Source organism: Streptomyces sp. NPDC091282 (assembly GCF_044757385.1).
Classification (GTDB): domain Bacteria; phylum Actinomycetota; class Actinomycetes; order Streptomycetales; family Streptomycetaceae; genus Streptomyces; species Streptomyces gramineus.
Map to the genome: position 1 here is coordinate 227,668 of NZ_JBIVUX010000011.1, position 42,336 is coordinate 270,003.

Sequence of the window (42,336 nt, forward strand, 5' to 3'; positions counted from 1 at the left end):
CCCACGCCAAGGTCGAGGCCGGCGGCCAGCGGGTCGGCGACAAGGGCTACTTCTACGCCCCGACCGTCGTCTCCGGCCTCAAGCAGGACGACGAGATCATCCAGAACGAGGTCTTCGGACCGGTCATCACCGTCCAGTCCTTCACGGACGAGGACCAGGCCACCGAGTGGGCCAACGGCGTCGAGTACGCGCTGGCCTCCTCCGTGTGGACCAAGGACCACGGGCGTGCGATGCGGATGTCCAAGAAGCTGGACTTCGGCTGCGTGTGGATCAACACGCACATCCCGCTGGTCGCGGAGATGCCGCACGGCGGGTTCAAGAAGTCCGGGTACGGCAAGGATCTGTCGGCCTACGGCTTCGACGACTACACGCGGATCAAGCACGTCATGACGTCGCTGGACGTGTAGTTCGGCAGGGGGCGTGAGGGGAGCCGGCCGCACGGCTCCCCGCGCCCCAGGTGCACGGCGCTGCCCGGGGGCCGGTGGTCCCCGGGCAGCGTTTTGCTGTCCGCCCCTGGTCGACGGGCGGGAAACCATGGGTCGACCCAGGTCATCGACAAGGTGTCCGGTCCGCGTCAGGGCGCTCGACGGACCGTCGATTGCCCGGCGACGGGTGGGCGGGACATGCTTCAGATGTGCCCCAGAATCCTTCCCGAACGCCCCAGCCGTCCCGCCGTTCTCTGCTGCGCGCGCTCGGCGGCACCGCCGCGCTGGGCGCCCTGGCCGGCTGCGGGGTGCCCGCCGCCTACGTCAAGGCGGACGACCGCGCCGTGACCGACCGGTCCGCACGGGACCGCAGGCTGGTCTTCTCGAACTGGCCGCTGTACATCGACGTCGACGACGACAACCCGAACAAGCGGCCCACCCTCGACGCCTTCGAGAAGCAGACCGGGATCTCCGTCGACTACTCCGAGGAGATCAACGACAACGACGAGTTCTTCGGCAAGATCAGCCCGGCGCTGATGAACCACCAGTCCACGGGCCGGGACCTGATCGTCATCAGCGACTGGATGTGCGCGCGCTTCGTCCGGCTCGGCTGGGTCCAGAAGATGGACCGCGCCCACCAGCCGAACGTCGCGAAGTACCTCGACCCGCTGCTGCGCTCGCCCGCCTTCGACCCCGGCCGCCTGCACACGGTGCCCTGGCAGTCCGGCATCACCGGCATCGCCTACAACCACCGGAAGCTGGGCCGCGAGATCCGGCACGTCAAGGACCTGTGGGCGAGCGACCTCAGGGGCCGGGTGACCCTGCTCTCCGGCCTCGACGAGTCCTTCGCGCTGCTGATGCAGGGCAACGGCGTGGACATCACCAAGTGGACGGCCGACGACTTCTACGACGTGTGCGACGAGGTGGAACGGCAGCTGTCCCGCGGCCAGATCCGCCGCTTCACCGGCAACGACTACACCAAGGACCTGGTCAGCGGCGACGTCCTGGCCTGTCAGGCGTACTCCGGCGACGTCATCCAGCTGCAGGCCGACAACCCCGACATCCGCTTCGTCGTCCCGGAGGAGGGCGCGGAGCTGTGGTCGGACTCCCTGATGATCCCGGACCGGGCCGCCCACAAGGCCAACGCGGAACGTCTCGTCGACCACTACTACGAGCCGGAGGTCGCGGCCCGGCTGGCGGCCTGGGTCAACTACGTCTGCCCCGTCCCGGCCGCGCAGCAGGTCCTCGCCGCGTCCAAGGACAAGGACACCGCGGCCCTCGCCGAGAACCCGCTGATCTTCCCGAACACGGCGATGCGCAGGCGCCTCGCCATCGCCCGCGACATCACGTCGACGGAGCGCGTGGACTTCGCGAAGCGCTGGAACAAGATCGCGGGTCTGTAGCGGACAGCCGCGCGGCCGCCGGGGCGTTCCGTGTCCACGCTCCGTGACCTGCGGATTCGTCGGACATGCGGGGCCCGTGCGCCGGTTCTAGAGTGGTGGGTTCCGGGGAGGGCGAGCAGAAGCCGGGTCCGGCCGCGTCCTCCGCAACCGCCGGCGCGGCCGAGGCCGTGGCCCACATCTTTGGTGGCACGCCATGAGCGACGCGAAGAAAGTCCTGTCCGACCTGGTCCTCTCCGCCTCCACGGAACACGCACCGCTCGACGCGCCCTGGGACGCGATCGACATCGGCGACTGGCTGCTGAACCTGCCGGATGCGGAGTACCAGCGCTGCGCCCCGCCCGACCACAAGGCGGCCGGGTACACCACGACCGACGACGGCCGGCCGATGTCGATCAACGTGGAGATGATCGGCACCGGGCTGGTGGTCCAGCACTACGTCGCCGAGACCGTCGAGAAGCACCACTGCCACATGGTGTCCCTCTCCGACGTGCTCACCCCGCACGGCTGGACGACGGTCCAGGTGGTCTGGGACCTCTCGGTCAGGGACGGCGGCGACGGCACCCTGACCTACACCAACCAGGTCACCAGCCACCCCACCCAGGAGTTCATGGACTTCAACGAGCGCAACGGCGGCACCTTCGAGGAGGCGGCGGCCGCACGGCAGGCCGCCTCGGGTGATCACAACCGGCGGGAGACACCGCTGTTCGCCGCCAGCATCGCGCGCCACGCCCTGGCACGGGCCGGCGGCGCCTGACACCGCCGGCACCGGGGCGCGGGCGGAGCGTTCACCGGTCCTGGTGGTGCGCCGCCGCCGGGAGTCCGGCCGGGTAGGCCTGGCCGAAGTCGGCCGAGCGGCCCACCTCCTCCCAGGCCGCCGCCTCCTCCAGCTGGGCGCGCGAGTAGTCCTTTGCCATCTCGACGGCGTTGACGCCGAGGAGCAGGTGCGAGGGCGGGTTCGGCGCCTTGGCGACCCGGACCAGGATCTCGCCGGCGCGGCGCGGGTCGCCCGCCGCGGCGACGCTTCCGCCCAGCAGGCGGACCATCTCGCCGACCGTGGCGTCGTACTCCGGCGCCACCTCGGGGATCCGCATGGAGGAGCCCGCCCAGTCGGTGGCGAAGCCGCTGGGTTCCACGACCAGGCAGCGGATGCCGAAGGGTGCCGTCTCGGCGGCGAGGACCCGGGTGAAGCCGTCCACGGCGAACTTGGCGGCCTGGTAGGAGCCGAGGCCGGGGGTGGAGCCGACGCGGCCGCCGATCGAGGAGAACTGCACGAGGGTGCCGCCGCCCTGGGCCCTGAGGATCGGGAGCGCGGCGGTGGAGACGTGGTAGACGCCCCAGAAGTTCGTGTCGAACTGGCGGCGGAAGTCGTCCTCGGGGGTCGTCTCCACGGCGCCGAGGTTGGCGTATCCCGCGTTGTTGACCACGACGTCGACCCGGCCGAACCGGTCGACGGCGGCCCGCAGGGCGGCCTCGGCGGCGGCCCGGTCGGTGACGTCGAGCGCGACGGGCAGGACGCGGTCGCCGTACTTCTCGACGAGGCCGTCCAGCTGCGCGGGCCTGCGGGCGGTGGCCACGACGTTGTCGCCGGCCTCCAGGGCGGCGATCGCGAGGTCGCGGCCGAAGCCGCGGGAGGAGCCGGTGATGAACCAGGTGTCCGTAGTCATGACGACAGCACAACACGGTTTCGTTATTAGTGCAACCGTGTTGTGTTAACCGCCACGTGCTCAGGCGGGCCGCGGGGCTCCGCCGGTCCCGGCCGTCGCGTGCAGGGCGTGGTCGACGAAGCGCCGCGCCGCCGGAGGCAGCGTGCGGGCGGTCAGCCGGGCCACGCCGATGTCCCGCGCCGCCTGTACGTCGGTGAGCCCGAGGTAGCGGACGGGCAGGTCAGGGCCGGTGTCGTGGGCCGCGGTGAGCTCCGGCGCGGCCGGCATCAGGGAGACGCCGAGACCGGCCGCCACCAGCCCGCGCAGCGTCTCCACCTCCTCGCCCTCGAAGCCCACCAGCGGGCTGAACCCGGCCTGGTGGCACAGGGTCTCGGTGACGCTGCGCAGCCCGTAGCCCGGCTTGAGCACGATGAACTGCTCGCCGGCCACCTCGGCCAGTCGCACCCGCCGCCGCTGCGCGAGCCGGTGACGGGCGGGGACCGCCAGCCAGAGCGGCTCGACCAGCAGCCGCCGCCAGGTGATCAGCGGATGGCCCGGGTCCTTGCCGGTGATGATCAGGTCGGCGGTCGAGTCCAGGAGGTGCTGGGCGAGGCCGTTCTCGTCGGCCTGGTGCAGTTCGAACCGGACGGCGGCGAAGCGCTGCCGGAAGCCGGTGACCAGCCGGGGCACCAGCCAGGTGCCCAGGGTGTGCAGGAAGGCCAGCGACACCAGACCCGTGTCGGGGTCGACCACCTCGGCCACCGCCCGGCGCCCGCGGTCGTAACCGTCCAGCACGGTGTCGACGTACTCCTTGAACACCCGCCCGGCCGGGGTGGGCCGCAGCACCCGGCCGACCCGCTGGAGGAGTTCCGCGCCGACCTCGCTCTCCAGCCGGTTCAGGGCCCGGGAGAGCGCGGGCTGGGTGAGGTGCGCGGCGGCCGCGGCCTCGGTGACGGTCGCGCCCTCGGCCACGGCCCGGAAGGAGCGCAGTACCTGGAGATCCATGGTCCCATTCTCCCGCCGCATGGAACGGGCCGGACCCAGGCCGTGGCGGCATGGGAAGGGTGTCCGCGGGCGGGAGCGCGGGCCGGCCGGCCGTTCAGACGGCCTTGATCGGCGGGTACACCGGCTGCCATATCGCGGCCCGCACCCGCTCCTCGACGGAGTCGTCCACCGGCACCCGCGCCACCCCGTCGGCGGCGGCCGCGCGGGCCACCGCGACCGCCACGGCCACCGACGTCTCGCGCAGCTGGTCGGTCAGGGGCAGGATCGGCGCCCCGGGTCCGGTGGCGTCGGTCTGGGCGGCGACGGCGTGCGCGGCGGCGGCCAGCATGCCGTCGGTGACCCGGGTGGCCCGCACGACGATCGCGCCGAGCCCGAGGCCCGGGAAGATCAGCGCGTTGTTGGCCTGCCCGATCAGGTACCGGACCCCGTCCTGGTCGACCGGCCGGAACGGGCTGCCGGTGGCGATCAGCGCGCGGCCGTCCGTCCAGGCCAGCAGGTCGGCCGGGACCGCCTCGGCGAGGTCCGTCGGATTGGACATCGGCAGGACGATCGGACGGTCGGTGTGGGCGGCCATGGTGCGGACGATGTCCTCGGTGAAGGAGCCGCCCTGGCCGGAGGTGCCGATCAGGACCGTCGGCCGCACCCGCTCGACGACCTCGGCGAGTGCGATGCCCCCGACCTTCTCGTCCCGGCGCCAGTCGGCGACCTCGGCGGCGGGCCGTGCGTAGGGGACCTGGAAGTCGCGCAGTCCGTCCTGGTCGTCGGTGAGCAGGCCGTAGCGGTCCACGGCGTAGACCCGCGCGGTGGCCTCCTCGGCGGTCAGCCCGTCGGCGACCATGGCGTCCCGCAGCTGGTCGGCGATGCCGATGCCGGCGGTGCCCGCGCCGAAGATCACCGCACGGTGGTCGCGCAGCGCGATCCCGCTGGCCTTCACCCCGGAGAGCACGGCCGCGAGGTTGACGGCGCCGGTGCCCTGGACGTCGTCGTTGAAGGTGAACTCGTGCGGGCGGTAACGCTCCAGGATCCGGCGGGCGTTGGCGGCGCCGAAGTCCTCCCAGTGCAGCAGGGCGTCGGGGAAGAGGCGGCGGGCGGTGGTGACGTAGGCGTCGATGAAGGCGTCGTACGTCTCCCGGTCCACCCGCGGGTGCCGGTTGCCGAGGTAGAGCGGGCTCTCCAGGAGTTCCTGGCGGTTGGTGCCGACGTCGAGCATGACGGCCAGGGTGCGGTTCGGGTCGATGCCCGCGGCGGCGGTGTAGACGGCGAGCTTGCCCACCGAGATGTCGATGCCGCCCACGCCCCAGTCGCCGATGCCGAGGATCGCCTCGCCGTCCGTGGCGACGATCAGGTCGACGTCCTCCGGGCCCAGGCCGGTGGCCGTGAGGGCCCCTTCGATGTCCTCCGGCGCGTCCACCGACAGGTACACGCCGGCCGGGCGCCGGTACTCGTTGCTGTAGCGCTGGATCGCCCGGCCCACCGTCGGGGTGTAGACGATCGGCAGCATCTCGTCGAGGTGATCACCGAGCAGGCGGTAGAAGAGCACCTCGTTGCGGTCGTGCAGCGCGGTGAGGTTGACGTTCTTCGCCAGGTCGGTCGGCTGGGCCTCGTACTGCTGGTACGCCCGCTCCGCCTGCTGCTCCAGGGTCAGTACCGCCGACGGCACCAGCCCCACCAGGCCCAGTGACCGCCGTTCCTCCCGCGTGAAGGCGGTGCCTCGGTTGAGACGGGGCTGGGAGAGCACGGCACGGCCGCGCGCGGTGGTCTCGATGTGGCCCTCTGCGGCGTTCCACTGGGTCCTCATGATCGGCTCCTTGTCGGCTTTCCGCGTCGCTTCCAGAGTGCTGCCGGAGTGCGTTCGGGGCGCCTCGGGAGGCCCCGCACCTCCGGGGAACGCTCTTCGGAAGCCTCGCAGCCGGACATGCATGCGTCCAATGCCTGACAAAGGGGTTGTCCATGCCCGTGGTGCATGGATCGGCGCAGGGCGGGCCGCGGCCCGGTGCTACGCGGCCGGGCGGATCAGGCCCGTCTCGTAGGCGAAGGTCACCGCCTGGACGCGGGCGCGGGCGCCGATCTTCGCCAGGACGTTGCTGACGTGGGTCTTCACGGTGGTCGGCGCGATGGACAGCCACTGGGCGATCTCGGCGTTGGACCAGCCGGAGGCCACGGCGACCAGGACGTCCCGCTCGCGCCCGGTGAGGGCGCCGAGCCCCGCGACGCGGGGGAGGGGACGGTCGGTGTGCTGCTCGCGGACGGCGTCGATGAGCGCGCGGGTCAGGCCGGGCGTGATGACGGCCTCGCCGGCGGCCACCATCCGGATCGCCGCGGTCAGTTCGGCCGGGTCGGCGTCGTCGAGCAGGAAGCCGCCGGCGCCCGCGCGCAGGGCGGCCCAGGCCTCCGCCTCCTGCCCGGCCGGGGTCAGCACCAGGACCCGGGGGGCGTGGGTCTCCTCGGCGGCGGGGAATCCGGGGGCGCGGGGCGTCCGGGGTGCCGGGCGGGTCAGGCGCCGGATGGTCTCGGTACCGGCCGCCCCGGCCGGCCGGCCGTCCATCAGGACGACGTCGGGGCGGAGTTCGGCGCTCGCACGGATCGCCCCGTCGCCTCCCCGGCGACCGTCAGGCCGGGCTCGGCGGTGAGGAGCATGCGCAGGGCGAGGCGTTGGAGGGATTGGCCGTTGACGACGAGTACGGAGACCGTGCCTGTCTTCTCCATGCGAGGTCCGTTCCGTGAACGAAACTGTTTCGTTCAGATGCTACGCCTGGATCGGCCGGCCCGGCAGAGGGGGGCTCCCGTCCGGCCCGCCCTCTGCGCCGTACGGCCGGTCAGCCCTCGGCGGACCGGCGGCGGAGCGCGTCGAGGACGTCCACCCGGTTCGTCGTGACGGAGTCGACGCCCAGGTCCAGCAGGCGGCGCATCGCGCGGCGGGTGTCCGGGGTCCAGCACGAGACCAGGAGGCCCGCGTGGTGGACATGCTCGACGAGGGCGTGGTCGAGCAGGGTGAAACGGAAGTTGAGGTAGCGGGGGCGGATCACGTCCAGCAGCGCCGGCCGCACGGGCGCCGACGTCGTGCGGGTCAGGGCGATCTCGGCCGCGTGGTCCGCCGCCCGCACCGCCAGCATCGCGGCCGCGTCCCCCGTGTAGTAGACGCGGTCCGCCGCGCCGCACTCCCGGGCCACGGCGACGATCCGCGCCACCGCCCGCTCGCCGGGACCGCCGGGCAGGTCGATCATCACGCGGCTGTCCGCCGTCGCGGCCAGCGCCTCGGCGAGCGTCGGCACGCCGCCGTCCGTCAGACCGCGCACCTCCTCCGCGGAGAGCGCGGACAGCGGCCGGTCCACCGCCCAGAGGCGTTTCAGGGTCTCGTCGTGCAGGAGGACCGGGACGCCGTCCCGGGTCAGCCGTACGTCGATCTCCACCGCGTCCGCGCCGTGCCGGAGCGCGGAACGCAGGGAGGCCGAGGTGTTCTCACGGATGCGATAGGGGTCGCCGCGGTGGGCCACGGCGGTCACGGTCTGCATGGGCCCATGCTCTCAGGGGCCCACGGCGGTTCCTCAGGGGGCGAGCCATGCCTTCGTGTACGCGTCGATCTCGGCCGAGATCCTCGCCTTGCCGCCCAGATCCAGGAAGGACGCCTCCACCGCGTTCTTGGCGAGGTCGGCGACACCGCGTTCGTCGAGGCCGAGGAGACGGGCGGCGACCGCGTACTCGTTGTTCAGGTCGGTGCCGAACATGGGCGGGTCGTCGGAGTTGACCGTGACCAGCACGCCCGCGTCCACGAACGCCTTGATCGGGTGCTCGTCGAGGGTGCGGACGGCACGCGTGGCGATGTTGGAGGTCGGGCACACCTCCAGCGCGATGCGCCGTTCGGCGAGGTGGGCGAGGAGCCGCGGGTCCTGCGCGGAGCTGGTGCCGTGCCCGATGCGCTCGGCGTGCAGGTCCACGAGGGCGTCCCAGACCGTCTGCGGGCCGGTGGTCTCACCGGCGTGCGGGACGGAGTGCAGGCCGGCCGCCACCGCCCGGTCGAAGTACGGCTTGAACTGCGGCCGGGGCACGCCGATCTCGGGGCCGCCGAGACCGAAGGAGACCAGGCCCTCCGGACGGAGCCGGTCGTCGGTCGCGAGCCGGACCGTCTCCTCGGCGGCCTCCAGACCCGCCTCGCCGGGGATGTCGAAGCACCACCGCAGCACCGTCCCGAACTCGGCCTCCGCCGCCTTCCGCGCGTCCTCGATGGCGTCCATGAAGGCCCGCGCGTCGATTCCGCGGCGGGTGGAGGAGAACGGGGTGATGGTCAGCTCGGCGTAGCGCACCTGCTGGCGGGCCAGTTCGCGGGCGACCTCGTAGGTGAGCAGCCGGACGTCCTCCGGCGTGCGGATCAGGTCGACGACCGAGAGGTAGACGTCGATGAAGTGCGCGAAGTCCGTGAAGGTGAAGTAGTCGGCCAGCGCCTCGGGGTCGCTGGGCACCTTGGAGTCGGGGTGCCGGGCGGCCAGTTCCGACACGATCCGGGGGGAGGCGGAGCCGACGTGGTGGACGTGCAGTTCGGCCTTGGGCAGCCCGGCGATGAAGGCGTGCACATCGCGGAGTGCGGGTTCGGTGCGGTGGTCGGTCAAGGTTCCTCCCCGGAACGGCGCGAGGGTGCCCCCGGCGGTGTGCACGGCCGTGAGCTGCGCCTCTGCGCGGTGATCGGCTGATCGGTGATTCCGGGCCATCGTAGGCCGGACCGGCACCGGCGGGGGACGGGCCTTAACATGACGGCGGCACGCGGGCAGGAGAGGGGACATCGCGAGATGGCTGACGAGGCGCCGGACGCTCCGAAGATACGGCTGGACAAGACGGCGGACGCGACGGAGGGCGCGGCGCGGCCGCCGGTGCCTCCCTCGGTCCACGACCAGCGGACCGTCGCCGCGATGCCGGCAGCGCAGGACCGGGTGCCGTCCCAGGGCTGGGCGAACCCGTACGGGGCTCCGCGGGACGCGGCGCCGGCCGACCCGTACGCGGCGCCGGACGCCCGGTCCGCGCCGGGCCCCGCCGTCCCGTCGGTGCCGCCGTATCCGCAGGGCGCGGCCGTGCCTCCGCCGCCGATGGCTCCGGGCGGGCCGGGACCGGTCCCCTACGGCTACCCGGGCGCACCGGCTCCGGGTCCGGCGTACGGCTATCCGGGACAGCCGTATCCGGGACAGCCGTATCCGGCGTACCCCGGCGGGTACGGCGGCTGGCCCGGCATGCAGCCGATGCCCAACAACGGGCTGGGCACGGGGAGCCTCGTCACCGGGATCATCAGTGTCGTCGGGTTCTGTGCGTGGCCGGTCGCGCTGGTGACGGGGGTGCTGGCCATCGTGTTCGGCTCGATCGGCCGCGCCCGGGTCCGGCGCGGTGAGGCCACCAACGGGGGCCAGGCGCTGGCGGGGATCATCTGCGGCTCGGCCGGGCTCGTCCTCGCCGTGGCCTTCATCGTGGTGCTCGTGGTGGCGAGCACGCGGTAGGAGGGGGTGGCGGGGGCGGTCGATGCGGGTGGCCGGGGCCGGCCGGTCGCGCAGTTCCCCGCGCCCCTCGGCCGGGGCGGTCCCCATTGGCCGAGGGGGCGTGGCCGCTACCGGGTCTCGGCCGTCCGCAGCCTCTCGCGTGCCTCCATCAGCGCGAACCCCAGCAGGTTCAGCCCTCTCCAGCGGGACGGGTCCTTCGCCGCCTCGTCGGTCGCCGCCAGGCCGATGCCCCAGACCCGGTCCACCGGGCTCGCCTCCACCAGGACGCGGTCACCGGTGCCGAGCAGGTAGTCCCGCAGGCCGGTGTCGGCGGCGAACTTGTGCACGCTGCCCTCGGCGACGATCCCGAAGCGCTCCCGCTGCCAGGTCTCCTCGTCGAAGTTCCTGACCAGCCGGCCCTCCTTCTTCGCCGCCGCGGGATGCCCGGCCGCCACGATCCGGCGCTCCGCCTCCGCGTCCCCGAACAGCCGGGCCTTGCCCGCCATCATCCAGTGCTCGGCGGTCGCGTACTCCACACCGTCGACCACGAAGGGTGACGGCCACCACTGGCTCAGGCAGCTCGCCGAGAGCCGGCCGTCGGGCCTCGGCCGGTGTCCCCAGAAGTGCAGGTACTTGATCCCGGCCCCGGTCCGGACCGCCCTGATCAGGGCTTCCGCGGAATCGATCTTCACCATGCACGCCAGTCTGGCAGGCACCACTGACACTCCGTCCTGCCTTTTCCTCCCTGACTCGACATGTGGTCGACAGATTCCGTCGCGTAACCAAAAGGCAACAACGGAATCACTTGTTGGACTCCCACTGCTCTGTCAGGATCGGCAGTCAAATCGAGCTGGAGCTACGCCCCCCGCCTCTCGGGACGGGGTGACGGCGGAGGAGAAGCGACATGGACAAGCCGGGCACCGCCACCCCGGAGACCTTCCCCGCGCAGGAGCGGCTCGCGGGCGGCGCGCAGTACATCGCGGGCCGGTTCCGCACGGGCACCTCGGGCCGTACGCACGCCGTCGTCGACCCGGCCACCGGCGCGGAGGTCTACACCTACGAGCTGGCCGGGACGGACGACGTCGACCGGGCCGTGGCCGCCGCGCGGGACGCGTTTCCCGGCTGGTCCGGGGCGACTCCCGGCGAGCGGTCGGACGCGCTGCACCGGTTCGCCGCCGTGCTCGCCGACCGTGCGGAGGAGTTCGCCCGCGCCGAGTCGCTCCAGTGCGGCAAGCCGCTGAAGCTGACGCGCGAGTTCGACGTGCCGGGGACCATCGACAACACCGCGTTCTTCGCGGGTGCCGCCCGGCACCTGCAGGGGCAGGCGGCAGGTGAGTACTCCGGCGACCACACCTCGTACGTCCGCCGCGAGGCGATCGGTGTCGTCGGGTCGATCGCGCCCTGGAACTACCCCCTCCAGATGGCCGCGTGGAAGATCCTCCCGGCGATCGCGGCCGGCAACACGATCGTGCTGAAGCCGGCCGAGCTGACCCCGCTGACCTCGCTGCTCTTCGCCGAGGCGGCCACCCTCGCCGGCATCCCCGACGGTGTCGTCAACATCGTCACCGGGACCGGGCGGGAGGCCGGTGAACACCTCGTCGGGCATCCCGACGTCGCCATGACCTCCTTCACCGGCTCCACCGGTGTCGGAAAGCGGGTCGCCGAGGTCGCCACCGCGACCGTCAAGCGGCTCCACCTGGAACTCGGCGGCAAGGCGCCGTTCGTCGTCTTCGACGACGCCGACCTGGAGGCCGCCGCCAACGGCGCCGTCGCCGGGGCGCTCATCAACACCGGGCAGGACTGCACCGCCGCCACCCGCGCGTATGTGCAGCGGCCGCTGTACGAGGCCTTCGTCGAGCGGACGGCCGCCCTGATGGAGACCGTGCGGCTGGGCGACCCGTTCGCTCCGGGCACCGACCTCGGACCGCTGATCTCGCACGCCCAGCGGGACCGGGTCGCCGGCTTCGTGGAGCGGGCGCGCGGCTACGCGCGCGTGGTCACCGGCGGCGAGGCGCCGCAGGACGAGCTGAAGAGCGGCGCCTACTACCGGCCCACGCTGATCGCCGACGCGCCGCAGGACAGCGAGGTCGTCCAGTCCGAGATCTTCGGGCCGGTGCTGGTCGTTCTGCCGTTCGACAGTGATGATGAGGGAATCCGGCTGGCCAACGACACCCCGTACGGCCTGGCCTCCTCCGCGTGGACCGGCAGCGTCTACCGCGCGAACCGCGCCACCCGCGAGATCAAGGCGGGCTGCGTGTGGGTCAACGACCACATTCCGATCATCAGCGAGATGCCGCACGGCGGCTACAAGGCGTCCGGCTACGGCAAGGACATGTCGGTGTACTCGTTCGAGGAGTACACCCAGGTCAAGCACGTAATGTTCGACAACACTGCGGTCGCCAGGAAGGACTGGCACCGCACGATCTTCGGGGACCGATAGTCACACCTGCGGCCGCTCATCACGGCCCTCTTCCCGAAAGGGCATCCAGCGCATGAGGCAGTACGAGCCCGACCGCCCTTCGCCGGTCGAAGTGGCCGCCATCCGGCGCAGCCTCCGCACCGGCAGGGCCGCCCTGGCCCGCCGGTCGTTCCTGGGCGGTGCGCTCGCGGTGGGCGGCGCCGGGGCACTGAGCGCCTGCGGCATCCCCGCGGCGGGCAAGTCCCAGGGCGGCGTCTCCGCCGACGACCACTCGGCCGAGGAGAAGGTGGTCAACTTCTCCAACTGGCCCGAGTACATCGACGTCGACGACAGCGGGAAGACCCACCCGACCCTCGACGCCTTCCGCAAGCGGACCGGCATCACGGTGAAGTACACCGAGGACATCAACGACAACGACGAGTTCTTCGGCAAGATCCAGCCGCAGCTCGCCGCGGGCCAGGACACCGGACGGGACCTGATCGTCCTCACCGACTGGCTGGCCGCCCGCATGATCCGGCTCGGCTACGTGCAGAAGCTGGACGCGTCGAACCTCCCGCACGCCTTCGCCAACCTGACCGACCAGTTCCGCAGCCCCGACTGGGACCCCGGTCGCGCCTACTCCTACCCCTGGCAGGGCATCTCGACCGTCGTCGCCTTCAACAAGAAGGCCCTGGACGGCGTCGAGGTGAAGTCGGTCTCCGACCTGCTCGACAACCCCGCGCTCAAGGGCCGGGTCGGGCTGCTCACCGAGATGCGGGACACCGTCGGCATGACCATGCTCGACATGGGCATCGACCCGGCGAAGTTCACCGACGACAACTACGACGCGGTGATCGCCCGCCTCCAGAAGGCCGTCGACAAGGGGCAGATCCGCCGGTTCACCGGCAACGACTACACCTCGGACCTCAGCAAGGGCGACCTGGCCGCCTGCGTCGCCTGGGGCGGTGACGTCGTACAGCTCCAGGCCGACAACCCGGACGTCGCCTACGTCATCCCGGACAGCGGCTACATGACGTCGACCGACAACCTGATGATCCCCAACAAGGCGCGCCACAAGACGAACGCCGAGCGGCTCATCGACTACTACTACGAACCCGAGCCGGCCGCCGAACTCTCCGCCTACGTCAACTACGTCAGCCCGGTCGCGGACGTGCAGCCGTACCTCGCCAAGATCGACAAATCGGCGGCCGCCAACCCGCTGATCGTTCCCGACAAGGCCATGCAGGCCAGGTCCCATGCCTTCCGTGCCCTCAGCTCGAAGGAAGAGACGGCCTACCAGCAGAAGTTCGCGAAGCTCACAGGGGCGTGACGACACCATGACGACGACAGACAGCAGCGGCGACGTCCGCCTCACCGGCATCGGCAAGACCTACGACAACGGCTTCACCGCCGTGAAGCCGATGGACCTGACCGTGCCCCAGGGTTCCTTCTTCGCCCTGCTCGGAGCCTCCGGCTGCGGCAAGACGACCACCCTGCGCATGATCGCGGGCCTGGAGGAGCCGACCAGCGGCACCGTGCACCTCGGCGACCAGGACGTGACCCATCTGCCGCCGTACAAGCGGCCGGTGAACACGGTCTTCCAGTCCTACGCCCTCTTCCCGCACCTCGACATCTTCGAGAACGTCGCCTTCGGCCTGCGCCGGCGCGGCATCAAGAGCGTGAAGAAGCAGGTCGAGGAGATGCTGGAGCTGGTCCAGCTCGGCGAGCAGGCGCGCAAGAAACCGCACCAGCTCTCCGGCGGCCAGCAGCAGCGGGTCGCGGTGGCGCGGGCGCTCATCAACCACCCCAAGGTGCTGCTCCTCGACGAGCCGCTCGGCGCCCTCGACCTCAAGCTGCGGCGCCAGATGCAGCTGGAGCTCAAGCGGATCCAGACCGAGGTCGGCATCACCTTCGTCCACGTCACGCACGACCAGGAGGAGGCCATGACCATGGCCGACACGGTCGCCGTGATGAACGCGGGACGCGTGGAGCAGCTCGGCTCGCCCGCCGACCTGTACGAGAACCCGAACACCACCTTCGTCGCCAACTTCCTCGGCACCTCGAACCTGATCGAGGCCGAGATCGACGCCAGGAGCGGCGACGACATCGTGCTCAAGGCGGGCGGCGGCAAGCTCGTGCTGCCCGAGACGCGATGTTCGGCGCCGACCACGACGGGCGGCAAGGTGCTCGTCGGCATCCGGCCGGAGAAGATCTCCCTCACCCACGCCGACGACGCCGGATCGATCCCCGAGGGACGCAACCGGATCACCGGCAAGATCGCCGACGCCAGCTTCATCGGCGTCTCCACGCAGTACGTCATCGACAGCGCGGTCTGCCCCGAGTTCGCGGTGTACGTGCAGAACGTCGACCGCGACGGACGGCTCGTCCCGGGCGCCGACGTGGTCCTGCACTGGAGCCCGGCGCACACGTTCGGTCTCGACGCCGCGCAGTCCCTGCTCGCCGGGACGACGGGCTCCGCAGGCACCGAGGAGGAAGCCGCCTGATGGCCACACTCTCCGAGGCGCCGCCGCCGCTGGCGCCCGCCGAACCCGAGACGTCGAAGCCGCCGCGCAGGCGCGGCCGCTTCACGCCGTACTGGCTGCTGCTGCCCGGCCTGCTCTGGCTGGTGATCTTCTTCGCGCTGCCGATGATCTACCAGGCGTCCACGTCCGTCCAGACGGGTTCCCTGGAAGAGGGCTACAAGGTCACCTGGCACTTCGTGACCTACTGGAACGCGCTGAGCGAGTACTGGCCGCAGTTCCTGCGGTCCGTCTTCTACGCGGCCGCGGCCACCGTGCTCTGCCTGCTGCTCGGCTACCCGCTGGCGTACCTGATCGCCTTCCGGGCGGGCCGCTGGCGGAACCTGATCATGATCCTGGTGATCGCGCCGTTCTTCACCAGCTTCCTGATCCGCACCCTGGCCTGGAAGACGATCCTCGCCGACAACGGCCCGGTCGTGCACGTGCTGAACTCGCTGCACGTCCTGAGCGTCACCGATTTCCTCGGCTGGACGGCCGGCGACCGGGTCCTCGCCACACCGCTCGCCGTCGTCTGCGGTCTGACGTACAACTTCCTGCCGTTCATGATCCTGCCGCTCTACACCTCGCTGGAGCGGATCGACGGGCGTCTGCACGAGGCGGCCGGCGACCTGTACGCGAAGCCCTGGACGACCTTCCGCAAGGTCACCTTCCCGCTGTCGATGCCGGGCGTGGTCTCCGGCACGCTGCTGACCTTCATCCCGGCGGCCGGTGACTACGTCAACGCCGAACTCCTCGGCTCGACCGACACCCGCATGATCGGAAACGTCATCCAGACGCAGTTCCTGCGGATCCTCGACTATCCGACGGCGGCCGCGCTCTCCTTCATCCTCATGGCCGCGATCCTGTTCATGGTCACGATCTACATTCGCCGGTCCGGGACGGAGGATCTGGTCTAAATGCCCTTCGTCAACTGGCTCAAGAAGCGTCTCGTCGTCATCGCGGGACTGCTCACCCTCGGATATCTGCTGCTTCCGAACGTCATCGTCACGGTGTTCTCCTTCAACAAACCGAAGGGGCGCTTCAACTACGAATGGCAGCAGTTCTCGCTGGACGCCTGGAAACAGCCGTGCGGCGTGGCCGACATGTGCGGCTCGCTCTCCATCAGCCTCCAGATCGCCGCCCTTGCGACCATCGGCGCCACCCTCCTCGGCACGATGATCGCCTTCGCGCTGGTCCGCTACCGGTTCCGCGCCCGCGGCGCCGTGAACTCGCTGATCTTCCTGCCGATGGCGATGCCCGAGGTCGTCATGGCGGCCTCGCTGCTCACCCTCTTCCTGAACATGGGCGCCCAGCTGGGCTTCTACACCATCCTGATCGCCCACATCATGTTCTGCCTCAGCTTCGTCGTCACCGCGGTCAAGGCGCGCGTGATGTCGATGGACCCGCGCCTGGAGGAGGCGGCCCGGGACCTGTACGCGGGTCCCGTCCAGACCTTCGTCAGGGTCACCCTCCCCATCGCGGCCCCCGGAATCGCGGCGGGCGCGCTGCTCTCCTTCGCGCTCTCCTTCGACGATTTCATCATCACCAATTTCAACGCGGGCTCGACCGTCACCTTCCCCATGTTCGTCTGGGGTTCGGCGCAGCGCGGCACGCCCGTCCAGATCAACGTCATCGGTACGGCCATGTTCCTGGTCGCGGTACTGCTCGTGCTGGTATCGATGCTCATCACCAACCGCCGCGCCAGGCAAAAGGCATAAGGCACCGACAAAAACTCTGTAGGGAGTTGAAAATCATGGCCCCAAGCGCCATGAGCCGTCAGGCAGATTGGACCACGTCTCTCTCCGAAGCACAGCCGGTCCCGTACTGGCTCGAAGACCCCGGCAAGCCGCACGCCGAGCCCGCGCTGACCGGCGCCGAGACCTGCGACCTGCTCGTCGTCGGCGGCGGATACAGCGGACTGTGGACCGCGCTCAACGCCAAGGAGCGCGACCCCGGGCGCGACGTGGTCCTGCTGGAGGGCCGTGAGGTGGGCTGGGCCGCCTCCGGCCGCAACGGAGGCTTCTGTGCCGCCTCCCTGACCCACGGACTGGCCAACGGGCTGGCCCGCTGGCCGGACGAGATCCACCGGCTGGAGGAGCTGGGCCGGCGCAACCTCGACGAGATCGAGGCCGCGGTCGCCCGGCACGGCATCGACTGCGAGTTCGAGCGCACCGGCGAGATCGACGTGGCCACCGAGCCCTACCAGGCCCGGGAGCTGCGCGACTGGCACCGGGAGCTGGAGGGCAAGGGCCTCGCGGACGGCATCGAGTTCCTGGACGCCGACGCGCTGCGCGCGCAGGTCGACTCGCCCACCTTCGAGGCCGGCCTGTGGGACCGGCGGGGCGTGGCCATGGTCAACCCGGCCAAGCTCGCCTGGGGCCTCAAGCGGGCCTGCCTCGACCTGGGTGTGCGGGTGTACGAGCACACGCCCGCCCTCGAACTGAAGGCGTACGGCGCCGGCATGGCCGTCCGCACCCCGTACGGCTCGGTCCGGGCCCGGCGGGTCGCGCTCGGCACCAACATCTTCCCGAACCTGGTCAAGCGGGTCCGCGCCTACACGGTCCCGGTCTACGACTACGCGCTGATGACCGAGCCGCTCACCGCCGAGCAGCTCGGCGCGATCGGCTGGAAGAACCGGCAGGGCCTCGGCGACTCGGCCAACCAGTTCCACTACTTCCGGCTGTCCTCGGACAACCGGATCCTGTGGGGCGGCTACGACGCCATCCACCACTACGGCGGCCGGGTGCGCGCCGAGTACGACGACCGCCCGGAGACCTACGCCAAGCTCGCGGGGCACTTCTTCACCTGCTTCCCGCAGCTCGAAGGGGTCCGCTTCACGCACGCCTGGGGCGGCGCGATCGACACCTGCTCCCGGTTCTCGGCGTTCTTCGGCACCGCGCACCAGGGAAAGGTGGCGTACGCGGCCGGGTACACCGGCCTCGGTGTCGGCGCGACCCGGTTCGGCGCCGACGTGATGCTGGACCTGCTGGCGGGCGAGGAGACCGAGCGCACCCGGCTGGAGATGGTCCGCAAGAAGCCGCTGCCGTTCCCGCCGGAGCCCTTCGCCTGGACCGGCATCGCGCTCACCAAGTGGTCGCTGGCCCGCGCCGACGCCCACGGCGGCCGGCGCAACCTGTGGCTCAGGGCGATGGACCGGGTGGGCCTCGGCTTCGACAGCTGACCCGCCCGCGCCCCATGTGATCCACGTCACTCCAACAAGGTGACGAAACCCGCGTAATGCCCCCGGAGGACCTCCCTCTCTCCTCGTGACGCGAAGCCCGCGTCGACGAGTGGGACTGGGAGGTCTTCTGATGACTGGGGCGAAGACGGCGGTCGAGTGGCTGGTATCGGTCGCACCCGATCCCGAGGCGTGCCGGTGGGAATGGGAGCGCAGCCCCCTGGGGATCGCGCTGCTGCCCGCGGGCCGGGCCTGGGACGTGCTGATCCTGCCGGGCGAACTCGGCTACCCGACCCTGGACGTGCTCACCCGCGTCCTCGACCAGCCAGGACCCGTCCTGGTCGACTTCGGGGACAACCGGGTGGGCTTCTTCGTGCCGCCCGGCACGGCCGCCCGGTGGCTCGGCACCGGGATCCGCACGGCGGGTGCCGGCACCTGGATCGTCGTGCCGTATCCCGGCCGGTCGACCCAGGGGGTGCGGTGGCTGGTGGTGCCGGACGGGTCGGGGACGCTGACGGATCCGGCGCTGCTGGAGCTGGCGATGCACGAGGCCGCCGCCGGACTGGCCGGTGACTAGGCGCCGTTGCGGTGCGGCCGTCGGTCGGGCGCGGGTGGGTCGTGGCTGGTCGCGCCCACGCGGCGGAGCCGCGCATGTCGCAGCCCCGCGCCCCTGAAGGGGCGCTGTCGTGCGGGCGGCACCCAGGGGCCGCACCTCTTGACAACTGAATTGGTCTGGACCAAATTGAGCGCGGCTTCGACTCCTCCAATTCCCCCATCCACGGAGGCTCTTGTGGTTCGCGCGAGACCTGTCCTCGGCATGCTCACGGCCCTGTTGCTGGCCGTACCCGGTATCACCGCGCTCTCGTCGGCCGCCCGTGCGGCCGACGCGGACCTCGCCCGCAACGGTGGCTTCGAGTCCGGCCTGGACAACTGGAGTTGTACGGCCGGAACCACCGTCACCTCACCCGTGCACGGCGGCACCCACGCGCTGCAGGCGACCCCGGCCGGCAGCGACAACGCCCAGTGCACGCAGACGGTGACCGTCCAGCCCGGCGCGCAGTACACCCTGTCCGGCTACGTCCGCGGCTCCTACGTCTACCTCGGCGCCGGCGGCACCGGCACCACCGACGTCTCCACCTGGACCCAGTCCGCCCCCGACTGGCAGAAGCTCACCACGACCTTCACCACCGGCGCCTCGACCACCAAGGTCACCCTCTACACCCACGGCTGGTACGGCACCGGCGCCTACTACGCCGACGACATCTCCCTCGTCGGCCCCGGCGGCAGCACGGGCCAGCCGCCCGCCGCGCCGACCGGGCTGAAGACCGGCACGATCACCTCCTCCAGCGTCGCCCTGTCCTGGACGGCCGTCACGGGCGCCACGAGCTACGCGGTCTACCGCAACGGGACCAAGGTCCAGACGGCCACCGGGACCTCGGCCACCGTGGCCGGGCTGACCCCGTCGACGGCGTACGGCTTCCAGGTCACCGCCGTGAACGACGCCGGGGAGTCCGCGAAGTCCGCCACCGTCACGGCCACCACCACCGCCGGCTCCTCCGGCGGCTCCGGCGACCTGCCCACCCACGCGCTGGTCGGCTACCTGCACGCCTCCTTCGCCAACGGCTCCGGCTACACCCGGGTCGCCGACGTCCCCGACAGCTGGGACGTCATCGACCTGGCCTTCGGCGAGCCGACCTCGGCGACCTCCGGGGACATCCGCTTCAACCGCTGCCCGGTCACCGAGTGCCCGAACGTCGAGTCCGACGCCGACTTCAAGGCCGCGATCAAGGCCAAGCAGGCGGCCGGTAAAAAGGTGCTGATCTCCATCGGCGGCGCCAACGGCCAGGTCCAGCTGACCACCACCGCGGCCCGGGACACCTTCGTCTCCTCGGTCTCGAACATCATCGACACCTACGGTCTTGACGGCCTCGACGTCGACTTCGAGGGCCACTCGCTGTCCCTGAACGCGAACGACACGGACTTCAAGAACCCGACCACCCCGGTCGTCGTGAACCTGATCTCTGCGCTGAAGACCCTGAAGGCCAAGTACGGCTCCAAGTTCGTGCTCTCCATGGCGCCCGAGACCTTCTTCGTCCAGATGGGCTACCAGTTCTACGGAACCGGCAAGTTCGGCGGCCAGGACCCGCGCTGCGGGGCCTACCTCCCGGTCATCTACGCCCTGCGCGACGACCTCACGCTGCTGCACGTCCAGGACTACAACTCGGGCCCGATCATGGGCCTCGACAACCAGTACCACTCCATGGGCGGCGCCGACTTCCACATCGCCATGACCGACATGCTGCTCACCGGCTTCCCGGTGGCGGGCGACGCGAACAACGTCTTCCCGCCGCTGCGCCCGGACCAGATCGCGATCGGCATGCCCGCCTCGGTCAACGCCGGCAACGGCTACGTGGCCCCGGCCGAGGTCACCAAGACCCTGGACTGCCTCACCAGGAAGACGAACTGCGGCACGTACACGACCCACGGCACCTGGCCGTCGCTGCGCGGCCTGATGACCTGGTCGGTCAACTGGGACCGGTTCTCGAACTGGGAGTTCCAGAAGACCTTCGACGCGTACTTCGGCTGAGCACCAGGCGCAGCGACGTCAGCAGGGCGGTGGCCAGGCACCAGCTGGCCACCACGTCCAGCGGCCAGTGGTAGCCGCGCCTGACCAGCCCGAAGGAGACGGCGAGGACCACGACCGCGCAGCCGGCGACCACGCCGCGGCGGGCGGCGCGCGAGCGGAGCCAGGGAAGGAGGAGCAGGGTCGCGGAGCCGTACGCGATCGCCGCCGTCGCCGTGTGACCCGAGGGGAAGTAGCCGACCGCCGGGGGCACCGCCGGGGTCCCCGGACGGGCGGTCCAGTCCTTGAGCGGCACGACGATCGCCGGGACCAGGGCCATCAGGACGGCCGCCGCCGCGGGCGGCAGCCACCACCGGTCTGTACCGGTGGCACGGCCGCGGTGGACGGCGTAGCCGATGACGATCACCAGGACCGGCACCGCCACCTGGACGTTCCCGAGGTCGGAGAGCAGTTCGGAGAACCGGTCCGGGTGGACGACGGCGCGGCTCAGACGGGCGTCCAGACGGAGCAGCGGGCCATGGGCCACGACCTGCCAGGTGATCAGCGCGAAGAGGAGGGCCGGGAACGCCACGAGCCCGAGGAGTTGCGCGAGCGGGAAGCCGAAGAAGGAGGTCGGCCGCCCCGGAACAGGGGGGGTGGTTCCGGAGCGGCCGTCCGGATCGGAACGCCGCGCGCCCCGGGGGGTTTGGGGCGGGCGACCGTCCGATCGGTGAGGAGATCCGGAGCCAGCGGCACCGGTTGTGTGCGCGAGGGCACGACCAGGTCGAAGCTGGGGAGGCCCCGGCCTGAAATCGCCCACAGTCCCCTGTGGGCGGGGTGTATCTCTCATCTGGTGAAAACCTACGGCAGACTCCGGTGCGGCGACAGGCGGAATCGCATCCCGACATCCACCTCGCACACGTTCTTCACACGGCCTGACGAGCGCCGCCCCCCGCCTCACGCGACTCGCCGGGCGGGAGGGGAGGGGCAGCCGTGACGCACGGGTCCGGCAGCCCGCGGACGGGCCGCGCGGAACCGGCGGTCAGATCCGGGCGAAGGCCTGCTCGATGATGTCGAGGCCCTCGTTGAGCAGGTCCTCGCCGATGACCAGCGGCGGCAGGAAGCGCAGCACGTTGCCGTAGGTGCCACAGGTCAGGACCAGCAGGCCCTCCTGGTGGCAGGCCTTGGCGAGGGCGGCGGTCGCCTCCGGGTTCGGCTCCTTGGTCGTACGGTCCTTGACCAGCTCGATGGCGATCATCGCGCCGCGGCCCCGGACGTCGCCGATGACGTCGAACTTCTCGGCCATGGCGGACAGCCGCGACTTCATGACCGCCTCGATGGCCTTCGCCTTGGCGTTGAGGTCCAGCTCCTTCATGGTCTCGATGGCGCCGAGCGCACCGGCGCAGGCCACCGGGTTGCCGCCGTAGGTGCCGCCGAGGCCGCCGGAGTGCGCGGCGTCCATGATCTCGGCGCGGCCCGTCACGGCGGCCAGCGGCAGACCGCCGGCGATGCCCTTGGCGGTCGTGATCAGGTCCGGGACGATCCCCTCGTCCTCGCACGCGAACCACTGGCCCGTACGGCAGAACCCGGACTGGATCTCGTCGGCGACGAACACGATCCCGTTGTCCTTGGCGAACTGGCTGATCGCCGGCAGGAAGCCCTTGGCGGGCTCGATGAAGCCGCCCTCGCCGAGCACCGGCTCGATGATGATCGCGGCCACGTTCTCCGCGCCGATCTGCTTGCTGATCATGTCGATGGCCTGGGCGGAGGCCTCGGCACCGGCGTTCTCGGGACCGGTGAGCCAGCGGTAGCCGTAGGCCACCGGCACCCGGTACACCTCGGGCGCGAACGGCCCGAAGCCGTGCTTGTACGGCATGTTCTTCGCGGTCAGCGCCATGGTCAGGTTGGTCCGGCCGTGGTAGCCGTGGTCGAAGACGACGACGGCCTGCCGCTTGGTGTAGGCGCGGGCGATCTTCACCGCGTTCTCGACGGCCTCGGCGCCGCTGTTGAACAGCGCGGACTTCTTCGCGTGGTCGCCCGGGGTCAGCTCGGCCAGCGCCTCGGCGACGGCGACGTACCCCTCGTACGGCGTGACCATGAAACAGGTGTGGGTGAAGTCGGCCAGCTGCGCGGCGGCCCGGCGTACGACGGCCTCGGCGGAGGCGCCCACGCTGGTCACGGCGATACCGGAACCGAAGTCGATCAGACGGTTGCCGTCGACGTCCTCGATGATGCCGCCGCCCGCGCGGGCGGTGAACACCGGCAGCACGGAACCGACGCCCTGCGCGACCGCAGCGGTGCGGCGGGCCTGCAGCTCCTGCGACTTGGGGCCGGGGATGGCGGTGACGACGCGGCGCTCCTGCGGAAGTGCGGTCATGGGGGCTCCCTGATCAATCGTGCGTTCCGGGGCGCCGTGCGAGTCCGGCGGCCCCGGGGCGGTTCCGGCGGTGCGTATCCGGACGCTTTCCTTCTTTCTTCGCAGGCTAGGGCCGGTCATGAGAGGTGGGCATGCTCCATGTGGGTGTTGTCGGGGGGCTGCCTTGTCCGTGGTGGACATAGTCCGCCGGGCGGCACCCCGAACCGGCCGGCCGATCCCCGGCCGCGTAAGCGGTGAACTCCCGTGGGGAGGGCGTTAGATTGACTCGCTGACGGTGGACGGAACGGCTGGTCAGGGGGAAAGGGCGATGGACAGCGACGGGACGCGGGACACGCGGGGCACGCACGCGAATCCTGTGCCGCGTCCGGCGGGGCCACAGGACGTGCGCGCGGTGCCGCCGCGGCCGAGCCTGCCCCCGGGGACGCCTGACCTGCCGCCGGGGGCGCCGCCGAGGCCCGACGGCTCGGCCTTCGTGAGCTGGCTGCGGGCGCCGAGGCCGGAGGCCGCGCCCGGCGTGTGGCGGTTCCGGTACACCCCGAGGCCCGCGGAGGAGCCCGAGCGGATCCCGGCCCGGCAGCTGCTGAGCGGCGCGCTGATCGCGTTCCTGGTCGGCTGGCTGCTCTGGTCGCTGCTGTGGAACGGCTATCTCGGCGGCTGGTGGGTGGTGCCCCTGGAGCTGTTCACCCCGGACTCCTGGCGGCACTCCGACAACCGCGTCGGCAACGCCTTCCTCTGGTACGGCTACTACACCCTCATCGCCGTGGCGATCATGCTCGTGGTCGGCCGGCTCGGCCGCTGGGGCGAGGTCTGGCGCCGCTGGGGCCCGCGCGCCTGGACGCAGGCCGTCGGCGCCCCCGCCCAGGAACGCGCCCCGGCCCCCGAGCAGGACCCCGCCCAGTGGCCGCAGCTGCGGGCCGCCGGGGCTCCGGAGGCCGCCGACCGGCTGGCCGCCGAGGCGCAGGCCGGGCTGATGCGGGACGTGGACCAGGCCCGGATCGCCCGCGCCTGGCAGGGCGTGCGCAGCGGCCGGCACAGCATGGCCTCGTTCGCCGCCGCCGTGGTCAAGGACGGCGCCGCCGCCTGCCCGCACCCCTCCGGCGAACGCGACCTGCCCGCCCGGCACGCCCGGCACGACCTGGTCACCGGCCAGGTACGGCTCGGCACGACCGCCGACGACCCGCGCAACCCCTACCTCTACCGCGGCACCGGCCTCGCCCTGGGCCCCGAGCTGCTCGGCACCTCGCTGCTCGCCGTCGGCCCGGCCGGCTCCGGCAAGACCGGTTCGCTGGTGCGCCCGCTCGCCGAGTCGCTGTGCCTGCACGCGCTCGCCGGCCGTGCCTCCGTCGTCGTGGTCGGCGCGGCCGGCGCCGGACTCGGACCCGCCGACTCCTACGACGTCGTCGTCCGCATCGCCCACCCCGAGTCCGTCTACGACCTCGACCTGTACGGCGGCACCACCGACCCGGACGAGGCCGCCGCCATACTCGCCGAGGCGCTCGTCGGCGACCTCGCCGACCCGCACCCCGGCAGCGACAGCCGCCGCTCCACCACCGTCCTCGCCCAGCTGCTCGGCCCCTTCCGGGCCGTCCACGGCCGCTTCCCCTCCGTCCCCGAACTCCGCCGCCTCCTGGACGGCGCGCCCGGCCCGGTGGCCGCGCTCCGCAAGGGCCTCACGGCCACCGGGCACGAGTCGATGCTGCGGGAACTGGACGCCCGGGAACGCCAGATGGGCCATCCGGGAGACGTGGGCTCGGTCCTGGCCGACCGCATCGCCCTGCTCGACCGGCCCGCCTTCGCCGGGTTCTTCGACACCTCGGGCCAGTCCCGTCCCTTCTCCCTCAAGGCCCTCGACCACCCGGTCCGGGTCCGCATCGACCTGCCCGAGCGCGGCCACGCGGACGCCTCCCGGATCCTGGCCCGGCTGGTGCTCGCCCAGTTCACGGCGAGCGTGACCGTACGGGAGGACCGCTCGCTCTTCGCCTGCCTGCTCCTGGACGACGCCACGGGCGTGGTGACACCGGAGGCGGTGCGCGCCGTCCAGCGGCTGCGGTCGGCCAACGCCGGCGTGGCGCTGACCCTGCGCACCCTGGACGACGTGCCCCGCCCGCTGCGCGGACCGCTGCTGGGCGCCGCCGGCTGCCGGATGGCCTTCGCCGGGCTGACCCCCTGGGACGGCCAGGACTTCGCCGAGGTCTGGGGCAAGGAGTGGACCGAGGCCCGGGACGTCACCGACCGCCAGATCATCGCGGAGACCCCGGCGGGCAAGGCGCTGCACGTCGTGCGGCAGGTCATCACGGGCAAGGCGCCCACCGCCCGCGCGGTCACCGTCCGCCAGGTGGAGCGCGAGCGCTGGTCGGCCTCCGAACTCGCCCACGGCGTACCGGCGGGCCACGCGGTCCTCTCGCTGACGACCGTCAAGGGCGAGCACGCGCCGCCGCTGCTGGTGGACCTCAGGGGCGGTGCCGGCCGGGTTTGAACGAGGCGTCCCACGTGACCGTACAGTGAGGCAGAATCGAGAGAGGCCGTTCATACGAGACGGCCAAAGGCCACTGCCCCTGTGCACGTCTCCACCGCACGTCTCCACGTGTTCGCCGACCGAAGAGAAGACCTGACGGCCCGATGCCACCCACGCTCGCCTCGCTCGTCCACCATTCCGCGCTCAAGCTGACCGTGCGCGCGGGCGAGGACCGCCTCGACGTGCCCGTGCGCTGGGCCCATGTCAGCGAACTCGCCGACCCGGTGCCGTACATGGAGGGCGGCGAACTCCTCCTGATCACCGCGCTGAAGCTGGACGCGGAGGACCCGCAGGCGATGCGCCGGTATGTGAAACGCCTGGTGGGAGCGGGCGTGGTGGGCCTCGGCTTCGCCATCGGGGTCAACTACGACGAGATCCCCGAGGCGCTGGTCGGCGCGGCCGAGCGGGAAGGCCTGCCCCTGCTGGAGGTGCCTCGCCGCACCCCGTTCCTCGCCATCAGCAAGGCCGTCTCGGCGGCGATCGCGGCCGACCAGTACCGGGCGGTGACGGCGGGTTTCGCCGCCCAGCGCGAACTGACCCGGCAGGCCCTGAACGCCGGGCCCGAGGGCCTGCTGGCCGCGCTCGCCGCCCAGGTCGACGGCTGGGCGGCGCTGTACGACGCCTCGGGCGCGGTCGTGGCCACCGCGCCGGAGTGGGCGGGCCGCCGGGCGGCCCGGCTGACGGCCGAGGTGGAACGGCTGCGGGAGCGCCCGGCGCCGGCCTCCTCGGTGGTGGGCGGCCCGGACAACGAGGACCGGGTGGAACTGCACTCGCTGGGCACCGGCCGCAGGCCCCGGGCGGCCCTCGCGGTCGGCACCGCCGCCGCCCTCGGCACCGCCGAGCGGTACGCCGTGCACTCGGCCATCGCCCTGCTCACGCTGACGACGGAACGCTCCCGGTCGCTGCACGCGGCCGAGCAGCGGGTGGGCGCGGCCGTGCTGCGCATGCTGCTCGCCGGACAGCCCGACCACGCCCGGGGCGTCGCCGGGGACCTGTACGGCGGACTGCTCGACGCGCCGTTCCGGATGATCGTCGCCGACGCGGGCGGCGAACTGCTCACCGGTCTCGCGGAGGCCGTCGAGTCGGCCGCGGCGCGGGCGGGCGAGCCGGTCCTGGTGGTGCCGGAGGGGGAGCGGCTGGTGGTGCTGGCCGCGGACGGCGGGGCGGCGGCCGCCGCGTGCGTGGACCACGCGGCCGCGCGCGAGGCCGCACGGGCCGTACCGGACCAGGACGGCGCAGGGGACGACGACCTGATCGTGGGCATGTCCGCGCCGTCCGGCCCGATCGGCGCGCCGGCCGCCTACAAACAGGCCGAACAGGCGCTGTCGGTCGCCAGGCGGCGGGGCCGGGTGCTGGTCGAGCACGACCAGCTGGCGGCCGGTTCGGTGCTCCCGCTGCTCGCCGACGACGCGGTCAAGGCGTTCGCGGACGGCCTGCTGCGGGCGCTGTACGAGCACGACGCGACGGGCCGCGGCGACCTGGTGGCCTCCCTGCGGGCCTGGCTCTCCCGGCACGGCCAGTGGGACGCGGCCGCCGCCGATCTGGGCGTGCACCGGCATACGCTGAGGTACCGGATGCGCAGGGTCGAGGAGATCCTGGGCCGTTCCCTGGACGACCCGGACGCCCGGATGGAGCTGTGGCTGGCGCTCAAGGCGACGTCGGCGGACTGACCGGCGCCGCGGGCCCTCGCCGGCCGCGCGGAACACCGTCCGCGCGCCCCTGACAAAGAGGCGCGCCGCCCCTCTCCACCACTACACCCCGGACAAGCGCCGCTTCTGCCTCCCGCGCCTACGGTGGACCACGCAAGCCAAGAACATCCCCACACGCGGAAGGGCCGGGACTCTCATGACCGCCACCCACGCCTTCTGGCTCGCCGGCCGTCAGGCCACCGGCGAGGACACCTTCGACGTCACCAGCCCGTGGGACGGGCACCTCGTCGGCAAGGTCAGTGTCCCCACCGACGCCCAGGTCGAGGAAGCCGTCGCCGCCGCGTACGCCGTGCGGGACGAGTTCGCCGCCACCCCGGCCCACATACGCGCCGCCGCCCTCGACCACGTCAGCCGGCGTCTGGCCGAGCGCACCGAGGAGATAGCCCGGCTGATCTCCGCCGAGAACGGCAAGCCGATGAAGTGGGCGCGCGGCGAGGTCGGCCGTGCCGTCTCCGTGTTCCGCTTCGCCGCCGAGGAGGCCCGCCGCTTCAACGGCGGCGAGGCCCAGCGGCTCGACACCGACCTCGGCGGCCAGGGCCGGCTCGCGCTGACCCGCCGGTTCCCGAAGGGCGTCGTCCTCGGCATCGCACCCTTCAACTTCCCGCTCAACCTGTGCGCCCACAAGATCGCCCCGGCCATCGCCGCCGGCGCGCCGATCATCCTCAAGCCGGCGCCCGCCACCCCGCTGTCCGGCCTGATCATCGGCGACCTCCTCGCCGAGACCGAGGGCCTGCCCGCCGGCTCCTGGTCGATCCTCACGGTCGCGAACGACAAGATGGCCGGCCTCGTCCAGGACGAGCGCCTCCCGGTCATCTCGTTCACCGGTTCCGAGAAGGTCGGCTACTCGATCATGGACTCGGTGCCGCGCAAGCACTGCACGCTGGAGCTGGGCGGCAACGGCGCGGCCGTCGTCCTCGGCGACTGGGCGAGCGACGCGGACCTCGACTGGGCCGCCACCCGCATCGCCACCTTCTCCAACTACCAGGGCGGCCAGTCCTGCATCTCCGTGCAGCGGGTCATCGCCGACGCGTCCGTCTACGACCGGCTGCTGCCGCGTATCGTCGCCGCCGTGGAGGCCCAGGTCACCGGTGACCCCGCCGACGACAGGACCGACGTCGGCCCGCTGGTCAGCGAGGCCGCCGCGGAGCGCGTCGAGGCGTGGGTGAAGGAGGCCGTCGAGGCCGGCGCCACCCTGGTCACCGGCGGCGACCGCGACGGCGCGAGCTTCGCGCCGACCGTCCTCACCGAGGTCCCCGCGGACACCACGGTCTCCTGCGAGGAGGTCTTCGGACCCGTCCTCACCGTGCAGAAGGTGTACGGCGAGGCCGAGGCGTTCGCCGCCGCCGACGACTCCAAGTACGGCCTCCAGGCGGGTGTCTTCACCCACGACCTGCAGACCGCCTTCCGGGCCCACCGCGCCCTGGAGGTCGGCGGAGTCGTCATCGGCGACGTCCCCTCCTACCGCGCCGACCAGATGCCGTACGGCGGCGCCAAGCAGTCCGGTGTCGGCCGCGAGGGCGTCCGGTTCGCGATGGACGACTACACCTACGAGCGAGTCCTGGTCCTCACCGGCCTCGCCCTCTGACCTGCCACGGACAGGACACCACGGCCGGAGCCCGCTGTGCGGGGGCTCCGGCCGTCGTGTGTCCGTCAGGCCGTTCCGGTCCGGCCGCCGGGCGTCACCTCAGGTGCCGTACGAAGAAGCGGGCCGCCGCGTCCCCGGCGAACTGCGGGACACCGGTGTGGCCGCCCATGTTGGCGTGCAGCGTCTTCTCCTTCGAGCCGAAGGCGTCGAAGAGGTCCAGTGCGGCCTGCCGGTCGTTGCCCTCGTCGTCCCACTGCAGCAGGACGTGCAGCGGGACGGTGACCCGGCGGGCCTCCTCGAACATGGCGCGGGGCACGAAACTCCCCGCGAACAGGACGGCGGCCGCGATGCGCGGCTCGGCCACCGCGAGCCGGGTCCCGATGGAGATCACCCCGCCCGAGTAGCCGACCGGGCCGCCGATCCCGGGCAGGGCGAGGAGGGCGTCCAGGGCGGCCTGCCACTCCGGGACCGCCCGGTCGACCAGCGGGAGGACCAGCCGGTCCACGATCTCGCCGCCGACCGGTTCGCCGGCCGCGAGCGCCCGGCGCATGTCGGCGCGGGCCTCCTCCACGGCGGGGATGCGGGGCCGGTCACCGCTTCCGGGGAGTTCGACGGTGGCCGAGGCGAAGCCGTCCGCCGCGGCGGACCGGGCCCGGCCCTCCAGCCGGGGGCGCATGCGCTGCAGTCCGCCGGGGTGGCCGAGCAGGATCAGCGGCACCGGTCCGGACACGGATCCCGGTGTCCACAGGACGCCCGGGGCGTCGCCGAGGGTGAAGGTGTGTTCGATGACGCCGTCGTCGAGGCGTCGCTCCGAGGTGAGTTGCATGGTCGTGCCTTTCGGGAATGCGCTGGAACGGCGCTCCCGGACGACCTATCGCCCGACCGTGACCCCGGAGGGGAGCACCCATGTCGTCAGTGTGTTCACGGGTACCACCTCCTGGTTCTCTCGCACGGCCGTCAGGAAAGTAGCAGGGGCCGCCGTGGTCCGCCAACGGGTTTTCGCCGGCCCCGTGCGCTCATGCCCGGTCCACCCGCGCGCGCAGCGCGTTGTACCCGGCGAAGGCGGTGTCGACGTCCGCGCGGGTGAGGCCGTAGCGGGCCAGGTCGTAGCTGTGGACGCGGGTGCCGCGGGGACGGGCGGCGACGGCGGGGAGGCGGGCCGCGTCGGCGTCGGTCCAGCGGGCGCCGACCGCCGCGTAGAGCTTCGGGGCGCCCGCGGCCGGGTCGGAGCCCAGCCAGGAGTACGGCACGTCCACCAGCGCCTCGCCGGGGATGCGCGCACGGGCGGCCAGGCCGCGGGCGGCCGAGCGGCTGAGCAGGTCGAGCCAGGTGGCGCCGATCCAGTGCGGGTCGAGGGGGCGGGTGCCGACCGCCATGCCGTGTTCGACCAGGCTGCAGAACGAGGCCACGGCGGTGGCCGGATCGCGGTGCGTCCACACGATCGTGGCGTCCGGGAACACGGTTCGCAGCGCGTCCAGGTGCTCCAGGTGCAGCGGGGACTTCAGCACCCAGCGGCGGCGCGGGCGGCCGTACTGGAGCACCTGGTAGATCTGCTTGAGGTAGCGGTAGTCGGCCGTGAAGTCATGGCGCTCGTGCCAGGGCAGGTACTCCGGGATCATCGCCTGGGACAGCGGCATCACGGTGTGCGGCAGCGCGAACGTGCACTCCTCGGGACCCTCCGGGCGCAGGTTGTGGATGTGCCGGAAGCCAGGGGCGAAGAGGTTGATCCCGCCGACCAGGCGGCGGGCGGACGCGACGGCCTTCTCCCGTTCCGCGGCGCCGCGTTCGAGGTCCGGGGTGAGCAACTCCCACAGCAGCGGGCAGCGGTGGTCCGCGGAGAGCGACAGCACGCCGTGCGTGAGCGTGGTGGCGGTGCGCGGCAGGCCCACCACGAACACCGGCCGCTCGACGGGCTCCCGCTCGATCTCGGGATGTTCCGCGCACAGCCGGCGCACCCGGGCCCGGTTGGCGAGGTGGCGGCCGACGTGGCCGCGCGCCGAGAGCCAGCCGACCGGGGTGAGGTGCCGGGCACCGGACCAACATCGCAGCAGATGACGGAACCCGTCGGTGAACGCCTCGTCGTCCGCGGCCGGCCCCGCAGCGTCGAGCAGCCGCGCAAAGGCCCGGTCCGGAGCGCGGCGGGCGCGCAAGGCGGGGGCGAGCAGCAGATTGGCGAGGGTGAGGGGGAGCGGCGCGGAGGACACGGCGGCGGGGCCCTTCGTCGGGGGGACGGGGAAGGAGCTACGTACTTCCCCGGCCGACCGCCCTGCCACACGGTCGAGTTGAGACAATCACCGAGGGGTGCCCGCGGCTGGCAACGGCTGCTCGGCGACCGGCAGTTCCGCTCCGTCGCGCAGGAACAGCGGGATGCGCTCCAGCGGCGCGTCCACCGTCACCGCCGCGCCGCCCTCGTACGGCTCGCCGGTCCACGCGTCCGTCCACCGGGCGCCCGCCGGCAGGTACGCCGTCCGGTCCGTCGCGCCCGCCGCCAGCACCGGCGCCGGACAGGGCCGTGTTGAGGCCGGCCGCGATCTGCCGGCCCAGGCCGAGCGGTTGAGGGTGAGGACCTCCTCGCGGGGGTAGCTGTTGCCGACCTCCGGTCCCGGGCCCGTCCAGTAGCGCAGGTTCTCCTGGAAGCCGGGCTTCAGCTCGGGCTCGCATGCGTCCAGCCGGAACGCCGTGATGCCGTAGGGGTCGAGGTAGTTCTCCTTCACCGCCGACGCCACCTCCTTGTCCGGCCAGCCGGCGTGCGCGGCCGGTCCGTACCGGGTGCCGATGCCGGCCCGGGGCCCGTGCTCGCCCGTACCGTCAGCTCGGGGGCGATCAGGACGACGTCGTCACCGCCGTGGCCGTCCAGCTTCGCGACCAGGCACTCGACGGCGTGGCGGCCCATCTCCTGGGCGGGGACGGCGACCGACGTCAGCCGCACCGAGGCCTGGACGGCGACCTGGTCCGGGCAGATCGCGACCACCGACACGTTCTGCACGACGAAGCCCGTGGTGCCCGGGCGTTCGTCGAAGATCCGGGCCAGGGGGACGGCCATCGCGTCGTACCCGCCCTCGCACGGCCGGTGCAGCACCCGAAGGCCCAGCTCCCGGGCCCGGGAGCAAAGTCCGTCGAGGGTGCGCTCGGCGAAGCCGGTGTGCCGTGCTCGCCGAGACTCCGGCGTGCTGGGCGACCTCGGTGAGGCCGTCGAAGCGCTTCGACGCGCGGCGGGCCGCGGATCCCCGTCCGGACGGTCTCCCCGGAGCGCGCCGCGACGCGACACGGCGGTGTGCCCCGGCGGACCCGGGTGACCCGATCGGACCGCGAGGACTGGTGGGGGCGGCCCGTTTCAGGTACCAACGATCCAGTAGCACTGGTCGGTAACGAACGGTCCTCAAACAACCCCTTTCGTGGCGAGGTGAGCCTCAATGTCCGCCCCCACCACCAAGAAACCCACCGTCACCGAGCGGGAGGCCCGTCAGGTGGCGGAGGCCGCCCGGGAACAGGACTGGCGCAAGCCCAGCTTCGCCAAGGAACTGTTCCTCGGACGCTTCCGGCTCGACCTCATCCACCCGCACCCGCTCCCCGCCGACGAGGACGTGCGCCGCGGCGAGGAATTCCTGGCCCGCCTCCACGAGTTCTGCGAGACGAGCATCGACTCGGCCCGCATCGAGCGCGAGGCCCGCATCCCCGACGAGGTCGTCGCCGGCCTCAAGGAGATCGGCGCCCTCGGCATGAAGATCGACACCAAGTACGGCGGCCTCGGCCTCACCCAGGTCTACTACAACCGGGCCCTGTCCCTGGCCGGCTCCGCCAACCCGGCGGTCGGCGCGCTGCTCTCCGCCCACCAGTCGATCGGCGTGCCCCAGCCGCTGAAGATCTTCGGCACCCAGGAGCAGAAGGACGCCTTCCTGCCCCGCTGCGCCCGCACCGACATCTCCGCGTTCCTGCTCACCGAGCCGGACGTCGGTTCGGACCCGGCCCGCCTGGCCACCACCGCCGTACGCGACGGGGACGACTACGTCCTCGACGGGGTCAAGCTGTGGACCACCAACGGCGTGGTCGCCGACCTGCTCGTGGTCATGGCCCGCGTCCCCAAGTCGCCGGAGGGCAAGGGCGGCATCACGGCCTTCGTCGTCGAGGCCGACTCGCCCGGCATCACCGTCGAGCACCGCAACGCCTTCATGGGCCTGCGCGGCATCGAGAACGGCGTCACCCGCTTCCACCAGGTCCGGGTCCCGGCCGCCAACCGCATCGGCCCCGAGGGCGCGGGCCTCAAGATCGCCCTCACCACGCTCAACACCGGCCGCCTCTCGCTGCCCGCGATGTGCGTGGGCGCCGGCAAGTGGTGTCTGAAGATCGCCCGCGAGTGGTCGGCCGTGCGGGAGCAGTGGGGCAAGCCGGTCGCGCTGCACGAGGCGGTCGGCTCCAAGATCAGCTTCATCGCGGCGACCACGTTCGCCATGGAGGCGGTCGTCGACCTGTCCTCCCAGATGGCCGACGAGAACCGCAACGACATCCGGATCGAGGCCGCCCTCGCCAAGCTCTACGGCTCCGAGATGGGCTGCCTGATGGCGGACGAGCTGGTCCAGATCCGCGGCGGCCGCGGCTTCGAGACGGCGGAATCCCTCGCGGCCCGCGGCGAACGCGCCGTCCCCGCCGAGCAGCTCCTGCGCGACCTGCGCATCAACCGCATCTTCGAGGGCTCCACGGAGATCATGCACCTGCTGATCGCGCGCGAGGCCGTCGACGCCCACCTCTCGGTCGCGGGCGACCTCATCGACCCCGACAAGTCCCTCCAGGACAAGGCCAGGGCGGGCGCGAACGCGGGCGTCTTCTACGCCAAGTGGCTGCCGAAGCTGGTCGCGGGGCCGGGCCAGGTCCCCACGTCGTACGGCGACTTCAAGCATGGCGTGGACCTCTCCCCGCACCTGCGCTACGTCGAGCGGCACTCCCGCAAGCTCGCCCGGTCCACCTTCTACGCCATGTCCCGCTGGCAGGGCCGGATGGAGACCAAGCAGGGCTTCCTGGGCCGGATCGTGGACATCGGCGCCGAACTGTTCGCGATGAGCGCGGCCTGCGTGCGCGCCGAACTGCTGCGCCGCCAGGGCGACCACGGCCGCGAGGCCTACCAGCTCGCCGACGCGTTCTGCCGGCAGTCCCGGATCCGCGTCGACGAGCTGTTCGGCCGCCTGTGGTCGAACACCGACGACCTGGACCGCAAGGTCGTCAAGGGCGTGCTCGGCGGCTCCTACGAGTGGCTGGAGCGGGGCATCGTGGACCCGTCGGACGACGGCCCGTGGATCGCCGACGCGACCCCCGGACCGTCCCGGCAGGAGAACGCCCGCCGCCCCTTCGAGTAGGTCAGCAGTACTTGTCGCTCGGATCCCGCGTCGTCCAGGAGCAGGAGTCGACCTTGCTGCCGCTCGCCCTGGTCAGGGTCGCCGTGTCGCTCGTGTTGTTCCACACGTAGGCGCCACGGTTCTGGAACTTGTCCGACGCGGTGTCCGAGCCCCGGCCGGTGTGCACCTTCATCGTCTTGTGGGCGCCGATCTTGACGTTCTTGAAGACGTAGCGGTGGTTGGAGGTGTCCTTCAGGACCCAGCCCTTGAGCGAGACGGCCGTGCCGCCGGTGTTCTTGATCTGCACCCACTCGGCGTTCAGGCTCGCGTTGGAGCGGGTGTCCTTGCCCGGACTGTCGAACCACACGTGGTAGACGGTCACGCCGCCGGCGGCCTGCGCCGGGGTGCTGAGCAGGGTGCCGGTGAGCAGCGCGGCGCCCGCGAGCGCGGGCGCGGCGGCGCGTATGCGCGTAATACGCATGGAGAGATCCCCCCAGGATGTCTTCCGGTCGGGCCGACCCCCTGTCGGCCCGGAAGAAGTGTTATCACACGACCTTCACGTGAACCTCACAAAGGGAATTCCGCTCCATAGGGCGGCAAGAACTGCTAAGGCACCCGCATGAGGGACGCGCTGTCCTCCGGGCCCCCGGATGCGGCCACAATGGGGGGATGACCGACAGTCCTGCCAGTCCGGCCCCCCTCGCCGACCCGCACCTCGTCTACGACCCGCTCGCGGGCGACGGCCCCAAGGACGTGGTGATCCTCGGCTCCACCGGATCCATCGGCACCCAGGCCATCGACCTCGTGCTGCGCAACCCCGGCCGCTTCCGGGTCACCGCCCTCTCGGCCAACGGCGGCCGGGTCGCCCTCCTCGCCGAGCAGGCGCACCGCCTGCGGGTGCGGACCGTCGCGGTCGCCCGCGAGGACGTCGTACCGGCACTGCGCGAGGCCCTGGCCGCGCAGTACGGCCCCGGCGAGCCGCTTCCCGAGATCCTCGCCGGACCGCAGGCCGCCACCGCCGTGGCCGCCTCGGACTGCCACACGGTCCTCAACGGCATCACCGGCTCCATCGGCCTCGCGCCCACCCTCGCCGCCCTGGAGGCGGGCCGCACCCTCGCGCTCGCCAACAAGGAGTCGCTGATCGTCGGCGGCCCGCTGGTCAAGGCGCTGGCCAAGCCCGGCCAGATCATCCCGGTCGACTCCGAGCACGCGGCGCTCTTCCAGGCGCTGGCCTCGGGAACCCGCGCGGACGTCCGCAAGCTGGTCGTCACGGCGTCCGGAGGCCCCTTCCGGGGCCGCACCAGGGCCGACCTCGCCACGGTGACCGTCGAGGAGGCGCTCGCCCACCCCACCTGGGCGATGGGGCCGGTGATCACGATCAACTCCGCCACGCTGGTCAACAAGGGACTGGAGGTCATCGAGGCGCACCTCCTCTACGACATTCCCTTCGACCGGATTGAGGTGGTCGTGCATCCGCAGTCGTATGTCCACTCGATGGTCGAGTTCACGGACGGATCCACGATCGCGCAGGCGACTCCCCCCGACATGCGGGGGCCGATCGCCATCGGTCTCGGCTGGCCCGAACGGGTGCCGGACGCCGCCCCCGCCTTCGACTGGAGCAAGGCCTCCACCTGGGAGTTCTTCCCGCTGGACAACGAGGCCTTCCCCTCCGTGAACCTCGCCCGGCGCGTCGGTGAGCTCGCGGGCACCGCCCCGGCGGTGTTCAATGCCGCCAACGAGGAATGCGTCGAGGCGTTCCGGAGCGGTCTGCTGCCCTTCGACGGGATCATGGAAACCGTCACCCGGATCGTCGAGGAACACGGCACGCCTCGTACGGGAACTTCGCTCACCGTGCCGGACGTACTCGAAGCGGAGACCTGGGCACGGGCCCGGGCCCGGGAACTGACCGCACAGACGGCGACCGCGGAGGCGCGTGCATGACAGCCCTGATGATGATCCTCGGCATAGTCGTCTTCGTGGTCGGCCTGTTGGTCTCGATCGCCTGGCACGAGCTGGGGCATCTGTCCACCGCCAAGCTCTTCGGCATCCGCGTCCCGCAGTACATGGTCGGCTTCGGCCCGACCATCTGGTCGCGGCGCAAGGGCGAGACCGAGTACGGCTTCAAGGCCATCCCGGCCGGCGGCTACATCCGCATGATCGGCATGTTCCCGCCCGGCGCCGACGGCCGTATCACCGCGCGCTCCACCTCGCCCTGGCGCAGCATGATCGAGGACGCGCGCTCGGCCGCCTTCGAGGAGCTGCAGCCCGGCGACGAGTCCCGCCTCTTCTACACGCGCGCCCCCTGGAAGCGCGTGATCGTGATGTTCGCGGGCCCCTTCATGAACCTGATCCTGGCGGTCGCCCTCTTCCTCACGGTCCTCATGGGCTTCGGCATCAGCCAGCAGACCACCACCGTCAGCTCCGTCTCCCAGTGCGTGATCGCCCAGAGCGAGAACCGCGACAGCTGCAAGAAGACCGACGCGGCCTCCCCGGCCGCCGCCGCGGGCCTGAAGGCCGGCGACAAGATCGTCTCCTTCGGCGGGACGCCGACCACCAGCTGGAACCAGCTCTCCGACCTGATCCGCGCCACCCCCGGCAAGGACGTCGCGATCGTCGTCGACCGCAAGGGCCAGGACGTCACCCTGCACGCGAGGATCGCCAGCAACCAGGTCGCCAAGAAGGACTCCAGCGGCCAGATCGTCCAGGGCCAGTACGTCACCGCCGGCTTCCTCGGCTTCAGCGCCGCCACCGGCGTCGTCCGCCAGGACCTCGGCCAGTCGGTGACCTGGATGGGCGACCGGCTCGGCGAGGCCGTCGACTCCATCGCCGGCCTGCCCGGCAAGATCCCGGCCCTGTGGGACGCGGCCTTCGACGGCGCACCCCGCCAGCCGGACTCCCCGATGGGCGTGGTCGGCGCGGCCCGGGTCGGCGGCGAGATCTTCACGCTCGACATCCCGCCCACCCAGCAGCTGGCCATGGCCCTGATGCTGGTGGCCGGCTTCAACCTCTCCCTGTTCCTCTTCAACATGCTCCCGCTGCTCCCCCTGGACGGCGGCCACATCGCGGGCGCCCTGTGGGAGTCGCTGCGCCGCAACCTGGCCAGGGTCCTGCGCCGTCCGGACCCCGGCCCCTTCGACGTGGCGAAGCTGATGCCGGTGGCCTACGTGGTCGCGGGCGTCTTCATCTGCTTCACGCTGCTCGTCCTGGTGGCCGACGTGGTTAACCCGGTCAAAATCTCCTAGCCACACGGCGTTCGAAGCGGCCCGGAACGACGTGTTCCGGGTCGCTTCCATCGAGTGGGTTTAGCGGTAGGGGATGTGCTCGCGCCGGTACCGGTGCCGTAATCTCGGAGTCTGGAACCCGCTTTCGACGGGACCTGGACCTAGATCCACGACTTGGGGTTGCACAGCAGATGACTGCGATTTCTCTCGGCATGCCGTCCGTTCCGACCAAGCTCGCCGAGCGCCGGAAGAGCCGGCAGATCCAGGTCGGCTCCGTGGCTGTCGGCGGAGACGCCCCGGTCTCGGTCCAGTCGATGACCACGACCCGCACGTCGGACATCGGCGCGACCCTCCAGCAGATCGCCGAGCTGACCGCCTCCGGCTGCCAGATCGTCCGCGTCGCCTGCCCCACCCAGGACGACGCCGACGCCCTCGCCACCATCGCGCGCAAGTCCCAGCTCCCGGTGATCGCGGACATCCACTTCCAGCCGAAGTACGTCTTCGCGGCCATCGAGGCCGGCTGCGCCGCGGTCCGCGTCAACCCCGGCAACATCAAGCAGTTCGACGACAAGGTCAAGGAGATCGCGGCGGCCGCCAAGGACCACGGCACCCCGATCCGGATCGGCGTCAACGCGGGCTCGCTGGACCGCCGGCTGCTCCAGAAGTACGGCAAGGCGACCCCCGAGGCCCTGGTCGAGTCGGCCCTGTGGGAGGCGTCCCTCTTCGAGGAGCACGACTTCCGGGACATCAAGATCTCCGTCAAGCACAACGACCCGGTCGTGATGATCGAGGCGTACCGGCAGCTCGCCGCCCAGTGCGACTACCCGCTGCACCTCGGCGTCACCGAGGCCGGCCCCGCCTTCCAGGGCACCATCAAGTCGGCCGTCGCCTTCGGCGCGCTGCTCTCCCAGGGCATCGGCGACACCATCCGGGTCTCCCTGTCGGCCCCTCCGGTCGAGGAGGTCAAGGTCGGCAACCAGATCCTGGAGTCCCTCAACCTCAAGCAGCGCGGCCTGGAGATCGTCTCCTGCCCGTCCTGCGGCCGTGCCCAGGTCGACGTCTACAAGCTGGCCGAGGAGGTCACGGCGGGCCTGACCGGCATGGAGGTCCCGCTGCGCGTCGCCGTCATGGGCTGCGTCGTGAACGGTCCGGGCGAGGCCCGCGAGGCCGACCTCGGCGTCGCCTCCGGCAACGGCAAGGGCCAGATCTTCGTCAAGGGCGAGGTCATCAAGACCGTCCCCGAGTCCAAGATCGTGGAGACCCTCATCGAGGAGGCCATGAAGCTGGCCGAGCAGATGGAGGCGGACGGCGTGGCGTCGGGCGAGCCGTCGATCTCGGTGGCGGGCTGAAGCAGCCCCCGGCCGGCGGGGGAGGGTTCTCCGCCCCGCCGACCCGAAGGGGGGCGCGGGCAACCGCGCGTGCGGCCACGGACCGGCCGCACGCGCCGACGTACAGGCCCTCCCCGGTCCATGGGCGTCCCAAAGCGGAGGCGCGAAAGACGGCGGGGCCCTTGTGACGGGAACTCGGCCGACGACGGCGGCCGAGCGGGCTGTCACCCACACGGGGCGGCACCGCCAAGCTTCCGCAGGTACAGTGCGGAGATCAGCAGAACCCCTCAGCGTGAGGCCCCGCACGTGTTGACGCAGACCACCTCCCGAGTGCTCGAACCGAGCGACCTGGACGCCGCGCTCGCCGTACTCGGCCGCGAGCCGGTCACGAACGCCTTCGTGACCTCACGCGTCCAGGTGGCCGGCCTCGATCCCTGGCGCCTCGGCGGCGAGATGTGGGGCTGGTACGAGGACGGAATGCTCACGTCCCTCTGCTACGCGGGCGCCAACCTGGTCCCGATCTGCGCCACTCCGCGCGCGATCCGCGCCTTCGCCGACCGCGCGCGCCGGGCCGGCCGCCGCTGCTCCTCGATCGTCGGCCCCAGCGAGGCCACCGCCCAGCTGTGGCGCCTGCTCGAACCGCACTGGGGCCCGGCCCGCGAGGTCCGCGCCCACCAGCCCCTGATGGTCACCGAGGGGATGCCCGCCGACATCGCCCCGGATCCGTACGTCCGCCGCATCCGCAAGGACGAGATGGAGGCGATCATGCCGGCGTGCGTGGCGATGTTCACCGAAGAGGTGGGCGTCTCCCCGCTGGCCGGCGACGGCGGTCTCCTCTACCAGGCGCGGGTCGCCGAACTGGTCGGCTCCGGCCGCTCGTTCGCCCGGCTCGACGAGCACGGCAGGGTCGTCTTCAAGGCGGAGATCGGCGCGGCGACGGCCGAGGCCTGCCAGATCCAGGGCGTGTGGGTGGCCCCGGAGTACCGGGGCATGGGGCTGGCGGCCCCCGGCATGGCGGCGGTGCTGCGCTACGCGCTGGCCGACGTGGCGCCGGTGGTCAGCCTGTACGTCAACGACTTCAACACCGCGGCGCGCAGGACGTATCTGAGGGTGGGCTTCAGGGAAGTCGGCGCGTTCATGAGCGTGCTGTTCTGACGGTTCACCCGCCACGGGCGACGGGGCGCGGACCGTGCCCTGCCTGTACCCTCCCCCCATGGACCTCGTGATCGGCCCCCTGGACCTCTCCGCCCACGTGGACGAGGCCCTGGCGGTCCAGGCGATCGCCTTCGGCCTTGGCCCCGACGAGGTAGCCGTACGCCGCCAGATCGTCGTCCGCCACATGCAGTACCCCGGCGCCAGGGCACTCGGCGCGACCGCCGACGGCCTGCTCGTCGGCTTCGTCTACGGCATGCCGAACAGCCGCACCCACTGGTGGTCCACCGTCGTCGAGCCCTATCTGCGCGCCGAGGGCCACGCCGGCTGGCTCGACGACTCCTTCGTGATCACCGAGCTGCACGTGCACCCGCACCACCAGAACCGCGGCGTCGGCCGCCGGCTGATCACCACGATCACGGACGCCGCCGCCGAGCCCCGCTCCATCCTCTCCGCCATCGACACCGACAGCCCGGCCCGCGGCCTCTACCACTCGCTCGGCTACGCCGACCTGGCCCGCCAGGTCCACTTCCCGAGCGCGCCCAAGCCGTACGCCGTGATGGGCGCCCCGCTGCCGCTGCGGCGCGCCGGGAGCGGACGCCGTTAACGGATTTCCACCGGCCCGGCAGGCCCGGCTAACCTCCTAGCCATCACCCTTTCCCGGCAGGAGTACGAGAACCATGGCGAACGCACCGGTCCAACGCATGTCCCAGTTGATGGCGAAGACGCTGCGTGACGACCCGGCGGACGCCGAGGTCCTCAGCCACAAGCTCCTCGTCCGCGCCGGCTACGTCCGCCGCACCGCGGCCGGCATCTGGTCCTGGCTGCCCCTCGGTCTGAAGGTGCTGTCCAACGTCGAGCGGGTCGTCCGCGAGGAGATGGACGCGATCGGCGCCCAGGAGGTGCTGCTGCCGGCCCTCCTGCCCCGGGAGCCGTACGAGGCGACCGGCCGCTGGGAGGAGTACGGCGCCGAGCTGTTCCGCCTCCAGGACCGCAGGGGCGGCGACTACCTGCTCGGCCCCACCCACGAGGAGATCTTCACCCTGCTGGTGAAGGACCAGGCGTCCTCGTACAAGGACCTGCCGGTCATCCTCTACCAGATCCAGAGCAAGTACCGGGACGAGGCCCGTCCGCGGGCCGGGATCCTGCGCGGCCGCGAGTTCCTGATGAAGGACTCCTACTCCTTCGACCTCGACGACGAGGGCCTGGCCCACTCCTACGCCCTGCACCGGGCGGCCTACCAGCGGATCTTCGAGCGCCTCGGTCTGGACTACCGCATCTGCGCGGCCACCGCCGGCGCCATGGGCGGCTCGAAGTCGGAGGAGTTCCTGGCCCCGGCCGAGGCCGGCGAGGACACCTTCGCCGACTGCCCGAACTGCGACTTCGCGGCCAACACCGAGGCGATCACCTACGAGCTGAAGCCGGTGGACGGGTCCGGCGTGCCCGCGCTGGAGGAGATCCCGACCCCGGACACCCCGACCATCGAGACCCTGGCCGCCCACCTCGGCGTGCCGGCCTCCGCCACCCTGAAGAACCTGCTGGTCAAGGTCGACGGCGAGATCGTGGCCGTCGGCGTTCCCGGTGACCGCGAGGTCGACATGGACAAGGTCGAGGCGCACTTCGCACCGGCCGCCGTCGAACTGGTCACCGAGACCGACTTCGCCGGCCGTCCCGACCTGGTGCGCGGGTACGTCGGCCCGCAGGGCCTCGGCGAGAAGGTGAAGTACATCGCCGACCCGCGCGTGGCTCCCGGCACCGCCTGGATCACCGGCGCCAACAAGGCGGACACGCACGCCAGGAACGTGGTGTCCGGGCGTGACTTCGAGGTGGACGAGTTCGTCGACGTCGTGGTCGTGCAGGACGGCGACCCCTGCCCGAAGTGCGGCACCGGCCTGAAGCTGGACCGCGCCATCGAGATCGGCCACATCTTCCAGCTGGGCCGCAAGTACGCCGACGCGCTCAAGCTGGACGTCCTCGGCCAGCACGGCAAGCCGGTCCGCGTCACCATGGGCTCCTACGGCATCGGCGTCTCCCGCGCGGTCGCCGCCCTCGCCGAGCAGACCGCCGACGAGCGCGGCCTGGTCTGGTCCCGCGAGGTCGCCCCGGCCGACGTGCACGTGGTGGCCGCGGGCAAGGCGCTGCAGACCGAACTCGCCCTGGACGTCTCGGAGAAGCTGCGCGCCGCCGGGCTGCGCGTCCTGGTCGACGACCGGGCCGGCGTCTCCCCGGGCGTGAAGTTCGCGGACGCCGACCTGATCGGCGTGCCGCAGATCCTGATCGCGGGCCGCCGCTCCGGCGAAGGCGTCATGGAGCTCAAGGACCGCAAGTCCGGCGAGCGCGAGGAGCTGACGGTGGATGAGGCGATCGCCCGCCTGACCGCCCACTGAGCTTGGACTCCCGCCGCGGGGGGCCCCCGGGGCCCCCCCCCGGCCCCCCCGGCGGGGGGGGGGGCGGGGGGGGCGGGCCCGGGGCCCCCCCGCCCCCCCGGGGCCCCCCCCCGCGGCCCTCGGGGGGCCCCCCCCCCTGGCCCCC

The 42,336-nt window shown here is 71.9% G+C and carries 32 protein-coding genes and 4 pseudogenes (1 of these 36 only partly in view); 22 read left to right on the top strand and 14 right to left on the bottom strand.

Annotation, left to right across the window (positions count from 1 at the left end; genetic code table 11):
• From ACIQOE_RS37570 to ACIQOE_RS37580, 3 genes are all read left to right on the top strand, one after another.
• On the top strand, positions 1-407 hold the end of the coding sequence (locus ACIQOE_RS37570; protein ID WP_365574740.1) for a gamma-aminobutyraldehyde dehydrogenase. The gene continues 1,033 nt to the left of window position 1, outside the view; only the last 407 of its 1,440 coding nucleotides appear in the window; its start codon lies off the left edge, out of view; the stop codon is at positions 405-407.
• 227 nt (positions 408-634) lie between these two features.
• The gene (locus ACIQOE_RS37575) at positions 635-1,828 is read left to right on the top strand and encodes an extracellular solute-binding protein (RefSeq protein WP_351323575.1); all 1,194 of its coding nucleotides are present in this window, start codon (positions 635-637) and stop codon (positions 1,826-1,828) included.
• A gap of 193 nt (positions 1,829-2,021) precedes the next feature.
• Positions 2,022-2,582 (top strand): hypothetical protein, encoded by a 561-nt coding sequence (locus tag ACIQOE_RS37580; RefSeq protein WP_351931993.1) that lies wholly within the window; start codon positions 2,022-2,024, stop codon positions 2,580-2,582.
• Positions 2,583-2,613: 31 nt separating this feature from the next.
• On the opposite strand, the gene ACIQOE_RS37585 is transcribed toward ACIQOE_RS37580, so the two are convergent.
• From ACIQOE_RS37585 to ACIQOE_RS37610, 6 genes and pseudogenes are all read right to left on the bottom strand, one after another.
• Positions 2,614-3,492 (bottom strand): SDR family NAD(P)-dependent oxidoreductase, encoded by an 879-nt coding sequence (locus ACIQOE_RS37585; protein WP_365558966.1) that lies wholly within the window; start codon positions 3,490-3,492, stop codon positions 2,614-2,616.
• Positions 3,493-3,552: 60 nt separating this feature from the next.
• Positions 3,553-4,476 carry a LysR family transcriptional regulator gene (locus ACIQOE_RS37590; RefSeq protein ID WP_365558967.1) on the bottom strand — a complete coding sequence of 308 codons (924 nt, stop codon included), beginning with the start codon at positions 4,474-4,476 and terminating at the stop codon, positions 3,553-3,555.
• A gap of 94 nt (positions 4,477-4,570) precedes the next feature.
• Entirely contained in the window at positions 4,571-6,274 is a 1,704-nt protein-coding gene (locus ACIQOE_RS37595) for an NAD-dependent malic enzyme (RefSeq protein ID WP_351323579.1), read from the bottom strand.
• A 198-nt stretch (positions 6,275-6,472) separates the two neighbouring features.
• Positions 6,473-7,182: pseudogene (locus ACIQOE_RS37600) on the bottom strand (LuxR C-terminal-related transcriptional regulator).
• 110 nt (positions 7,183-7,292) lie between these two features.
• Entirely contained in the window at positions 7,293-7,988 is a 696-nt protein-coding gene (locus ACIQOE_RS37605; RefSeq protein ID WP_365558971.1) for a glycerophosphodiester phosphodiesterase, read from the bottom strand.
• A gap of 33 nt (positions 7,989-8,021) precedes the next feature.
• Positions 8,022-9,189 (bottom strand): annotated as a pseudogene (locus tag ACIQOE_RS37610) (adenosine deaminase); the annotation flags it as partial.
• Positions 9,190-9,257: 68 nt separating this feature from the next.
• Here ACIQOE_RS37610 and ACIQOE_RS37615 point away from each other — a divergent pair.
• Positions 9,258-9,953 carry a DUF4190 domain-containing protein gene (locus tag ACIQOE_RS37615; RefSeq protein ID WP_401416429.1) on the top strand — a complete coding sequence of 232 codons (696 nt, stop codon included), beginning with the start codon at positions 9,258-9,260 and terminating at the stop codon, positions 9,951-9,953.
• Between the two features lie 107 nt (positions 9,954-10,060).
• On the opposite strand, the gene ACIQOE_RS37620 is transcribed toward ACIQOE_RS37615, so the two are convergent.
• Complete coding sequence (locus ACIQOE_RS37620) at positions 10,061-10,627, bottom strand: NADAR family protein (RefSeq protein ID WP_401416431.1); 567 nt, start codon at positions 10,625-10,627, stop codon at positions 10,061-10,063.
• Between the two features lie 209 nt (positions 10,628-10,836).
• Between ACIQOE_RS37620 and ACIQOE_RS37625 the strand changes: the two genes are divergently transcribed.
• The 8 genes from ACIQOE_RS37625 (at position 10,837) to ACIQOE_RS37660 (ending at position 20,614) form a co-directional block, all read left to right on the top strand.
• Positions 10,837-12,372 carry a gamma-aminobutyraldehyde dehydrogenase gene (locus ACIQOE_RS37625; RefSeq protein WP_399012729.1) on the top strand — a complete coding sequence of 512 codons (1,536 nt, stop codon included), beginning with the start codon at positions 10,837-10,839 and terminating at the stop codon, positions 12,370-12,372.
• 52 nt (positions 12,373-12,424) lie between these two features.
• Positions 12,425-13,660 (top strand): spermidine/putrescine ABC transporter substrate-binding protein, encoded by a 1,236-nt coding sequence (locus tag ACIQOE_RS37630; RefSeq protein WP_351323586.1) that lies wholly within the window; start codon positions 12,425-12,427, stop codon positions 13,658-13,660.
• Positions 13,661-13,667: 7 nt separating this feature from the next.
• Positions 13,668-14,834 carry an ABC transporter ATP-binding protein gene (locus tag ACIQOE_RS37635; protein ID WP_401416434.1) on the top strand — a complete coding sequence of 389 codons (1,167 nt, stop codon included), beginning with the start codon at positions 13,668-13,670 and terminating at the stop codon, positions 14,832-14,834.
• Positions 14,834-15,766, top strand: coding sequence for an ABC transporter permease (locus tag ACIQOE_RS37640; protein ID WP_401416436.1), 933 nt, complete (start codon positions 14,834-14,836; stop codon positions 15,764-15,766). Before ACIQOE_RS37635 ends, ACIQOE_RS37640 begins: the two co-directional genes overlap by 1 nt.
• Positions 15,767-16,567, top strand: coding sequence for an ABC transporter permease (locus tag ACIQOE_RS37645; RefSeq protein ID WP_351323589.1), 801 nt, complete (start codon positions 15,767-15,769; stop codon positions 16,565-16,567).
• 35 nt (positions 16,568-16,602) lie between these two features.
• Positions 16,603-18,030 carry an FAD-dependent oxidoreductase gene (locus tag ACIQOE_RS37650; protein WP_351323590.1) on the top strand — a complete coding sequence of 476 codons (1,428 nt, stop codon included), beginning with the start codon at positions 16,603-16,605 and terminating at the stop codon, positions 18,028-18,030.
• Between the two features lie 130 nt (positions 18,031-18,160).
• The gene (locus tag ACIQOE_RS37655; protein WP_351323591.1) at positions 18,161-18,604 is read left to right on the top strand and encodes a hypothetical protein; all 444 of its coding nucleotides are present in this window, start codon (positions 18,161-18,163) and stop codon (positions 18,602-18,604) included.
• 240 nt (positions 18,605-18,844) lie between these two features.
• A complete protein-coding gene (locus tag ACIQOE_RS37660; protein WP_399012860.1) occupies positions 18,845-20,614 on the top strand; it encodes a chitinase in 1,770 nt (589 codons plus the stop codon).
• Here ACIQOE_RS37660 and ACIQOE_RS37665 read toward each other — a convergent pair.
• A complete protein-coding gene (locus tag ACIQOE_RS37665; RefSeq protein WP_401416440.1) occupies positions 20,553-21,182 on the bottom strand; it encodes a phosphatase PAP2 family protein in 630 nt (209 codons plus the stop codon). The genes ACIQOE_RS37660 and ACIQOE_RS37665 overlap by 62 nt on opposite strands.
• Before the next feature lie 450 nt (positions 21,183-21,632).
• Positions 21,633-22,967 carry a 4-aminobutyrate--2-oxoglutarate transaminase gene (gabT, locus tag ACIQOE_RS37670; RefSeq protein ID WP_351323594.1) on the bottom strand — a complete coding sequence of 445 codons (1,335 nt, stop codon included), beginning with the start codon at positions 22,965-22,967 and terminating at the stop codon, positions 21,633-21,635.
• 307 nt (positions 22,968-23,274) lie between these two features.
• Here gabT and ACIQOE_RS37675 point away from each other — a divergent pair, with 307 nt between their 5' ends.
• The 3 genes from ACIQOE_RS37675 (at position 23,275) to ACIQOE_RS37685 (ending at position 28,776) form a co-directional block, all read left to right on the top strand.
• The gene (locus ACIQOE_RS37675; RefSeq protein WP_401416443.1) at positions 23,275-25,443 is read left to right on the top strand and encodes an ATP-binding protein; all 2,169 of its coding nucleotides are present in this window, start codon (positions 23,275-23,277) and stop codon (positions 25,441-25,443) included.
• Between the two features lie 143 nt (positions 25,444-25,586).
• The gene (locus tag ACIQOE_RS37680) at positions 25,587-27,152 is read left to right on the top strand and encodes a PucR family transcriptional regulator (protein ID WP_351323596.1); all 1,566 of its coding nucleotides are present in this window, start codon (positions 25,587-25,589) and stop codon (positions 27,150-27,152) included.
• A gap of 175 nt (positions 27,153-27,327) precedes the next feature.
• Positions 27,328-28,776: an aldehyde dehydrogenase family protein gene (locus ACIQOE_RS37685; RefSeq protein WP_401416446.1), complete on the top strand. Its 1,449-nt coding sequence runs from the start codon at positions 27,328-27,330 to the stop codon at positions 28,774-28,776.
• Positions 28,777-28,870: 94 nt separating this feature from the next.
• On the opposite strand, the gene ACIQOE_RS37690 is transcribed toward ACIQOE_RS37685, so the two are convergent.
• The 4 genes and pseudogenes from ACIQOE_RS37690 to ACIQOE_RS37705 form a co-directional block, all read right to left on the bottom strand.
• Positions 28,871-29,602 carry an alpha/beta hydrolase gene (locus ACIQOE_RS37690; RefSeq protein ID WP_351323598.1) on the bottom strand — a complete coding sequence of 244 codons (732 nt, stop codon included), beginning with the start codon at positions 29,600-29,602 and terminating at the stop codon, positions 28,871-28,873.
• A 190-nt stretch (positions 29,603-29,792) separates the two neighbouring features.
• Positions 29,793-30,980, bottom strand: coding sequence for a sulfotransferase (locus ACIQOE_RS37695; protein WP_365558983.1), 1,188 nt, complete (start codon positions 30,978-30,980; stop codon positions 29,793-29,795).
• An 87-nt stretch (positions 30,981-31,067) separates the two neighbouring features.
• Positions 31,068-31,553 (bottom strand): annotated as a pseudogene (locus ACIQOE_RS37700) (hypothetical protein); the annotation flags it as partial.
• A pseudogene (locus ACIQOE_RS37705) lies at positions 31,487-31,924 on the bottom strand (substrate-binding domain-containing protein); the annotation flags it as partial. The pseudogenes ACIQOE_RS37700 and ACIQOE_RS37705, both read right to left, overlap by 67 nt.
• A gap of 265 nt (positions 31,925-32,189) precedes the next feature.
• On the opposite strand from ACIQOE_RS37705, the gene ACIQOE_RS37710 reads away from it, so the two are divergent.
• Entirely contained in the window at positions 32,190-34,124 is a 1,935-nt protein-coding gene (locus tag ACIQOE_RS37710; RefSeq protein WP_365574707.1) for an acyl-CoA dehydrogenase family protein, read from the top strand.
• Between the two features lies 1 nt (position 34,125).
• Here ACIQOE_RS37710 and ACIQOE_RS37715 read toward each other — a convergent pair whose 3' ends face one another.
• Positions 34,126-34,584, bottom strand: coding sequence for a lamin tail domain-containing protein (locus ACIQOE_RS37715; protein WP_401416450.1), 459 nt, complete (start codon positions 34,582-34,584; stop codon positions 34,126-34,128).
• 188 nt (positions 34,585-34,772) lie between these two features.
• Here ACIQOE_RS37715 and dxr point away from each other — a divergent pair, with 188 nt between their 5' ends.
• The 6 genes from dxr (at position 34,773) to ACIQOE_RS37745 (ending at position 42,191) form a co-directional block, all read left to right on the top strand.
• Positions 34,773-36,044, top strand: coding sequence for a 1-deoxy-D-xylulose-5-phosphate reductoisomerase (dxr, locus tag ACIQOE_RS37720; RefSeq protein WP_351323602.1), 1,272 nt, complete (start codon positions 34,773-34,775; stop codon positions 36,042-36,044).
• Positions 36,045-36,052: 8 nt separating this feature from the next.
• The gene (locus ACIQOE_RS37725; RefSeq protein WP_351932358.1) at positions 36,053-37,345 is read left to right on the top strand and encodes a site-2 protease family protein; all 1,293 of its coding nucleotides are present in this window, start codon (positions 36,053-36,055) and stop codon (positions 37,343-37,345) included.
• A 170-nt stretch (positions 37,346-37,515) separates the two neighbouring features.
• Positions 37,516-38,673 (top strand): flavodoxin-dependent (E)-4-hydroxy-3-methylbut-2-enyl-diphosphate synthase, encoded by a 1,158-nt coding sequence (gene ispG, locus ACIQOE_RS37730; protein ID WP_351323603.1) that lies wholly within the window; start codon positions 37,516-37,518, stop codon positions 38,671-38,673.
• A gap of 285 nt (positions 38,674-38,958) precedes the next feature.
• The gene (locus ACIQOE_RS37735; RefSeq protein ID WP_351323604.1) at positions 38,959-39,807 is read left to right on the top strand and encodes a GNAT family N-acetyltransferase; all 849 of its coding nucleotides are present in this window, start codon (positions 38,959-38,961) and stop codon (positions 39,805-39,807) included.
• A gap of 58 nt (positions 39,808-39,865) precedes the next feature.
• Positions 39,866-40,411: a GNAT family N-acetyltransferase gene (locus tag ACIQOE_RS37740; protein WP_365558988.1), complete on the top strand. Its 546-nt coding sequence runs from the start codon at positions 39,866-39,868 to the stop codon at positions 40,409-40,411.
• Between the two features lie 73 nt (positions 40,412-40,484).
• The gene (locus ACIQOE_RS37745) at positions 40,485-42,191 is read left to right on the top strand and encodes a proline--tRNA ligase (protein WP_351323606.1); all 1,707 of its coding nucleotides are present in this window, start codon (positions 40,485-40,487) and stop codon (positions 42,189-42,191) included.
• Positions 42,192-42,336: the final 145 nt, after the last annotated feature.

What these genes read in the sequence shown, in the direction of transcription:
- ACIQOE_RS37645 (WP_351323589.1), top strand. Translation starts at nt 15,767, where the DNA reads ATGCCCTTCGTCAACTGGCTCAAGAAGCGTCTCGTCGTCATCGCGGGA.
- ACIQOE_RS37595 (WP_351323579.1), bottom strand. Translation starts at nt 6,274, where the DNA reads ATGAGGACCCAGTGGAACGCCGCAGAGGGCCACATCGAGACCACCGCG.
- ACIQOE_RS37710 (WP_365574707.1), top strand. Translation starts at nt 32,190, where the DNA reads ATGTCCGCCCCCACCACCAAGAAACCCACCGTCACCGAGCGGGAGGCC.
- ACIQOE_RS37660 (WP_399012860.1), top strand. Translation starts at nt 18,845, where the DNA reads ATGCTCACGGCCCTGTTGCTGGCCGTACCCGGTATCACCGCGCTCTCG.
- ACIQOE_RS37630 (WP_351323586.1), top strand. Translation starts at nt 12,425, where the DNA reads ATGAGGCAGTACGAGCCCGACCGCCCTTCGCCGGTCGAAGTGGCCGCC.
- ACIQOE_RS37740 (WP_365558988.1), top strand. Translation starts at nt 39,866, where the DNA reads ATGGACCTCGTGATCGGCCCCCTGGACCTCTCCGCCCACGTGGACGAG.
- ACIQOE_RS37715 (WP_401416450.1), bottom strand. Translation starts at nt 34,584, where the DNA reads ATGCGTATTACGCGCATACGCGCCGCCGCGCCCGCGCTCGCGGGCGCC.
- ACIQOE_RS37675 (WP_401416443.1), top strand. Translation starts at nt 23,275, where the DNA reads ATGGACAGCGACGGGACGCGGGACACGCGGGGCACGCACGCGAATCCT.
- ACIQOE_RS37745 (WP_351323606.1), top strand. Translation starts at nt 40,485, where the DNA reads ATGGCGAACGCACCGGTCCAACGCATGTCCCAGTTGATGGCGAAGACG.
- ACIQOE_RS37655 (WP_351323591.1), top strand. Translation starts at nt 18,161, where the DNA reads ATGACTGGGGCGAAGACGGCGGTCGAGTGGCTGGTATCGGTCGCACCC.
- ACIQOE_RS37615 (WP_401416429.1), top strand. Translation starts at nt 9,258, where the DNA reads ATGGCTGACGAGGCGCCGGACGCTCCGAAGATACGGCTGGACAAGACG.
- ACIQOE_RS37685 (WP_401416446.1), top strand. Translation starts at nt 27,328, where the DNA reads ATGACCGCCACCCACGCCTTCTGGCTCGCCGGCCGTCAGGCCACCGGC.
- ACIQOE_RS37635 (WP_401416434.1), top strand. Translation starts at nt 13,668, where the DNA reads ATGACGACGACAGACAGCAGCGGCGACGTCCGCCTCACCGGCATCGGC.
- ACIQOE_RS37625 (WP_399012729.1), top strand. Translation starts at nt 10,837, where the DNA reads ATGGACAAGCCGGGCACCGCCACCCCGGAGACCTTCCCCGCGCAGGAG.
- ispG (WP_351323603.1), top strand. Translation starts at nt 37,516, where the DNA reads ATGACTGCGATTTCTCTCGGCATGCCGTCCGTTCCGACCAAGCTCGCC.
- ACIQOE_RS37620 (WP_401416431.1), bottom strand. Translation starts at nt 10,627, where the DNA reads ATGGTGAAGATCGATTCCGCGGAAGCCCTGATCAGGGCGGTCCGGACC.
- ACIQOE_RS37640 (WP_401416436.1), top strand. Translation starts at nt 14,834, where the DNA reads ATGGCCACACTCTCCGAGGCGCCGCCGCCGCTGGCGCCCGCCGAACCC.
- ACIQOE_RS37590 (WP_365558967.1), bottom strand. Translation starts at nt 4,476, where the DNA reads ATGGATCTCCAGGTACTGCGCTCCTTCCGGGCCGTGGCCGAGGGCGCG.
- ACIQOE_RS37585 (WP_365558966.1), bottom strand. Translation starts at nt 3,492, where the DNA reads ATGACTACGGACACCTGGTTCATCACCGGCTCCTCCCGCGGCTTCGGC.
- ACIQOE_RS37725 (WP_351932358.1), top strand. Translation starts at nt 36,053, where the DNA reads ATGATGATCCTCGGCATAGTCGTCTTCGTGGTCGGCCTGTTGGTCTCG.
- ACIQOE_RS37605 (WP_365558971.1), bottom strand. Translation starts at nt 7,988, where the DNA reads ATGCAGACCGTGACCGCCGTGGCCCACCGCGGCGACCCCTATCGCATC.
- ACIQOE_RS37680 (WP_351323596.1), top strand. Translation starts at nt 25,587, where the DNA reads ATGCCACCCACGCTCGCCTCGCTCGTCCACCATTCCGCGCTCAAGCTG.
- gabT (WP_351323594.1), bottom strand. Translation starts at nt 22,967, where the DNA reads ATGACCGCACTTCCGCAGGAGCGCCGCGTCGTCACCGCCATCCCCGGC.
- ACIQOE_RS37650 (WP_351323590.1), top strand. Translation starts at nt 16,603, where the DNA reads ATGGCCCCAAGCGCCATGAGCCGTCAGGCAGATTGGACCACGTCTCTC.
- dxr (WP_351323602.1), top strand. Translation starts at nt 34,773, where the DNA reads ATGACCGACAGTCCTGCCAGTCCGGCCCCCCTCGCCGACCCGCACCTC.
- ACIQOE_RS37690 (WP_351323598.1), bottom strand. Translation starts at nt 29,602, where the DNA reads ATGCAACTCACCTCGGAGCGACGCCTCGACGACGGCGTCATCGAACAC.
- ACIQOE_RS37580 (WP_351931993.1), top strand. Translation starts at nt 2,022, where the DNA reads ATGAGCGACGCGAAGAAAGTCCTGTCCGACCTGGTCCTCTCCGCCTCC.